Here is a 57,671-nt window from a genome sequence, read left to right on the forward strand (position 1 = left end):
CAATATAAGCTGGGCTATAATTACGGGTAGTGCTCCCTTCTTGTTTAGCTATGTTAGAAAAATTAATAAATTGTGGACGGATGATATAATTATTATCTTTAAAATCGATACCTAGACTATTTATATACAAAACGTGATGCAACTCTCTTTGATCCCAACACCCTGTTAAAAACGTACACAACATAAAAAGAAATAAAACAATTCTTTTATTTTTTTTCATCAGTACTCTCTCTTTTCCTTGTATTATCTTGAGTATGCAATTCTTTAGGTCTTCTATTCATATACGTGAAAGGAATTCTAAATGTGGCTGCTAGCATACTTTTAAACACAGGGGGAGAATATGGTGTAAAGAAAGGAACTCCAAAAGAACGTAAATTTACTACATGAATCACAATCACAAAGATACAGAATATAAATCCTACTATTCCTAATAAAGAAGATATCAAGAATACTACATATCGCAATATACTTATTATCCCTGTTACTGACTGATTAGTTAAAGCAAATGTCGAAACAACCGAGATTGCTATTATAATGACCATAGATGCTGAAACAATTCCAGCACTAATAGCAGCTTGTCCAATAATTAATCCCCCTACAACAGATAATGTTTGACCAAATACGGCAGGAACGCGCAATCCCGCTTGCCTCAAAATTTCAAATAAGGTCATCATAATTAGCCCTTCTAAAGGAGCAGGAAAAGGAATCCCTTCTCTTGATAAACTTAATGTAGCTAATAATGTATAGGGAATCTGATCCGGATGATATGTAATTAGCGCTATCCAAATCCCTGGAAGAAATATAGATATTCCTATCCCCAAAAGACTTACAAGTCGTACAAAGCTACCGAATATATAGAAAAGGTCTTGATCTTCAGATGTATTCACAAAAAAAGGAAATGTAACTGGTGCAATAGTGGCTGTTGGTGACCCTTCAACTAGTAAAATAAAACGTCCATACAACAAACAATTCACAGCATAATCGGGTCGCCCTGTATATTCAACTAAAGGAAATACACTAAATTGATTATTTGTGATTAATTCTTCAATTTGTGCACTTGAAACAACCCCGTCTATTTTAATTTGTCTTAATTTTAATCGAACTTGATTGATTATATCTTGGGATGCGATATCTTTTAAATACAAGAGTGCTACTTTAGTTTGTGTTCTTTCTCCAATAATAAATTCTTCATAACTAAGAGAACTCGTTTTTAGTCTTTTTCTAATTAATCCTATATTTGTGTTTAACTCTTCAACAAATCCATCACGTCCACCACGAATGGTCATCTCTGTATTTGTTTGTTCAACGGATCTTGTAGGTATTTGGGCAATATCAACTATATATCCTTGTTTAGATTCTTCAAAAATAATGAGGAGGTTACCTTCAAATATAATCTGAGAGATAGTTTCATTCGAATTTACTATATCTAATTTCTTTACTGATAACTGGGGAATTAATGTTGAAAGGTTAAATTCTTCTATCGAATTACTTAAAAGCTCTTTGCAAACTTGAGATGATGTGGCTTGTTTTAATTTTGTATTGTCAATTAAGTTTTGACAATACAAAAACAATACTGACCCCGTTTTTTCTTTCTCATCCAATTCACGCTTTATTACTTTTACATCGTTGCATCCTTCAAACCACTCTAGTATTATCTTCTCGTTTAATTCTACTCGTTTGTTCATCTACGTTGTCTCCTTCAAACTCAGCAACCTTATATAATATACATTCTCATACTCTTTCAAGAGCTTTTCTTATATGTAACAACCCATACAAACACTATTAGTAAGATAGAAAACAAAAATAGCCCTAATGCTGAAACTGGTAAAACAATTTGAGATACAAACCAATAGAAACTAGAGTCACTGATGGGTAGTATACTTATTAATAAAATACATGAAAGTATTGCAAACATAACCCCATTTCTCGTTTTCTGATTTGTAATTGATAACAAATCTGGAATAAGAAAAACAACAAGTGACAAACGAATTAAGATCCCTACAAGCCACTGATACACGGAGAGAAAGTCTAAATTTTCAATATACCTTCCTATTGACACAAGTCTCCATTCTTCAAATGCTGGATATCGTTGGTTTGCTGCTACGAAAGGACCAAATTCTATAATAGCTGCCATAACTGGGCCTATTGTGATGCCAATAATAACAATACCCAAAGCAATCAGTTGATATAATTTGATTTTCGAGCAAATATGATGTTGTAAAAAAAGAATAAAAATTAACTCTAGAAATCCTGCTGCAGGATAAACCATCCCCCTAAATACTGGCTTCATTCCATTTTCCATCATTGGCTGAAGTAAAGAATAATCTTTATGTGGAACATTTGCAAACATTACAAAAAAACCAAGTAGAAATACAATAGGTAACAAAACACCTGTTGTAAGTGCAATAGATTGAATTCCTCTTTCAGCATTGTAGAAACAAATCATTGAAAAAAGTATTCCTAATACAAACCGAGGTGTTTCTGGTAAATAAAAAGAGAAAAAGGTTAATGTTTCTTTTAGTGCAACGACACCAATTGTTATCAAATAAAGTACAACCATGAATATTATTGGATATATAATGAATTTCCCAAAATTAATTTTTAACCACAAAAACAAATGTTCATTTTTTATGTTTTTATAAATGATGAATATTAATGAAATCCAAATCAAGTATATAACGCTTACTAATAGGATTGAAATCCACGAATCTCTACCCGAGCTATCTAATAACATAGGAATCATAATGACATGATTGATTATCCCGATACTACCAATGAGTATCATAGAAACTTGAAATAAAGTAATTGTTTGCTTAGTCATACTTACCACCATATTTTGTAATGAAGAAATATTACATAGTATAACTGATACATGACATCTTTATTCGCAATGGTTAGCGCTTACAGGCATGAACAATCAAACTTTCCCAACAGTATAAAGATATATTTAAACTATTAGAAATTCCACTACAGTGAAACAATTCGTTACATCGAAATTTAAAATAAAAGAAAATAAGAGATAGTATAATACACCCCTTACTTCCTTTTTTATTTTACTTTCGCCTTTTCTTCAGCTATTTGATTAAGTACAGTCCCTCACGCAGGTCCCACAGCAGCTAAAATCATTCCAATCGTCTCCAAAGACCATTATGTTACCCATAGAAATGTTATTTTGAGTGCAGATTTCCCTTACAGCTCGTTTTTTAGAAACGCCTTTTGCCGTGATTGGAGCGTTATCTTTTAGTATTGCACCGAAGATTACTTATCAAAAGCACTAGGCTCCTCTTATTGCCTGTCTTTAATTCATTCTACTAACTTATATTTCAATTTTTTCATTAACAATTAAATATGCCCAAGGGAAACATATTGAAACCGCTTCAATTTTTATTGTCTTTTGCAAAAAGATTGCTATAGACCCACTGTATTCTGAACTGATAACATAAAAATTAATTAATAAAAGGTAGGAGGAATATGTAACAATGAATTCATCAAAAGTAGCTTTTTTGTCAGTATTAAGTAACTCTTTTGTTGTTATTTTAAAAGTTGTTATTGGTATATTTACTGGTTCAGTAGCTATTCTTTCCGAAGCCATTCATTCCTCTTTAGATTTATTAGCTTCAATCATCGCTTTCTTTTCTGTCCGAATTTCAAATAAACCGGCGGATAAATTACATCCCTATGGACATGGAAAAGTAGAAAATATTTCTGGAACAATCGAAACATTACTAATTTTTATAGCTGGTTTTTGGATTATTTATGAATGTGTCCTTAAATTGATACACCCTGAACCAATTCGGCTCCCATTTTTAGGAATAGTTGTTATGTTGATTGGAGCACTCATCAATTTTGTAGTATCACGAATTGTTAACAAAACTGCTGAAAAAACAAATTCTATTGCAATGAAATCTAATGCACTACATTTACTCACTGATGTTTACACTTCCTTAGGTGTTGCAATTAGCTTATTTCTAGTTAGTCTAACTGAATGGAGTTTTCTAGACCCAATCATTGGAATTATTTTAGCTGTTTATATTATGACTGAAGCCTTCAAATTAATGAAAGAGTCCTTTCCCCCATTAATTGATGCACGTTTATTACCAGAAGAAGAACAAAAAATCATAAAAATTATAGAATATTATAAAGATGAATATATTGAGTTTCATGATTTTCGTTCAAGGCGTTCAGGTCCAACTGAATACATAGATTTTCATCTTGTCGTTTCATCTCACTATAACATTGAAACAGCACATGAGTTATGTGATCGGATAGAGCAAAATATTAAGAAACAATTTGATCGTGCTCACATACTAATACATTTAGAACCAGAACATGAAATTTTAATATATTAACTTGAAAAGCCATTAAAAAGTAATTAGAAAAAAGAGCGCTTATAGGGTATTGTAGGTCGTGTAGGTACTATTCTCACGACCTACAATACCCTATAATAGTAAAACGCTTATCACCTTCTCACTTTCTGCTAAAATGAAATTTTTATTATAACTTTAACTATCTTCCTAAACTTTGGACTATAATCGAATTTATTGTTTTATTCAGCAGCCTAATTAGGTTAATTTGAAAATCGCCTTAATCCGTTCATTTTGTTCTTTTTTATCTAAGTATTCAAAAAATCCTAGTCGATTCCCCCACGGATCACTAAATGTTCCCCATTTTACAGGTACTTCTTTACGAGAATGAATCTCGAATTTTGCTACATTTAATTCCCTGACTATCCTTGTCCGTTCAGCCTCAATATCCATTATCGCTAAACGAAGAGGTCCACTACCTGCAGAAGGTATGCCTTCTGCAATCTGTATCCAGCAGCCTTGAATGCGTTCCCATTCTGCAAATCCTTCGTGCGGGAAAAAGTCTGATTCCTTATTGAACAAAGTTTTGTACCACTTAAATGGCTGGAAACAACAAACGGAAAGTTTTACTTTTATGTTAATGGTAAACTTTAAACAGGTTAGATATACAGTTGTAAAAGCGCAAAGTCCTGACGCTACCCCCAATTAAATTATTGAATGACCGCTAGTTTATATAAAATAAAAAGGAGCAGCTTTTCAGCTGCTCCCTTTTATTTACGATGCATGATGATCTTTCTTCTTCATTAACGCTCTCTTCTTCATCGCTTTCGTTAAATATCCACCTTTAAATGAGCGAATTTCATAAGATGACATAAACGCTTTCGGCGCAATTTCATTAATAATTTCTAACAGTTCTTTCTCTCTAGAACGCTTTGCAACGATATCTAAGCGATAACGTATTGAATTAATTCCTTCGCCTTCAAATACTGTAACGCCAAATCCAGAGTGGCGTAATTCATCTACTAATTCATTACAACGGTCTAGTAAACTAACTTGATACGTAATATATCCAATTGCTAATTTATTCTCTATATAACCGCCTAATAAAAGTCCCGTACTAAAGCCGATGACATAGGCAACAATATTCATCCAATTTGATAAATCTTGAAACACAATACCTAAACTGACAATGTAAATGGCTCCTTCTAACAATCCTACACCAGCAGCGGATCTTGTTTGATTCTTTACAAGCAAAATCGTACGGATTGTTAAAATTGGAACGTAAATAATTTGAAGCACAAAAATAAGTAACGCTTGTAACATTGGTATCCACCTCTTTCACAAATTCTTTTGTCATGATAACATACATAAGCTTTAGAAATCGATGGGTTTTTAAATTTTTTTTTATTATTTTCCATACTATTGAAAAACCTAAAAAAGGAGCGTATTATATTTATCTTTAATTCGATTGCACCATTGAATCGTACACATTATATTAACTATTGTGCAATTTATTATCAAACTCAAAAAAGGAACCCGATAAGGTTCCTTTCATTATAACTCTATTTTTTGTGAAGCATTCTTCTTTTGCTTCTCTTCTTCTTTCACTAGCTGCATATTCGCATAGGCTAAATTCGCAATCATTAAAAAGTGCCCACCTAAAATCCCTGTACCAAATGCCCACATTTCCATTTCATGCTCAATTTCATACATAATGATAGCCCCTAATATCGCGGCTGCAAATCGGTTTAAAACTCCTAATCCAGGAGCCTTTTCTTTCAGCACAATACTTCTTCCTATTTTCTCCACTCTGCGAGCTAATAACCAAAGACAATATGCACTTACCGCTAAACCGATACCAAACCCTGTCACTTGTTTTCCAAACGGAGTAACCGCCCACATTAGTAGTAAACCACTAAAGATCGTATACAATTGTAATCGATATACACGTAAGGCTACTTGAATCAAAATATCCGCTCCTAATTTCACATTTTATTATGTGTCAGAAGAAAAGCAGCAACTTACACAGTTACTGCTTTCTCTTGTTGATGGTCCATTTTCCGAATTTCAACACGTTTAATTTGATAAGCATCTTTTTCTAACACTTTAAATTCATAGCCTTCTGCTTCAACGTATTGTCCTTCTTCAATTTCATGATTTTGCATCATAATCCATCCACCGATTGTATCCACATCGTCTTCTTCAATGTGTAATCCAAACAAATCTTTCACTTCTGTGATGAGCACTTTTCCATCAACAATTTTATGGTACTCGTTCACATGCTGAATTGGTGGTGCTTCATCTTCATCATATTCATCACGAATTTCGCCGACGATTTCCTCCAATATATCTTCAAGCGTTACAATTCCAGCTGTCCCTCCGTACTCATCATATAAAACAGCCATTGGAATTCGCTTCTTCTGCATTTGCAGTAATAAATCATGAATTGGAGTTGTTTCCATAACTTCAATAATCGGACGCATATACGTGCGAATCGATGATAAATCTTCTTTATCGTTGTTCATATATCGAATAAAGAAATCTTTTACATTGACCATACCGATAATATCATCTTTATCTTCTCCAAAAATCGGATAACGTGTGTATCGTTCATTTTGGATTACTTTCATGTGTTCTTCTACTGAATCTTCAAGATAGAAACCAACGATTTCTGTACGTGGTACCATGATCTCTTTCGCAATGCGATTATCAAATTCAAAGATATTATTTACATACTTGTATTCAGCTTGATTAATTTCTCCACTTTCGTAACTCTCTGAAAGAATAAGACGTAACTCTTCTTCTGTATGAGCTACTTCATGTTCAGAAGCTGGCTTCAAACCGAATAAACCAGTTACAACACGAGCAGAACTATTCAATACCCAAATGAATGGATACATAACTTTATAGAACATCATTAACGGACCCGCAAATAACAATGTCACTTTTTCAGCTTTTTGAATTGCCATCGTTTTCGGAGCTAATTCCCCGACTACAACGTGCAAGTACGTCATCGTCATAAATGCAAGACCAAACGTTAATACTTGTGAAATAGAAGGATTTAAATTCAATTTCTCAAATAACGGGTGTAATAATTTTTCTATCGTCGGTTCACCTAACCAACCAAGTCCCATCGCTGTAACTGTAATACCTAATTGACAAGCAGATAAATATTCGTCTAAATTTGTTGTTACCTTTTTCGCCGCTAATGCACCGCGTTTTCCTTCCGCAACAAGCTGATCAATGCGACTTGAACGTACTTTTACAATCGCAAACTCTGCTGCTACGAAAAATCCAGTAAATGCGATTAAAATCGCAACCATGACTAAATTAAATATTTCCAATGAATACCCTTAGTTAAAAAACTAAGGTGTCCACCTCCTGTATACTATAATGTTTTCTTATTTGTTCGTTAGAAAACATAGCCCGATACAAAAATTAAAGAGGTCGGATTTCACTTTTTCTATAATAATAGAGCAAGTGTCTGTATTAAAGCTGTCGTTTGACCTGATAAAGATTTCGATATTTTTTCACGTTGTGAATCAGTCAATTCATCTAAAAGAGGCTTTAATTCCGTTAGCTCTGCTTCTAATCTATGAATATGGTCTGTCACTTCATTCACTTGTTTCGAAACGTGTTCATTGATACCGAGCAGCTTCTTCTTCTCCTCGATTTTCTCTTTAATCTCACAAAGCGGCATATGCATTTCTTTGCACTTCTCAATAAATTGTAATGTTTCAAATGCTGTTTCGTCGTAATAGCGATAATTAGATTGAGATCGCTCCGCTTTTAAGATACCTAGATTCGTATAATAATCAATCGTTCGTTTCGACACGTGAGCCATGAGAGCCAACTGTCCGATTCGATACACCTTCCCAACGATCTTCCCCCCTTGTTTATAGTACTAACATCATACAATACATAAACTGTACAGTCAAACGTGACGGTTTCTTATTCACGAGATACAAAATTTCATTTCTCATCTTATTACTATTCAAAAATTATATAAACTATCGTTTTCTCTAGCAATCTATTTTTTTTAATCTACAACTAATATCCTCATGAACAAAAGATATGTGTCCTAATTTCGCCTCAATTTTTCTTTCGGCACCCATCCAACTTCACCATCTATCTTTTCACACCAGAGCCATCCATTTAATTCTTCTAACCCAATAAGTATTTCTCCACTACTCACATTTAATTCTTTTGCAGTATATCTCTTTATAATAGCTCCACTTCCATCAGTACGTTTACTTATAATTTGTTCTGGTACCCAACCTTTTCTTTTATATTTCTCTTCTGAACAATACACCCAGCCATCCCAGTTTTCTGGTCCCTTATACTTTTCACCAATAGAAACGAAATCCCCCTCATCTAAACAAATTGGGTCAGGATAGTTACTAACATGTGATTTCATAACACTATATTTCATAACACTCTCCAATAATCTGAAAATTAAGTTATAATATCATTATAAATACAGGAGGAGGAATATGCATATGTACTACAACACTTCATTCGAAAACGATCAACCTGTAGGCCGTCTATAAACTAAGACGGGCATTCATATAACACATACACTATGCCTCGTCTTAGGGAATCTATCATCACCCTAAAAATAGACGGAGGTAATTCAAATGAAACAAACAATTTTAGGAGCTATATGTTTATCACTAGCAGCAAGTATTTGGGGCGGTATGTATGTTGTTAGCAAATATGTACTCGACTTTATCCCGCCACTAACACTCGTTTGGCTACGCTTTATTATCGCTTTTGTTGTTTTATACGTGCTTTTGAAAACAACAGAAAGAAAGCAAAAGAAAAAAATAACCATCCAGAAAAAAGATTGGTTACTATTCGCTTGGATTGGATTCATCGGGTACTTCATTTCGATCACATGTCAATTTATCGGAACAAAATTATCCGACGCTCATACAGGCTCTTTAGTAACGTCAGCTACACCTGCATTTATGGTCATATTTGCAGCGCTCATTTTAAAAGAAAAACTAACTGCTCGTAGACTGTTATCAACTACCATCGCAACAATCGGTGTCATTATCGTTATCGGATGGGATATTGAAATTGGCTCCTATTTTATCGGTACAATCATTTTAGTTGGAGCCGCTATTACGTGGGCTTTACTATCCATTTATGTAAAAATCGCTTCAGCTCGATTTTCATCTTTAGTTATTACAACGTACGCTATATTCTTTTCACTCTTTTTTATAACACCTTGTATGGTGTGGGAATTTCAATCAACTCCTATTGAACATGTGAACATGTACGTATTATTAGGCGTACTCTATTTAGGAATCGTCTCAACCGCAGGTGCATTTTTCCTTTGGAATAAAGGATTAGAGTTAATGGATGCTAGCATCGGTTCATTATTTTTCTTCTTCCAACCTATCGTTGGATCATTACTCGGCTGGCTTCTTTTAAATGAGACGTTAAGCAGTAACTTTTTCATTGGTGGTATTCTTATTATATGCAGCGTTATAATTACTACTCTTGAAAAGAAAAAACAGGCAGAGATTTAATCTCTGCCTGTTTTTATAATTGGATCTTGTTTGTGAAATCCAATACAAATTGGTATATTACTTTGCAAACCACTACATGCAATTTACGCAGTCCAATGGCCTGGACGGGACAACATTTTCGGCAATTTCGTATATTTGTCCCCTCTTGCTGCATTAATCTGGACTTGCGTAAGAAAAATACTATTTGTAAAATCTGCTCCTCTAATGTCTGCATCACGCAAATCAGCGCCTATAAGGTCTGCACCTCTTAAATTAGCATCGCGTAAATTTGCCGCAATAAGATAAGCTCCCCTTAAATTCGCTCCTTGTAAATCTTTCTTTTTAAGATTTGCTCCCATTAGGTCCGCACCTCGGTGACTAATTCTTTTCTTATTTGCAGTATTTATTTCCTTCCAAACGAGTTCACTCGTTTCCAGAAGGAGAACATTCACTTCTGTACGATGTAATGGAACATTTACTTTCATTAACTCATCTGCACTTAAATTTGAAAGTCGTTCCGTCTCTTCAATCGCTTTACTAAGCTCATGATGAATCGTTTGCGTCGCCTTTAAAAGAACGGCTTCCTTCAAATACCAAAGCATTTCATGAAGCTGATGCATAACCGGAAAAGCATCATACATTTTTCTAGCATGCTGAGCATCTTTCCGCCAATCAATTCCATTAAACGTAACTTGAGAAATCTTTTGCCCAGCGCCGAAACATTCAAATACAGTACAACCTTTATACCCTTTTCCTCTAAGACTTTTATGTATACTACATTTATAATCTGATTGTAAATTTGAACAAGGTTTACCACCATCTTTATTCACCGCAAAATCTACTGATGCCGCAAACGGTAATGCTACACAGCATAGACCAAAACATTTTTCACAGTCTGCTTTTAAACTATTGTAATTTATAGTCTCTTCTACATAAAAATAATCGTTATTATTAGTCAAAATATATACCCCCTGTTGTCTTTTGACTATTTCATAATATTCCAACTGCACTAAATAATCAATTTTAAAATAAACCGGCATATTTCATCTCAAACAACAACTTAATCCGTTTATTTCCTTTCATTTAAAAAGGACTTCCTCTACAATATTAATTATAATTAAATTAAGAACTTTCAAATAACAAGGAGAGATACTATGGCACTAGAAATGAAAACAAACTGTCAAATTTGCGACGATTCCCTTCAGCCCGATTCTGAAGCATACATATGCGTGTATGAATGTACATTTTGTGCACCATGTACAGAAGAAAGACAAAATGTTTGCCCGAACTGTGGTGGCGAGTTAGTACGTAGACCAAAAAAGAAACAATAAAAAGCAAAGCGATGATCGCTTTGCTTTTTACGTTTCTTTTTTGATATATGAAATTATATCGACGTTTCGACAAAGAACTACATTTCTACATGAATTGAGCTTCCATCCCTTGCCCTTTATCAACGCACGTTAAACATTTAAAAATTTAACACAAACAGGCTCTGGTACAACAACATCCGATTGTAAAAGAGTTAGCTTCCCTGTAGTTTCATTTCTTGAAAATAGCACAAGACTATGTGACTTTTCATTTGTAGCAACAAGAAACTTTTCAGTAGGATCTAATACAAAATCCCTCGGCCAATTTCCTTCTGTAGATGTATGTTCAACAAATGTAAGCTGACCTGAATTTTGATCCACATTGAAAACAACGATACTGTTATGACCTCGATTGGCTGCATACACAAATTGGCCGTCAGAAGAAATATGAATAGCACTTCCTTGACTATTTTCATCAAATTCTTCTGGAACAGTAGAAATATACTGTACTTCTGTAAAGGATCCTTCTTCCGAATTATATGTTAGCACAATGACCTCTGAACTTAGCTCAGTCATCACATACGCAAACTTTCCATTCGGATGAAAAGTAATATGTCTTGGACCACTTCCTGGTTTTACAGACAGGCTATTCACTTCTATTAATGTACTATCTTTTATTTCATACGTAATTAATTTATCAATCCCTAAATCAACACCCACCACATATTTTTCATCAGGGGTATATCCCGCGTAATGTGCATGTGGTTTTTCTTGTCTTTCTTTATTCGGACCTGAACCTTCATGTGTAATAACAGATGAAGCAGGATTTACAGTTCCATTTTCTTCATTTACCTCAAAAGACTCAATCGTTCCTTTATGGTAATTCGCTGTAACTACAAAGCGATTCTTACTATCAACACTAATATGACAAGGAGAAGCACCTTCTACTACTTGTCTGTTTTCCGCCTTTAGTTCTCCAGTATGACTGTCAATCGAATAAGCAGCTACACCACCAGATTCGCCTTCTTTAACAACAGAATAGAGATATTCATTATTTCGGTTAATCGTTACATATGTAGGGTTGTCCAGCTTAGCGGCAAGTGTTACACTACTAATTTTTTTTGCTTCCGTATCTAAAGTAAAAGTATATATTCCTTCGCTATTTTCCTTCGTGTAAGTTCCAACATATCCAATAAACTCTTTGTTATCCATCATTTTCATAACCCTCTCCCTATAGTTTTTGTTCATCAAACTTCTTACTAAGTAGCCTTAAACTATTTTATATTGAAAGAATATCCTAAAAAATTGGGGTACCTCTTTATACGTTACCATATTTTCCTGCTAAATAGCCTTTAAACCCATTTTTTCTGATAAGCTGCTATACTTTCATATTCTTCTTCCAAGTGACGGGACAGACGAATATAGATTGGTGTTAAATCTTTATATTTTTCCACACTTTCCATGTTTGGTTTATGATAAAAATTTGCCCCAACCATTTCAGAAACTACATGTAATGAATCTATTTCACCTAGACTATATAAACCGAGAATCGCAGCTCCTAAGCAAGAGCTTTCGAAACTTTCCGGAACATATACGTCTTGATGAAAGATATCTGCCATCATCTGTCTCCAAAGTTCCGACCTTGCAAAACCGCCTGTCGCTTGAATTTTTTTCGGTTCACCAATTAGCTCTTTTAAAGCGAGAAGAACGGTATATAAATTATAAATTACCCCTTCTAATACGGCACGGATAAGATGTTCTTTTTTATGATGCAATCCAAGTCCAAAGAAAGATCCTCGCGCATTTGCATTCCATAAAGGAGCTCTTTCCCCTGCTAAATACGGATGAAATAATAAACCGTCAGATCCAGGATTAACTTTTCCTGCTATTTCAGTAAGCACTTCATATGGATCTTTTCCTAAACGCTTTGCAAGTTCAATCTCTGAAGTACCTAATTGATCACGAGCCCACCTGAAAATCATACCACCGTTATTAACTGGTCCACCAATTACCCAATGGTCTTCAGTTAAGGCATAACAAAAAATTCTACCTTTTGGATCTGTTACAGGACGATTTGTTACAGCACGTATCGCGCCGCTCGTACCAATTGTAACAGCTACAACCCCAGGCTCTATTGCATTTACACCTAAGTTTGATAGTACTCCATCACTCGCTCCTAATACAAAAGGAGTAGACACAAGTAAATTCATCTCTCTTGCAAGTTCTTCATTTAATCCTATTAAGCTGTGTGTCGTTGGAACAAGTTTAGAAAGCTTTTCTTCTGAAATCCCTGCAACATGTAGAGCCTCTTCATCCCATTTTAAAAATTTTAAATTGAACATTCCTGTTGCTGATGCTATAGAATAATCAATTACATATTCCTTATATAACTTATAGAAAACATACTCTTTAATAGAAATGAATTTATAGCTTTTTGCAAACAATTCTGCATGCTCATTCTGAAGCCAAACTAATTTCGAAAGTGGTGACATAGGATGAATTGGTGTCCCAGTACGAAGATATATTTCATGACCATTCATATCACTTTTTATTTTCTCTGCCCAGCTTGCACTTCTATTATCTGCCCAAGTGATACATCTCGTTAACGGATTCCCTTCTTCGTCTACAGCAATGACGCTATGCATTGCCGAACTAAAAGAGACGCAAAGAATATCAATCGGTTGTACATTACTTGATCGTATAGCTTCTTTAATCGTATGTATCACTGCTTGAAAAATCTCTTCTGGATCTTGTTCTGCTGTTTCTGGCGTGGGAGAATGTAAAGGATATTCAATCCCATGGCTTGCAATAACAGATCCATCAATTGAAAACAAAACTGATTTTGTACTAGTTGTCCCAATATCTACACCAATCATATATTTTGAGTTCACTATGTAACCCCTTTCGAAATATTCCTATAACAAAAAATCCCCCACACAAAGTTCTTTCTTGAGCTGGAAGGATATTTAAATATACATACTTGAGAGCACCATGATTTATACGAAAAAAGACTCTCCCTTATGTGAGTTTTTAACAAACTTCTCTCTCATAAAGGGGTCCTTTTCATAACTATAGTGCTATTTTGAAAAACGAAACTAATACTTTTGGAAAATGAATGACTCCTTTTATTTTGCTGTTTTCATGTAATAAGACTTCAAACCCGAAAACAATAAAGTTACATAGGGAGCGGTTCTCTCTTGAAAAAGCAATTAGTGAAAGCTTCATTTCATTATAACTTAGGCGCTTTTGCCCAATCCGCAGCAAACTTTTCAATACCTTGATCCGTTAATGGATGCATAGCAAGTTGTTCAATTACTTTATAAGGAATTGTTGCAATGTGAGCACCTGCCATTGCTACACGAGTTACATGATCCGGGTGCCTGACAGAAGCCGCAATAATTTGTGTATCTAATTGATGAACATCGAATAATTCAGCAATTTTAGCAACTAATAATACGCCATCTTCAGAAATATCATCTAAGCGACCTAAAAATGGAGAAACATACGTTGCACCAGCTCGAGCAGCTAAAAGAGCTTGGTTCACAGTGAAAATAAGTGTAACGTTCGTTTTAACACCTTTTTCAGTAAGATAGCGACAAGCTTCTAATCCTGCTAGCGTCATCGGAAGTTTTATCGTGATGTTTTTATCGCCACCGTTAATTTTAATCAATTCTTCTGCTTGGGCAATCATCTCTTCAGCTGTAATAGCATCTGGAGTTACTTCTGCCGAAACAGACTCGACTTTAGGTACTGCCTGACAAATTTCTGCAATACGATCTTCAAACTTGATGCCCTCTTTTGCTACTAAAGAAGGATTGGTTGTAACACCAGCTAAAACTCCCAGTTTATATGCTTTTTTTATGTCCTCAAGATTTGCAGTATCAATAAAAAACTTCATGATCAATTCCCTCCATTTTTTAAACGTTACGAGTTATAACTTTAGGATTTTTATTTCTTTTCGACTGCATGTCCGCCAAATTCATTGCGCAGGGCTGCTACAACTTTTCCTGTAAACGTATCATTGTCTAATGAGCGGTAGCGCATTAATAGAGACATTGCGATAACAGGAGTTGCTGTTTGAAGGTCTAATGCTGTTTCTACTGTCCATTTTCCTTCACCAGAAGAATGCATAACTCCCTTAATTTCATCTAGTTTTGCATCTTTAGAAAATGCATTTTCAGTCAATTCCATTAACCATGAGCGAATTACTGAACCGTTGTTCCATACTCTTGATACTTTTTCATAATCGTAGTCAAATTCACTTTTCTCTAAAATCTCAAATCCTTCACCAATAGCAGCCATCATACCGTATTCAATTCCGTTGTGAACCATTTTTAAAAAGTGACCACTACCAGCTTTTCCAGCATATAAGTATCCATTTTCTACAGCTGTATCGCGGAAAATAGGTTCAACGATTTCCCAAGCTTCTTGATCTCCTCCGATCATGTAACAAGCACCATTACGAGCGCCTTCCATTCCGCCAGAAGTTCCTGCATCCATAAAGTGAATACCCTCTGTCTTTAATTGCTCATATCGACGGATAGACTCTTTATAATGTGAATTACCAGCTTCAATTAATATATCTCCTTTTGATAACAGCGGTGTAACCTCATTAATAACAGAATCAACAACAGCGTGCGGAACCATAACCCAAAGAATTCTTGGTGATTCTAATGACTGAACAAGTTCATTTAAACTAGATACACCTGTAGCCCCATACTCTTTCATTTCTTCCACTGCACTCGTATTTAAATCGAATGCTGCCACTTGATGTTTATGATCAATTAAATTTTTCCCCAAATTTAATCCCATCTTACCTAAACCAATTAATCCTACTTGCATAATATAGTTCCTCCTTAAATCACCTTTTATTAAAAATCCATATCACTACAATCTTGAATACCTTTTTGACATATCATTTTCAGCACTTATAAGTTGATATGTCCAGAAAGGTATTCACAGTCATAGCTTAAGATTTCAATACATTTTGTATAATTTGAACAACATTTTCTGTCGTAAATCCAAATAGATTCATGACTTCAGCTCCAGTTCCTGAAGCTCCAAATGTTTCAATCGATAATATTTCCCCTTCCTGTCCTACATAACGCTCCCAGCCGAGAGATACACCCATCTCAAGAGATACTCGTTTTGTTACAGAAGACGGAAGAACTGATTCTTTATATTCTTTCGATTGACGATCGAACAACTCCCAGCTCGGCATTGCAACGATACGAACAGAAACATGTTCTTCTTCTAATTTCGCTTTCGCACTAACAGCCAAGGATACTTCAGAACCTGTCGCAATTAAAATCACATCCGGATTTTCATTTGTTTGCGTTAATACATAAGCTCCTTTAGAGAGGTTCTCTATGTTCGCTTTCGTTTCATCAAACACCGGTAAATTTTGACGGCTAAGTACTAAAGCCACGGGACCACCCGTTTGTTGTAAAGCATAAGCCCAAGCACTCGCTGTTTCATTTGCATCTGACGGACGAATAACTGTTAGACAAGGAATTGCCCGAAGAGCTGCCAAGTGTTCAATTGGTTCATGCGTTGGACCATCTTCTCCCACAGCAATCGAATCATGTGTAAATACATAAGTAACAGGTAGCTTTTGCAATGCAGCAAGTCGAATTGATGGACGAAGATAATCATTAAATACAAAGAATGTACTTACGAAAGGTTTTACTCCTCCATGAAGTGCCAGCCCATTCGCAGCCGCGCCCATTGCATGTTCACGTACACCGAAGTATATATTTCGGCCAGCATACGATTCTACTGCATACACTGCTTCACCTTTTATATCTGTCATAGTGGAATGAGAAAGATCTGCACTTCCACCGAAAATAGAAGGAATCGATTTCACATAATGATTAATAGCTTCTCCACTTGCAACACGAGTTGAAATCGTTTTTTCCGTATCGAAGGATAAAATGTCTTTCGCTTCGATTAAAACTTCACCTGTAATCGCTTTTTCTAATTCATCTGCTAGTGCAGGGTTCGACTCTCTGTACAAGTTGAACTGCTCATTCCAGCCATTTTCTTTTTCAATACCTTTTTGTTTCAGTTCATTAAAATGAGCTGTTACTTCTTCAGGTACAAAGAAGTCCTCCTCATAATGCCAACCATACACTTGTTTTGTCGCTGTCGCTTCTTCTACTCCAAGCGGGTTACCATGTGCTTTGTTCGTTCCAGCAACTTTTGGACTTCCGTAACCTATAATGGTTCTAATTTCTATAAGAGTAGGTTGATCCGTATTGCCTTTCGCTAATTGAATAGCTTTTGTGATAGCCTCAACATCATTTCCATCCTCAACTCTTACATATTGCCAATGTGCAGATTCTACCCTTTTCTGAATATCTTCAGAGAAAGCAATGTTTAATTCACCATCAAGTGAAATTTCATTTGAATCATACAGCACAATTAACTTGCCAAGTTTCATATGCCCTGCCATTGACATCGCTTCATAAGCGACACCTTCCATTAAATCACCGTCTCCAACTAAAGCATACGTATTGTGATCTATAATAGAGTGACCGTCCTTATTAAACTTCGCTGCTAAATGCGCTTCTGCCATTGCCATTCCGACAGCATTGGCAATCCCTTGTCCTAACGGGCCTGTAGTCGCTTCAACTCCAGGAGTATGACCAAACTCGGGGTGTCCTGGTGTTTTACTATTTAACTTTCTAAAACTTTTCAAGTCATCAATCGAAACGCCATATCCAGCTAAATGAAGTAGGCTATATAATAGACTCGATCCATGTCCCGCCGATAAAACGAATCGATCACGGTTAAACCATTTTGGATGATTAGGATTGTGATTTAAATGATTCGCCCATAATGCATAAGCCATTGGTGCCGCTCCCATCGGAAGACCCGGATGACCTGAATTTGCCGCATTAATAGCATCAATTGATAACGTACGAAGTGTATTCACTGCTAATTGATTTATGTTTTGTGCCATAGTAATTGTCCCCCTAAATACTTTCATTAAAGAAAGTACTTATTTTTCCGTTTTTTGATCTAACCACCATTTAAATTCACTTTCTTGCAATAGTTCATTAGACGCATCTGGACCATATGAACCCGACTTATATTCATGAAGTGGCAATAAGTTTTCCTCGAATGCTTCAAGAATTGGTTGTACCCATTCCCATGACAATTCAACTTCTCTCCAATGTGCAAAGAATGTAGCGTCTCCACTCACAGCATCATGAATGAGTCTTTCATACGCTTCAGGTACTCCCACATCCGCTTGCTCACAAGTAAAGTTAATACGGATCGGTTCAATTTCTCCATTTTTCAATGGGTTTTTACTATTTAACTGTAATGAAACATTCTCACCTGGACTAATTTCAATTATTAATAAGTTAGGTGCTGCATTTGGATTATTATCTTGATATTGTTGTTTTAACGTATTTTTAAATTCGATTACAATACGAGTAGACTTTTCTTTCATTCGTTTTCCTGTTCGTATATAGAAAGGAACGCCAGTCCAAAATGGATTATCGATCCATAAACGAGCAGCAACAAATGTGTCTATGTTAGAAGAAGGATTTACTCCTGGCTCCTCTTTATATGCTACAACTTGTTGACCATTTATCTCTCCTGAAGCGTATTGTCCGCGAATGATATGCTTCTGAACGTCTTCTTTTTTCACTTTACGAAGCGTTTCCATTACCTTTCGCTTTTCCTCTCGAATTTCACATGCGTTAATTTTTTCCGGCAGATTCATAGCAGTCATCATTAATATTTGTAACATATGATTTTGAACCATATCACGAATGGCTCCCGCCTGATCATAATATCCTGCTCTTTCTTCAACCCCAACTGTTTCACTCGCTGTGATTTGTACATTCGCTATATGTTCTTTATTCCAAATCGATTGAAGAACAGGATTTGCAAATTCAAGTGCTTCAAGATTTTGAATCATCGGCTTACCTAAATAATGATCTATCCGGTATATCTCGTCTTCTTCAAACGTTCGACTAAGCTTATCGTTAAGCTCGCGCGCAGATTTAAGATCGTGCCCGAACGGTTTCTCAATCATCAGACGTTTCCATCCATCCGTTTTATCAAGTCCGCTTTCCTTAATATTTAAAGCGATTGTCTCGAAAAATTCAGGTGCAACTGAAAGATAGAACATTCTATTACCTTTTATGTTTAGTTCTTCTTCCCTTTCACGAACGACTTGTAATAATCTCTCATAGTCTTCCGGCTTACTCACATCTAATGGACAATAACGAAAATTATCTAAAAAAACTTCGAGTTCTGAAGTACCTTCTTCTCTATGACGGGAAAACGTTTCTATTGATTCTTTTATTCTTTTTTGAAAATCTATATGAGATACTTCACGTCTCCCAAGCCCGATAACGGATATTTGCTTTGGAAGCTTTTGATCTCTATATAAGTTATATAGTGCGGGGTAAATTTTGCGTTTCGCTAAGTCTCCTGTCGCTCCAAATAAAACAAAGGTCATTGATTCCAATTTCAGTCCCCCTCTTGTTGTATAATCCTGGTCAATTTATTCAAAATGAATTGTACGGAAGCTCATGTTTTTATAAAAAACAAAGAGTTATTAAATTCCAATTCTTTTTATACCTTTCGCTCTCTAATTGTCCCCAATATTAATAGTGGCAATTCAAAGCATTTCTACCACAACTTACTTATTTATAGAATTTAACAAAATATTTTATATCTAATTACTTTTAGTAATTAGATAATATTATGTCTAGTATATTAACTACATAAATTATTACCGTCAATAAAAATGTCTTGGATTAAAGATTTTTTATTTCGTAATACTTTTTTGTGTATTCCTAGTTACCATTCATGTTCAAAGATAATGATCAATACAATAAATATCAGTTTCATCAAAACCTTTAATTAACTTCGTATTTAACTCACGAACAGATTTTAAACTATGACCAAAAGGCTTCTCTATAATAAGACGGTTCAATCCTTTTGTAGCCCACAATCCACTTTCCTTAATATTCAAAGTAATTACATCAAATACTTCTGGTACAACAGATAGGTAAAACATGCGGTTTTTAGGAATGTTTAATTCTGTTTCACGCCTCTTTACAAGACTCAACAAATCTTGATAGTCCTCTATATTCGCTGTATCTAATTGACAATAACGAAATGTGCTAATAAATTCTTCTACTCCTGATTCGTCATCAGTAGATATTCTAGAAAATGTAGCAAGGGATTGTTCTACCTTTGTTTGAAATTCCACATCTGACATTGCCCTTCTGCCAATACCGATAATAGAAATAGATTGCGGTATATTTTGATTACTAAATAGTTTGTACAAAGCAGGGTAAATTTTGCGTTTCGCTAAATCCCCTGTCGCTCCGAATAAAAGAAATGTCATTGAATCCATTTGTTCTCTCCCTTTTAAAACAATTGCTAGAATAGAATATATAAGCTCATTCGCTACTTAGCACAATACTGTCTCTAAAACCTCATACTTTACCAATGTTTCTTCAATACAATTTTGCCAAGAGCACGTTCTGACTCACTTATGTGGTGTGCTTTTTTTACACCTTCTACATGTAAAGGCAACACATGCGTTACAACAGGTTTAATCTTCCCACTCTCAATTAATTCTGTAATAAGAGAAAGTTCATATCCGTTAGGTTCAGTAAATATATGGTCACTCTGAATATTTTTCTCTATAGATATTTCAGTTTGCGGAATTTCTATGCCTTTCGGACCATAAATGGACGCTAACTTTCCATTTGGTGCAAGTACTTTATAACTGTCCCTTAGTACATCTTCACCTAATACATCAAATACAATATTGTAATTATGCAGAAGCAGAGAAAAGTCTTCTGTTCTGTAATCGATGGTAGTATCAGCGCCTAGCTCCTTTACAAACTGTATATTTTTTGTACTAGTTGTAGTTGCAACATGTGCACCGAAGCTTTTTGCCAACTGAATAGCAAACGTGCCAATTCCTCCGGATCCCGCATGAATTATGACCTTATTATCCTTTTGAATATTGGCGAATTTCACTAAGCTTTGCCAACTTGTCAATCCTACAAGAGGGATTGATGCTGCCTCTTCAAAGGATAGATTTCTCGGTTTTTTCGCTACATACTTCTCATCGACTGCCACGTACTCTGCATAAGTGCCATTTCGTTCAATTTCCGGACGACTATATACTTCATCACCCACTTTAAATGCTGTTACGTTTGGCCCTATGGCAATAACTTTACCGGCAACGTCCCATCCTAAAACGAGCGGGAAGTCATAAGAAATTACGTCTTGAAGTAAACCTTCACGTATTTTCCAATCCACGGGATTTACACCAGCTGCATATACTTCAATCAGTACATCGTTGTCTCCTAATAGAGGTGTTTGCATTTCCATCTCTTGTAGTACACTTTCATCTCCATATTGCATAAGTCCTATTGCTTTCATTCTTTCCACTCCTTTACAATGCAGGGAAATGAGGAAGTACTTCTTCCCCTAGCTCATCCAACACTTCATTAGCCGGGCGTTTACCATCAAATAGAGCAAGGAACAAGTGATTAATACCGATACTTCGGTATAAATCTAGTAATTCAATTAGCGCCTTACGCCCTGTACGGTAGCCTAAACGTATTGGTGTAGGACGTTCATTTGGATCTTCAGACAAGTCTAAATGCATTGGCTGTATAAATGGTTTAAATACATCTGGATGATAGTCCTCTACTAGCTCTCGCCATTGTCCAATTGCTGCAGCCTGATGTACTGGACTACGTGGATAATACATCCATCCATCACCATGTTCAGCAAACCATTCCATCGTTTGCTGACTAAAACCTGTGATAAAGGTTGGAACACGTTTAGACGGTTTTGGAACTAAATTTGCCCCATGCACTTCTCCTAGATTCGACTCGATAGATGGGAAGGTTTTATACAAAATGTCTTCCAAGTAAGCAAACGCTTCTCTAAACTTTTCGCCTCGTGTTTCATGACTAACACCTAACGCCTTAAAATCAGCACGTCGGTCACCGGATGAAACGCCGAGCATAATTCTTTCTGGAAATAGTTGATCCAATGTAGCAATTTCTTTCGCCACACGAAGTGGATGGCGAAGTGACAATACAGTTGCCGACGTTCCAAATGCAATTTTCTCTGTTTGGCTTGCTAAATACGTCAAATAAATCATCATATCGTAAATTTGACCTGTTGCAGGATCGCCAAAGTCAGGGTCTTGCAGCAAAACATCGCGAAGCCATACGCCTGTAAAACCATATTGTTCCGCTTTTTGTACCAATTCTACTTGTTTTTCCATTGTTGGTGCATGAAACTGATAATTTTCAATAGGAATGTGAACTCCTAATGTAAGTCGTTCTTTCGCAAACATACGATTATATCCAAAATGATTCGCAAACTTTCCCATGTGTTTCACTCACTTTCTTTCATTAATATAAATCTATAATTTTCTTTATTTTTGGTCTTTCTTCTCAAAATTCATAGTTAATCCTGTACACCACAGCCCTAAAAATTTGTTGCAGTTTTGTCTAAATAAAATACGATTGTAATCGTAATACCTAAAACGTAATCGTTATAACTTAGTGCTACGAATGTCATTATAAAACGGTCATAACATTAATAACAGTACGTACTTTAAAGTGATGTAGGCACTTAAAAGTACCTATACCAAATACCTGATTATAAATGTAATCAATAAATCATGCTGCATGAAATGACGACCTCCCTTCCTTCAACAACGTCTAAAGTTGCTTCTGCAGGTACGTTACACTATTTCACGCAAACCTCTTCTCTTTATATAAACTCCTCAAAAAAATGATTGACTTGGAGTTAACTCCAAGCAATACACTTGTAGTGAAAGGAGAGTAATTACAAATGAACTATATATTCACAATATCAGATGTTGCAAAAAAAACAGGATTAAGTCCAGACACAATCCGGTACTACGAAAAAATCAGCCTTCTTCCCCCAGCTAAAAGAAATGAGAATAATAATAGGCAATATGTTCAATTAGATATAGATCGAATACTTTTCATTAATCATCTTAAGAGAACACAAATGCCCTTAAATAAAATACAAGAATATATGAAATTCTCACTAGCCAAATTCATAATATTATACTTATTTTTTGTACTTTGCTATGCTATAACCACGAACAGGAGGTAATAAACAATGAAAGCACAAATCATCCATTCTTTTGGGGATTCATCTGTATTTCAATTAGAAGAGTTTTCAAAACCGATACTTTTACCAGGACATGTTCTAATCCATGTAAAAGCGACAAGTGTAAATCCAATCGATACGAAAATACGCAGTGGCGCTGTTTCATCAGTTGCTCCTGAATTTCCAGCTATATTGCACGGGGATGTAGCAGGTATTGTTATAGAAGTAGGCGAAGGTGTTTCGAAATTCAAACTTGGCGATGAAGTATATGGGTGTGCCGGAGGTTTTAAAGGAACTACTGGTGGTGCACTTGCAGAGTTTATGCTTGCTGATATTCGATTAATTGCTCACAAACCTAAAAATTTAACAATGGAAGAAGCAGCTGCTCTACCATTAGTTGCAATTACGGCTTGGGAATCTTTATTTGATCGTGCAAATATTAAACCTGGTCAAAATGTCCTCATTCATGGAGCTACTGGTGGCGTAGGACACGTAGCCATTCAACTGGCTAAATGGGCAGGTGCTAAAGTTTTTACAACAGCTTCTCAGCAAAACAAAATTGAAATAGCCCATCATCTAGGAGCCGACATAGCTATTAATTATAAAGAAGAATCTGTTCAAGAATATGTACAAAAACATACGAATGGAAACGGATTTGAAGTTATATTTGATACGGTAGGTGGCAAGAATCTCGATAATTCTTTTGAAGCTGCCGCGGTCAATGGAACTGTCGTAACTATTGCAGCTCGTTCAACCCATGATCTCTCTTCTTTACACGCAAAAGGACTCTCTCTGCACGTTACTTTTATGGCGTTAAAAATATTACATAAAGATAAACGTGACGCTTGCGGGGAGATTTTAACTAAACTTACTCAAATGGTAGAAGAAGGAAAACTTCAACCATTGCTAGACTCTAAAACTTTTACGTTTGATGAAGTTGCACAAGCACATGAGTATATGGAGTCGAATGAAGCAATAGGAAAAATAGTGTTGAAAAACGTTTGGTAACAATGACTCGATAATAAAAATTAATCCGTGTTGGTAAGTAACAGAGTGCTAAAAACTCCTTTATTGCTAGTTTAAGAATTTAGATTATTAACCTTACGGGCTAATAAATATTTGCATTATAAATTGTACAAATGTTAAACAAGGCGATCAAAAATGATCGCCTTGTTCTTTTAGAAAATACAATAGTCTTTTTAGCGAATTTCACCAATGACAAATATATCCCCCATTACTAAAAAGGGCGAATACATCTGTTGTAACTAGAAGCTTTATTTTCAAACCACATTTAGGTTATTAAATTAGAATATTACTTATGAAATTTCACACGCTCTTCAAGCGGTTGGAATTCTTTTTCACCTGGTTCAGCTGTTGGATTACCAAATGGCATTTGTGCAATAAGTTTCCAATTAGCAGGGATATCCCATTCTTTTTTCACTTCATCGTCAATTAATGGATTATAGTGTTGTAAAGATGCTCCTAATCCCTCTGCTTCTAATGCCGTCCACACAACTAATTGGTGCATACCTGATGCTTGATTTGACCAAATCGGGAAGTTTTCAGCATATGCAGCAAATTTTTCTTGAAGTGATTTAACTACAGCTTCATCTTCAAAGAATAGTACTGTTCCATAACCAGCTTTAAAGGAATCCATTTTTTGTTGCGTTCCTGAGAAATCCCTATCTCCAACTACTTTTCTTAATGTTTCAGTTGTAATATCCCATAATTTATTATGAGCTTCACCAAATAATACAACTAATCGAGCAGTTTGAGAATTGAAAGCTGATGGAGTATATTTCACAGCAAACTCCACGATTTCTTTAATTCTTTCATCTGATACTTGTACCTCTTTATTAATCCCATAGTAAGTACGTCTTTCTTTCAGTGCAGTATAAAAATCTTTTGTCATAACTTTATCTCCTCCTAAGTTCTAATATCCTTCAAAATAATATATCTCGAAGATAATATGATTTGAATTTTTTAATCATTAGACTCCCTAGCACCAATTGTTAATCATTCTGAATCTAAGTCTTATAACATCATTGATAAAATCTAGTCATCGTTTGGTACTATTTTATCCATTCTCTATTAATGTATCCTGCTTGTTTCATATTTACACAAATATGAACTGTAGCTACTTTGATCATCAAATTTTATCTTGATTCGGAATACCTTCAATAAAAGATATTAACATTTAAATTTAACTAAACATTTCTAATGAATAATAGTAAAAACTATTCCCGCCGATTATTTAATAATTAACATCTCATAAGGATGTTGTTCCATAAATCTTTTCTCCCAAGGAATCTCTAATGATGTCCAATTTGAACCGCCATCTAATGACTGATAAACCCCTTTATTGCTAAACAGATAGAACGTTCCGTCGTTTGTTGCCTTTAAAACTGGTATGATTGTGCCTTTAGGAGCTGGTAAACCTGAACTCATTTCTGTCCAAGACTGGTTTTTTTCTTTTCTATAAATAAATGATTCACAATTTCCATTATTGTAATCATGCGCTACGTGTGGATTTGAAGATGTCGCAATAATAATATTTTCTGGATCAGTTGAGTTAACCGCCATTTGATATGCGTAATGATGCTTTAACCCACTACAAATATAGCTCCAAGTCTTACCTCCATCACAACTCTCCGCATACTCTTGACCTGGTTCCTTCAAGAATGAATCCCCTAAAACCCCGTATAAACGATTTGGCGCATTGTGATGCGATTTAAGAACGTGGATATCTTGAGGATAGTTCCCCTCTTTTTCCTCAGTCCATGTAATACCGCCATCTACACTTTTGATTAATCCCCCTACCTCAATAGTCGTATAAATGGTTTGTGGATTAGTAGCATCAATTTCAATATGTTTTACATGGTGTGTATATGTTCTTTGAGGAAAGAACCACGATGAATACGATGGCATTTGTCGATAATCGGTTAGTAACTCAAAACTGTCTCCTCCATTCTTGGATACAAACATTGCACTTGGTTCAGTTCCTACATATACTATCCCGTTACCGTCATCACCCTTCGATGGAGATACAGAAACTGCTGTAATAGATCTCATATTAATAGTATTAGCTGGAAACACTTCACCAAAAGAAGGTAACGTACCAATTGCTTCCCATGAACTTCCTCCATCTATACTTCTCCATAATCCTCTATCAAAAGTACCACAATACATTCTTTCTGGATCGCTTGGATCAGAAGCTAACGCAACTGGATTAGCACCTACAAACTGCGAGTGAACGCTCCATGTTGAGTCTTTTTTTTCTGCAATTACAAGTTCTCTATCAAACGCTAATATGAATTTTTCCATAACTAAAATCCCCTCGTTTCATAATATATCTACTGTATTATTTAGATTTTGGACGTTACAAGTTAAGAGATGACATTTATGTGCTATAGCACATAAATGGTAGATTTTATTCCTTATAAAATTATTTTATAAGGAATATCTGACTAATAACTTACATTATATAATTTATTTAACAATACCTTTAACTGTTGAACCTCTTCGTTAGTTAAACTACTTGTTACAAAATCGTTAGCATTTTTAACTACAGGTAAAATATCTTTTTTTATCTCTTCACCCTTTTCAGTCAAAAAAATGTAATGTGAACGTTTATCTTGTTCATTAAAATTCTTCACGACAAACCCTTTTCTTTCCATGGAATGTATCATCCTTACAATCGTACTATGATCTTTATCAATTGTTTGGGCTAGATCCTTTTGGGTCATACCTCTTTGACTATCAAGAATACTAATAAGACTCCATTGTTCCGGAGTAACACCATAAGGCTTTAATTGTTTCATGAAATAATTTGTTAACTTCACATCAGTGCGATGAACAAGATATCCTGTTAAATCATATAGGTCCATATGCCACCTCCAAATAACTCGAAATATACGTGCTATAGCACATATATTATAGAATGCATTATTATATGTCAAACTTTATACTGTCCCCATTCATTCTGTTTTAGAATCAATTCTCTAGATAGCGTAACGCAATTTAAAAGTTATGATATAAACGATATTCAAATAAATAGAAACACTTTCTTGAATAGAAAATATAAAAAAAGAGTGCAACTTTTGCACTCTTTTTTCTCATTTTTATTAGAAATCGAAGTTATCAGGATCTGGACCAACGCGGTGGTTTTCGTTTAACGCATCGATTTTTTCCATATCTTCTTTTGTTAATTCAAAATTAAATACATCAGCATTTGCAATAATGCGGTGTTCTTTCGTTGATTTTGGAATTGTGATCACTCCATTTTGCAGATCCCATCGCAAAATAACTTGAGCTGTTGTCTTACCATATTTATTAGCAATTTCTTGTAATGTTTCGTTATTTAATAATTGACCTTGCATAAGCGGTGACCATGCTTCCAGTTGAATACCTTGCTCTTTACAGAAAGCTTGTAGTTCTTTTTGCGTTAAACGCGGATGATATTCGACTTGATTAATCATCGGTTTAATTTCTGCACCTTCCATTACATCCTTCAGGTGATGGATTTGGAAGTTACTTACACCAATTGCACGTACACGCTCTTCTTTATAAAGTGTCTCTAATGCTCTCCACGTATCTTTATATTTCCCTTCAACAGGCCAGTGAACAAGATATAGATCTAAATAATCTAGCTCTAATTTTTTTAAGCTCTCTTCATATGCAGCAAGTGTTGCTTCATATCCTTGATCTGCGTTCCATACTTTTGAAGTGATAAATAATTCTTCTCTTGAAATCCCAGCTGCTTCGATTCCTGCACGGATCCCTTCACCTACTGCTTTTTCATTTCCATAAATCGCAGCTGTATCGATGCTGCGGTATCCTGCTTTAATCGCTGCTTTTACAGCTTCTACAAGTTCTGGTCCCTCTTCTACTTTAAATACACCTAAACCGAACCAAGGCATTTCTACACCGTTATGCAATGTTGTTTTACTTTGTAAATTTTTCATTTTATTTTCTCTCCTTTTATTTTACTTGATCTCGTTTTTCTAATGCCATACTCCACGCTGTTAAAATAACAGCTCCTACTACCATAATGCCACCTACCCAAGCTGTATGAATTAACCCTAACGAGTTCGTTACAAGACCACCTAAATAAGCACCAAGAGCAATCCCAGCATTAAACGCCGCAATATTAATTGCCGATGCAACATCGACAGCACTCGGTACAAATCGTTCAGCTAACATTACGACATATACTTGTAGCCCCGGAACATTCATAAATGCGAATAGTCCCATAAAAATAATTGTGATTAACCCAGCAACTTTAAATGGCGCTGTAAATGTTAAAACAAATAATATAATCGCTTGAATAAAGAACATGTAAAATAGCGCTCGAATTGGATTATGGTTCGATAATTTCCCGCCAATTACATTCCCTATCGCGATTGCGATTCCATACACTAACAAAATGATAGTAACCGTATTTGCTTTAAACCCTGTTACCTCTTGTAATAACGGAGATAAATACGTAAATGTTACGAATGTTCCCCCATATCCTAATGCGGTAATAATGAATACAAGTAATAGTCTTCCGTTCGTAATCAGTTTAAATTGATCACGAAATGATACAGACGTACCTTTTTTCATATTAGAAGGAATTAGAATACTATTTGCGATTAAGGCAATGATTCCAATTACCACAATTGCCAAAAATGATGTTCTCCAGCCAAATTGTTGACCAATAAACGTTCCAATTGGTGCACCTGTAATAGTTGCTACTGTTACTCCAGTAAACATAATGGCAATTGCGCTAGCACGTTTATCCTCTGGTACAAGTGCCGCAGCAATCGTTGAGCCAATTGACATAAACACACCATGCGAAAGCGCAGACACAATTCTCGCAATAAGTAATACAGTGAAGCTTGTTGCTACCGCTGCGATTCCATTACCAATAATGAAAATAATCATAATCCACATTAATAACGTTTTTCGCGACATATTAGCTGTTAACGACGTTAATACTGGAGCACCAAACGCTACTCCTAACGCATATAAAGAAACAGTTAAACCAGCTGTTGTAACCGAGACATTTAAATCTTCTGAAATGGATGGTAATAAACCGACACTTACAAATTCAGTTGTCCCAATCCCGAATGCACTAATTGCTAGCGCTAATAACGCAAGCATACTTCTTCTATTTGTTTGAGTTGCTGAAGAAGATACTGTATATGAATTCAATTGAGTTTCCCCTATCCCCTATAATTCCTATCATAATAGTGCGATAAAAACGCCTTTTTATCTTCTAAAAAATATATTTAATCTCTACAAACACTATTATGAATGGTTTCATTCTTTTTTTAAAGAACGCACTTCGAAGTACTATAGGTACTTTTTAGTACCGTACTTTTCGCTTTTCTCTTACATGTACTATTATGAAATATATTTAATATAATGAATAGTACAAACTTTAAAGTATTATAGATACTAAAAAATAACATAGTTAACTAGTATCGTAAGGCTTGTTTCGTTCTTACATGTGCTATTATGAATGATATTCAACATAATAAAAAGTACGTACTTTAAAGTACTATAGGTACTAAAAAGTAACATTTGCACAGTCTAGCTTATTTTGTTCAAAAACTGAAATCTGCATTCACCAAAGGAAGGTTTCATATGTGGAAATACAATCTTCCTATAGAGGCAACGTTAGATAGTATCTCTTGAAAATGTAAGTTTGTTCTCCTTTGTTACTTAACAAAAGGAAAACAAACGAACAAGCGAAAATAGAATATTCTTTAACTGATTACAATTGATCTTTAGAGCCCATATTAGATTCTCATTGTACTTTTGGAGAATGTCATCTCGAACAGGCTGGAAATACATCCATGCTCATTACCGCAGACCAATAATAAAAAAGGCAAAAACGAACAGGAATATGTTCATTTTTTCCTTTTTTATTTAACGATTAAAATGTACGACTTTTGGAAAGGAAATCTTTATCGGCCCCCGTTACACCACTTTGTCCCCAGTTTCCTGGAATCATTTCGCGAATAAGAATAAGGACTTTATCCAAAGGTGCATGAGTATATTTAGATGTTAGTTGTGTAAGCTCTTTTACCCACTTATCCTTTGTATCTTGATCAAATGTATTCCATATATCAATCTTGATAATACCCATTCCATCAACGGTACTATCCAGTGTATAGTAAGACTCTTTTGTCTCCCAATTGGACACTCTACTTTTCTCAGCAAAGGTAGCATCACTTGCTACAGCCCCAGCTTTTCCCCAATTTTCTTTCTCAAGTTCCGTTATCAACACTTGAATTTTGTCAGGGACAATCTTTAATAATTTTGTTGTAAGTTCAGTTACTGCATAAATGAATTCCTGTTTTTCTTCTGTTGACATGGTCGGCCAAGTATTTAGCTCGATTAATGGCATAGTATTGCCCCCCTAAAATTGATTATCTACTCACTAACTACAACTACTGGTTTAAATGGTTTTTAACTGCTCTTATAACCAATTCATGATCTTCTTCTGGTGGTAATCCTGAGACTGTAACCATTCCGATAACCCCCACGTTTTTTATTTGGATAGGAAAGCATCCCCCAAACGCAGCGTATTCTGAAGCATCTAAAAGATATTTTTCATTATATGGAATTCCAGTTATTTCACTTTGTATCTGCATATAATACGAGCTATGATTATGCAGGGAAACGACCCGTTTTTTACGCTCAATCCATTTCGTATTTTCCTCAGTTGTCCCTGTCATCTTGAAATGAAATAATTGCACACCATTTTTGGTTATATCAACAGCAATCAATTTCCCCTCTTGCTTTGCTGTTTCAACGATAAATAAACCTAGTTGCAAAGCATCTTCATTTGTAAAAGAAGAAAATTGAAGTGTTTCCTCCTCTATTAAAATTTGTTTACTTATTTCACTCAACTTTGAAGTGCTCATATCTTCAACCTCCATAATCGTTTTATGCCATATTAGCATTTTGGGGAATTATCGCGTTCTAAAGTATTAACTTTCAATTATTCTGAATCTAAATAAACTGCTGTAACATCGAGTAACTAATACCGTAAAGCTTACTTTCTACTTACAGGTGCTATTATGAATGATATTCAATGTTATAAAAAGTACGCACTTTAAAGTGCTATAGGTACTTTAAAGTACTTTTCTACTTATCCTCCTCTTACAGAGACTATTATGAAATATATTTAACATATTAAAAATGTATGTACTAAAGAATAATATTTTCAATAATTAACTCTTTTGCTCAATGGTTGTAATCCAATTTCATCAAAGTTTTTTATCAAGTGAAACAAAAAGAACCTAGTAGGTATTAGATTCTTTTCTGGCCGAAAAACAACTTTTATATTTTCCTTTTCTTTATTCATAATAAAAACATTCATTCACGATACATTTACATAAATGCACAAACTCTTTCCTGTCTTGTTACAAAAGACTTAGAATAGAACTACTATTAAAGGCTCATTTTAATTACAGTAAAACGTTGATGAAAAGAATACATTTTTAAAGGAAAATCGTTTGTCATATTATCATTGGAAATCTATTTTTATAACTTTTACAATTATGCTATCAAAAAATAGGAGGCAACAAAGATGAGTGAAAAAACAGCAGGCTTCTCACAAGTAAATCACGTCGGAATTACCGTAAGTAATTTAGAAAAATCTATCGTTTTTTATGAAGCGTTAACAGGTAAAAAAGTATCGAACATCGATGAAATCGGCGGAAAAAGAATGGCGCAAACCCAAGGACTTGAAGATACTCGTATTAAGTATGCAAACCTTCACTTAGACAATTTGAATATCGACATTCTAGAATATGTTGTCCCTAAATCAGATAAAGCATCTTACTCAAATGATCAAATTAGTGCGATGCATCTTTGTTTTGAAGTAGAAGATATTGATGCCGCTGTGGAACGTCTAAAAGCAATTGGGGTACAACCAGATGGTGAGCCGATTGTCTTCCAGGAAGAAGATGGCTTGAAATCTGGATTTGGTACAGGCGTTGCCTACTTCCGTGATCCAGATGGTACTAATTTAGAGCTTATCACTCCAAAAGGTCCATTTAGACGTGACTAATTAATATAAATCAAGGTGTTTGCATTTTTTGCAGTATTACAATGGCCTTGCGAAAAGATACTATATTTTACTCATATGAATACCGAAAAAGCCACCTTATGTGAAAGGTGGCTTTTTGTCGCTAATCGCGAAAAAATGGAACTTTTTAAAACCAAAGAATTGATTTTATCACAACTAAAGATTCCGAAAGAAATTATATTTATAATAATTTTTAAACTCCTCCATTAACTAGCTCGTTTATCGAGTTTAATTTTGAAGAAAGTCCGATAAACCATTCTTCATCTCCTGTTAATAATGCTAGATCTATAAGAAATAGGATTTGCTCCTTGTTTATTGCCTTTGATTCAGGAAGTTTTTTTACATGTTTACTTAAAAAGGACATTGTTTTACTTATTGTGTCTTTGTTGTCACATTTAACAACATTAACCTTAGCTACTTCCCCTACGTTATCAAATGATTCAATGTAACCAAGTATTAGTTCACCCTCTACTGATATTCCTCGAACCCAATCTCCTACTTTTAAAACAGGATTATTATTTGACATCATACTTTTTCACCTTCTTACAAATGATTTTAGTATTAAAACAATAAGAATAGTTCTCCATTTTTAAATAACAGTAAACAAGATATATAAAATAAATCAAACTGTAATGTTTTTCATTACATTTAGACATTAGAACTCCACGGCTATATAACAATTAAGCCGTTTATCGTTCTTGATTGATAAGATCAACTACTTCTTTCATTGTATAGTTCTTTAAATATTCACCTAGATGTTCTTCAGCGCCTAAGAAAATAGTAAAAAGGACTTTTCGCATATTCGAACCTACAATACACTGATCGTTCGATTCTGGACATTTAGGTTGCAAAGCACCTTCTGAGGTTATTTGATAAATATGCCAAAGGTTAACTTCACTTAAATCTTGAGCGAAAATAAATCCTCCACCAATCCCCTCTTTTGATTGTATAAACTTATGTTTTTTTAACAAACTTAGCACTTTGCGAATGCGTACTGGGTGAACACCTGCACTTTCTGAAATAGCATTACTTGTTGACATCCGATCTGGCTGTAGAGCTAGATAAGTTAAACTGTGAATGGCCAAGGTAAAGTCACTGTTCATGGTCTTCCTCCTACGATATAAATTGCTAATCACTTTTCAACATACTGTAACTATAAATATTACAGATAGGTTTGTCAAACGTTAAGATATATATATAATTCTTACCCTGAAGAAATAAATTCCATTATATTCTATACGAGCTCACCAATGTCTATTAGTTTCATTTAGCTTTTTGAACTATCTTTTATCTTTTATCATTTATGCTTTTTAAGTCTGAAAATAAATTTAAAGATTCCATTGTTTCTTGACTTGTTCTTCTGCCAACTGTTTAATTTTTGTCCATATCGTATCTTTACTCACAATAACATTTGTTTGGTAATTTCTATTTTTATAATTAACTGTAACAAATACTTCAATCATCTCCTGTTTCCTCCTCTCAAAAAAACTTTTCCTTACAAAATATTACTTATTAATTAGCCAATTTTTGCAATTCAATGTTCAAAAATGTCCGAACGCTACGTGGTAAAAATTTGCGAATTTCTTCCTCGTTAAAACCAATCTGTAATCTTTTTTCGTCAAGCATAATTGGCCGACGTAACATTTGAGGGTACTCAATTATTAATTTATAAAATTCATTAAGCGAAAGTGCCTCGATATTTATATTTAATTCCTGAAAAGTTTTAGATCTAGTTGAAATAATTTCAGTAGCACCATCTTCAGTTAAACGAAGAATCGATTTAAGTTCATCGACTGTCATAGAATTTGATACGATGTTTTTTTCAATATAATCAATTTGATGTTCCTCGAGCCATGCTTTTGCTTTTCGGCATGAACCACAGCTTGCTGTCGTATATAGAATTACCATATTTTAAACACTCCTTTAATGTTTTGTATCAAATACACAATTATTTCAAGTATGGGTTATTGAAATGTATTAAAAAAAATTACAGTTTAGAATCAAATTCACGTAATATTATTTATTCGGCAATATTTAATTTATCTTAACTATCCATTTCTTTTTAAAATGATACTTTAATAAAATTACTGTAACTACATTTTACAGACGGTGGCAATATGCCTATACCTCACACAATTCACTTCCAAAAACCATACTGTAAATTTAAACTTTACAGTTCTATTAATCAACTGTTAAATGTTGGATTTATTCTATCGACATAACAAATAGTTTTCTTTTGTGTGACTTTCCTCATAAAGTTGATGCAAACTAATTCAATTGGACCCATTCCAAATGTACTTTAAAGTACATTTTATTCATTTCTTGCTTACATGTGCTATTATGGAATATATTTAGCATAATAAAAAGTACGCACTTTAAAGTATTATAGGTACTAAAAAGTAACATATGAACTTTCTAGTACAGTTCTGCTCACTTCCCTCTTATATGAGTTATTATGAACTATATTTAGCACAATAAATAGTACGCACTTTAAAGTGTTATAGGCACTAAAAAGGAATATTTTTAGTACCAAAACGTATTTAGCCCCAAAACTGGAATCTAAATTCATCAAAGGAGGGTTTTTTATGAAGACATACAATATTCCTGTAGAGGCGACTTTAGAAGTTATTGGTGGAAAGTGGAAAGTTGTTATTCTTTGTCATTTAAAGAAAGGAACAAAAAGAACGAGTGAATTAAAACGTTTAATGCCTGGTATTACACAAAAAATGCTAACACAGCAATTACGTGAACTAGAAGAAGACGATGTAATCCAAAGAAAAGTATATAACCAAGTACCACCGAAAGTAGAGTATTCTTTAACTGATTATGGTTGGTCTTTAGGAGCAATACTAGATTCCCTCTGCACTTGGGGAGAAGTTCATCTTGAAAAAAACGGGAACACGTCCATGCTTATTACAGCCGATGAATAATAACTGTTCCTACTATATGTGTAAATTCTATGAAGACATAAAAAAAACGGTTGAGACAATACTTGCCTCAACCGTTTTTTATGACTCTTTATAACTTTTTGCCGTAATCACTGTTTCAAATTCAAAGGTTTCTGGCAGATGATCGGCGTAAGAATATTCGAATGTTCGTCCATCCGTCAAGTAGGCCACTTGTTCGACTCGCATTAGGAAATCCTGATTTGTTAAGTTCATAAACTGTTTTTCCCTATCATCTGGTCGAATTCCTTTGACCCTAACAACGGATGTCCCCACTTCAAGACCAAGTTTATTTTGAACGTGCGAGTATATCGACTCCTCTAAAACCGAAGCTTCAACACCTGGGATGACCGAAATAGGCATCCATGTATGCTCCATAATCGTCGGAATACTATGGATGATGCGGAGGCGGATGATTTTATAGACGAAATCACCGACTGAAACCCCTAATTTTTCAGCAATTATTTCATCGGCACCGACAATCGTAAACTCGATGAGTTTACTTTCTACCTCACTGCCGTAAACAGCTTTTGTACCTGTTAAGGTTTGAATCATTCGTGCCTTTTCCTGCTGACGCCAGTCTTGAACCACCGTTCCACTTCCGCGCCGGCGGATGATGTAGCCGTCTCTAACTAACAGATCCAGCGCTTTTTTTATAGTAAGGGCTGAAACGCCAAATGCTTCAGCAAGGACGGGGCTACTCGGAATTTTTCCGTTGATTTTATATTCACCGTCTAAAATTTGCTGTTTAATTTTTTGATAAATGCCGAGGTATTTTACTTGAGTTGATCCACTTGCCACTTCCCTACCTCCTTTTATACTTAACTACCTTCTATTCGTTCCAATTTAAAGCTTCAAGTTTGTAAACTGAAGGTGATGGTACAGCAAATCCGTTTTCCAAGATTTCAATATTAGTTATCGCTTCTTCGTCTTTCACAAGTTTTGTTGCACCATTTACGATTGTTTCGTACGCTGCATCATAGAAACGACCGTAATCACCAAGCGGCGTTTTAATTTGTTTTTCAATCCAGTCACCGTTTGCGTTACGATATTTAGCAACTCCATAGTACATCGGTGAATCTTCACCAAATCCTGCACTCTCAGGCATAATACCCGCCTTCAGATCATTTTCCTGCTGATCTTCACCGTATTTAATAAATGATCCATTTGTTCCATGAACGATAAAGCGTGGATAATCTTTCGCTACAACATGATTGGTTTTCAATTTAATTTTCAGTTGATTTCCGTAATGTAGACCAACATCGAAATAGTTATCAACCGCACCTTCCACTTCATTATTACGAATATCGTATGTCACCGTATCCGGACGGCCGAATAGTGAAATCATGCGGTCCATCGTATGAATACCTAAACTGTAAAATGAACCTTCTTCTTTTGGACCTTCGTGAGTGATTGAACCAGGACGGAAATAATCAATATGTGATTCAACCTCAACAATATCACCGAGGAATCCTTGTTCAACAACTTGCTTCATAGCTAAGAAATCACCATCAAAACGGCGGTTTTGGTAAGGCATAACTACCACACCTTTTTCTCGGCCTAAAGCTAATAATTCTTTAGCATGTTCAACTGTATCGCAAAATGGTTTTTCAACGATAACTGATTTCTCAGCAAGTATAACTTTTTTCGCCAATTCGTAGTGCGTATGCGCTGGCGTGCAGATCGTCACCACTTGAATTTCTTTGTCATTCAACAATTCGTCCAAATCAGTAGTGAAGTAAACACCTTTTTCCTCATATGGAGCCGCTAATTCTTCATTAATTTGGCGTGCAAAAATCATTTTTACTTTTATATTTTTACGTGTTTTTACATAAGGTAGGTGATAACGGTTCGCTGATTTTCCAAATCCAATAAAGCCCATTGTTAATGTCATGTTCTTCAACTTCCTTGCTCATAAATTTTCGTCCCTATATTTATTATATATTTTTACAATCAAAAGTATATAGTTTTGTTTTTAAAGTTATATATTAAATGAACCTTTTGACATGCTCATTTCATTACATACTTTTTCAGTTTTATTCTCCATAGCTCTTATAGTTATAGAAATCCCATTCCACGAGAAATCGCAAAAGCAATTTATATTTTCAACATGCTGAAAAGCATCTAAAATATTAAATAAAAAAGTCGAGATAGAAATCATTTTCTGATTTCTATCTCGACTTTAAGTTATGGACTTATGTCCTACCATCATTTTATTTAAACTTGATGAGTAAAGAGCTATTAGATTACATGCTCTTATTCATACATATAAGAACGTGTCATAGGAATTGTATCATTAATGCCTTTTGTAAATACAAATTGATGTAAATCAATATTACCTGTAAAGAATGAAGCTGCACATGCATTTAAATATAAGCGCCACATACGAATGAATCGTTCATCTTTCGTTTTGTGAACTTCCTCCAGTACGTTTTCAAAATTTCGAGCCCAATGCTGTAATGTTTTACCGTAATGTCTACGTAAGCTTTCAACATCAACAATGAAAAATTGTTCGTTTGTCATGTTCGTGATTAATTCGTTAACAGCAGGAACATATCCACCAGGGAATATATATTTTTCAATCCAACCATTAGTAGCCCCACCATTAGTTGGCGAAGTAATACAATGAAGAAGAGAAATCCCACCGTCGTTTAGTAGTTTATTAACTGAAAAACACCACCTCGTCATTAGGTGGTGTTTTCAGTATTACATATAGAGATTTCACTTAACTTTATTGTTTTTTCTATCTATGCATCGTTCTCCCCATGCGGTTAATAAATTTAATACATTTTGTAAAGACCACCCATAATCAGTTAGGGAATATTCTACTCGAGGGGGAATTTGTTTGTAAATTTTACGTGTAATCACACCGTCTTCTTCCAGCTCACGTAGTTGCTGCGTCAACATTCTAACAGAAATTTCAGGAATCAGCCGTTGTAACTCGCTCGTTCGCTTCGTTCCTTTAGTTAAGTGACATAAAATGACGACCTTCCACTTCCCACCGATTATTTCTAAAGTTGCTTCTATAGGTATATTATATTGTTTCACGCAATCTCCTCTCCTTTTTTATAAATTCCTTATCTATTGTTGCGTAAAACTAAATAATTTTCTATACGGTACATTTTAGTTCCTACAGTACAAAAAAGTACCTATATTACCGAAAAGTAATTATGCCACTTAAAAACGCATTTATAAAATCTCCTTCTATAGACATTGCAAAACAAAAAGAAAAAACGAACATATTTCTGTTCGTTTTTTCCTTTTTTATTATTCGGCTGCTGTAATAAGCATGGACGTGTTCCCATTCTTCTCGAGATGGTATTCTCCCCAATTACAAAGGGAATCGAGTATAGAATCTAAAGAACGACCGTAATCAGTTAAAGAATATTCTACTTTTGGTGGTACTTGGTTATACACTTCTCTATGGATTACACCATCTTCTTCTAGTTCACGTAATTGTTGTGTTAACATCTTTTGTGTAATACCAGACATTAATTGTTTTAATTCACACGTTCTCTTTTTGCCTTTCTTTAAATGACACAGTATAACTACTTTCTACTTTCCACTTTCCACCGATAACCTCTAAAGTTGCCTCCACAGGAATATTGTATGTTTTCATATAAAATCTCCTTTAATAATTTCATAAAACAATTCAGCCAAAAGTTTAAATATTACTTTTAAGTATCTATAGCACCTTAAAGTACGTACTTTTTATTGTGTTAAACATGTTTCATAATAGCATACGTAAACAGTAAATGAGTAGTACGGCACTAAAAAGTACCTGTATTACTTTTTAGTATCTATAACACTTTAAAGTACGTACTTTTTATTATGTAAAATACATTTCATAATAGCATATGTAAGAGTTGAGTGAGCAATACAGTATTAGAAATTACCTATGTTACCTTTAAGTACCCATCGTACTTTAAAGTGCGTACTTTTTTAACTGTTTCAATACTTTTATAATGCATTTTATCAGGCGATGAAATGACATGTATTGATTTGATCAGTTTTTGATTTTCACATCCATTCACACTGATTAATCAATTTTTAAATAAATTTTAGGAGGATATCTTTAATGAGTAATTTACTACAAGAAAAAATTGGTTTTGGTACAGCACCACTAGGTAATATGTACCGTAATATCCCAGAAGAAGAAGCAATCGCTACAGTGGATGCTGCTTGGGAAAATGGCGTTCGTTATTTTGATACAGCTCCACTTTATGGATCTGGCTTAGCGGAGATTCGTCTTGGTGAAGCACTGTCGAAAAGAAATCGGGATGATTACTTTTTAAGTACAAAAGTAGGTCGAACTATTTCAGATGAACTTGAAGATCCATCTGCACGTGATTTAGGTGAAAAAGGCGGACTTTTCGAATTTGGTCGTAAAAATAAAATGATCAATGACTATAGCGCAGATGCAACCCTTCGCTCTATTGAGCAAAGTTTGAAACGTTTAAAAACGGATCGTCTAGACTTTGTTTTTATTCATGATTTAGCACAAGACTTTTATGGCGACGAGTGGATTTCACAATTTGAAACGGCTCGAACAGGAGCATTCCGTACGCTAACACGTTTACGTGAAGAAGGAGTCATTAAAGGTTGGGGACTTGGAGTAAACAAAGTAGAATCAATTGAACTTATGCTTGATTTGGAAGAAGCGAAGCCAAATATATCCTTGTTAGCTGGTCGTTATTCATTATTAGACCACGAGCGTGCCTTACAACGAGTAATGCCTGCAGCTGTAAAGCATAATATGGATATTGTTGTTGGCGGCCCATATAGCTCAGGTGTTCTTGCTGGAGGTACTCACTTCGAATACCAAAAAGCGTCACCAGAAATTATTGCAAAAGTTGAGAAAATCAAAGCTCTTACAGACCGTCACGAAATCAGCATCAAGGCTGCTGCATTGCAATTTTCACTAGCTAATCCAGCAGTTGCTGCTGTTGTTCCTGGTGCAAGTAAACCTGAACGAATTGCAGAAGACCAAGCTGCATTGAACACAGTGATTCCAGCAGCATTCTGGGAAGAAATGCGCGAACAAAAACTAGTAGCACCTAATGCACCACTGCCAATCAACGTGAAATAAAGTGAAACTTTAATCAGTGGGGATTTTACGGGCAGACCGACTCCCCACCTCATATTCGCTGAATTTTGAGGTGAGAGTCTTATTACCCGCAAATAGCGAGATAAAAGGAGCGTAATGGATATGGCACATACTACTACATCTATGACAATTTTTGCTTCACCTGAACAAGTATGGCAATTAATTGGAGGTTTCAACTCCCTTCCAGACTGGTTACCTTATATACCTAGCAGTAAAGTAACTGAAGGCGGTCGTGTACGTCATCTAGCTAATCCAGATGGTGATACGATTATAGAGCGCTTAGAAGTATTCAATGATAAGGAGCGCTACTACACGTATTCAATTATGAATGCACCATTCCCAGTCACTAATTATCAATCCACGATCCAGGTTAAAGAAGGTACTGAAAGTAACACATCGTTAGTAGAGTGGTCTGGTAATTTCACTCCTGTAGGGGTTAGTAATGAAGAGGCAATTAATCTGTTTCATGGAATCTACAACGATGGTCTGAAGGCATTGCAACAAGTATTTCTAGATTGATTCCTTTAAAAAGAAACCGTAAAAAGCAAAGCGATATCGCTTTGCTTTTTATAAAATCCCTTTTAACTTTTCACCAATTAACTTCGCTAAATACTCATAACCTTCCGGTCCAAAGTGTAATCCATCTTTTTCATCATCTTCTACGAAGCTTTTATAATTCGATTCTTGAATCATTTCAGCATACAAATTTAGAAAATGACTTCCTGTTTCTTTCGCCACTTCCTCTACTACTTCTGCATACTGACCGAGTATTTTGTTTGTTCTATTATACTGTCTTTCTTCATCAACTGGTGCAGGACTAATGAGTAGTACTTTTTCTGATGAAATCTGATCCACAATCTTCTCTAAGTTTTCTTTGTATGCTTGTAATGGCACTTGAGCAAAAGAGACTGCATCATTCGTACCTAGAAAAATTGTTACAAAGTCTGGTTTATATGATAATACATCCTCTTCAATACGTTTTAACGCATCAAATGTATTATCCCCTGGAATACCCGCATTAACTACCTTCAAATTAGGAAACACCTCTTGCAAACGTGGTGTTAATCTCGGCGTTCCATCGAAAAATATTTCATCAGCTGTAATACTATCACCAAAGCATACTAACGTTTTCATTAATCTAGCACTCCTTTACGTATGAAATAGCTTTCCTTCTATCGCTTTAATATATCTTTCCGCAGAACGTTCAACTGCCTCATTTGCATTTTCTTTTACTACTCGGTGAAAAGCATTATATAGACGATTAAATTGTAACGGTTTCACTCGATTCGCCATTTCCTCAATTTTTCTCGCCGGTAATGGAATTAAGTTTGGATAGCTATACATGAAGCTCACCCACTGCTGATCCGCTACAACTTGAATAATATCACCTGTTAGTAAAATACCTTTCCCATCATTTCCTTCTTTCCAATGTAATACAGAACCACCACTAAAATGTCCTCCGAGACGATGTACAGTTATTCCATCCGCTAATTGTAAAGACTCGCCAGACCAATAAATAATACGACTACTCGGGCGCATAACCCACTCTTTATCGTCTTCGTGTATATAAATTGGTACATCGAATGTTTCTGCCCATTCTACTTGGGTTGAATAATAATGCGGATGAGATAGTGCAATCGCATCTAATCCGCCCCACTCTTTTATCTTCTCAATTGTCGTTTCATCTAAATAAGTAATACAATCCCATAGTAAACGATACGATTCCGTTTTTACTACATATCCCGTTTGACCGATCGCAAATTCTGGTTTTGTCGTAATACTATAAAGCCCATTTTCTTCTTCTATAATTTCATTTTTATATGTATCACTAGTTTGCAAGTTTTCTAAAGTCGTCCAAGACTGCCCTTTCGGATTAATATATTGTCTCTCCTCATCACAAATAAGACAACTTACCGGTTCCTCTACACTCGCTGCATACTGAACGCCACACGTTGTACAAACGAAATTTTTCATAGTTATTCTCCTATCCCTAAAGTTTTATTAAGCTGATAATTGATATACTAAATCTCATTCATCCAATAACGCCAAGCTACTAAGTAATCTTCTAAATCTTTCGGGTGGTGCCTTAAACACGTATCTATACGCAAAAATAAACCTATTATTATTTCTTCGTATAATTCCTTATCTCTTTTATGAAATACACATTGTTTCATCACATATTGAATTGTTTCTTTCGTTAAATCTTCCGGAGTCGAACAAAACGCGTATATTAAATCGTATATAGGATTTCCTAAGACTGGTAAAGGATCTATCACACCATATAACTTATTATCTCGAAATATAAAGTTATGGAATCCAAGATCACCATGTAATAAAAACGGCCTATCTATTCCAGTACCTCTTTTTGGACTATTTACAAGTGTAAGAACAAGCTGATGTTCTTCATCACTTATGTACTGCCTCAAATTTTCACGAGCTTCCATTACATTTGTTAATAAAAACTCTGTCCAAGATTGAACCAGACTATCTTTCCATCCCCATCCATCTACCTTTGGAACTATTTCATACGTATTAATTACTTCTTTTACAAGTGTACAAAGTGTGCTCCTCTTATGCCCAAGTTCGCACGAAGTAGTCCCTACAAGAAAGGAATACACAATATATCTATTTAAAGGTTCCTTATACAAAAGCTTTGAAAATAAAGTATTCCCTTCATAAAAAGAAAGAAAATCAGCTTCTTCACGTATCACTTCCGATTTATTCAACTTTACAACATATTTTCCGCCCAACAAATATACTGCACTTGTCGTTCCTCCGTTCAACACTTTAATACTTTTCGGATAATGTGAAATAACCTTCTCATTAACTAGTTGTTCAACGATTATTGAAATGTCCATTTCTCCCACCCTTAATTCCGAAGATGCCCTCAATTCAAAAGACACCCTTACTATTATTTGACAAATATAAAGAAAAACCTCCTAAAATCTTAATATAACAAAGATTGATTTTTATTTTATTAAGACTGCCTCTTTCAATATTTCATCACATAATTCATTCCATTTATGATAAAGCGATGCGACTTCTTCAACTCTAATAAACATCCTGTTATCGGACTCATATTCACCATTAAACTCATATACTTCGGTTATATCCATTCGATAGAACGGCTGATATCCTACTTTCGGATACGGGCTATCTGCATTCCAATTTGGATTATCACTATGATCAACGATAATATATCCAAGTAAAGTGCATTCTCCTTTTACATACCCTTCTTCCCACGCTTCTCTTTTAAAACATTCTTCTGGTAGCTCCCCTTCCTCTATATGTCCACCAGGAAAGTCCCAACCACGCTGCTCATGGTCTATTAATAAAACCATATTATTATGAAAACAAAAACCGTGAACACTCGTAATTCTATTGTATTCTGGCAATATACCATCTTTTTTCCACGTTAACTTCACTTTTGATTCCCCATAATTTGCGTATATAGTTACCATTTTCCTCACTCCAAATGCTCTTCATTTAATCTCGTAATTTCTATTGCACAATCTCTTTCTTTTAATTTGCGAGCTAAACTTTCTACACCAAATACTTCTGTAAATGTGTGACTACCTACAATTAAATTAATCCCCTTAAATTTCGCATGTTGCACTGTATATAATGTTTTTTCTCCTGTTATGTACGTATCACAGCCTTTTGCTAGTGCACGCTCAATAAGATTTGTATTGTTCCCTGCACCCGTTAAAATCGCAATTCGTTTCACTGGTCTATCGTGATTTTCCCAACTCTTCACACTCTCTTCCATTTTCTCTTCAAGTTTTTCAACTAAGTTTGAAAATGGAATCGCTTCTTCATATTCTCCTATTCCCGGTAGCTCTTCTTCCTCATAGGTGGAATATTCCAGTATTGTATCTATCCCAATTTCTTTAAACAACGACGTACACGTGCCAAACTTTACGAAATCTAACGGCAAATGAATCCAAAAATGATTCATTTCATATTGTTTTAATTTCTGAATACAAGCCTCTTCCATACCGAATAAAAATCTCCACGGTGCATGATGTGTAAGTATCATATCGACACCATTTCTGTATGCTTCTTCAATTGTTTCTAGCGTCAAATTTGTTGTGTAACCTATTTTGTGAAATTCCTCTTTACTTATGTGAGTAAAACCATACTCATCATCACCGTATTTATTAAGGTGTTCTTCAAAAAGTGATGTAATATGTTCATTAAACTGCGTTATATTCATTTTCATTTCTCCTTTCATTTACTTTTATATTTCATAAATAAGGAAATACTAAATAACAACGTTACATACATATAGGAGGACATTATGAAACCAGAATTTTTAAAAGCTATACATGAAGCGATTGGAAATGTCGAACATATTCATATAGAAGAAAGTGGTGCAGATAGTTTACTCATTCACCATGATGATGCACAGCAATTAAAACAAGTCGCTGAAACATTAGAAAATAACAATTTCCGCTCTACTTTAAGAACAACAGGAGACGCTTCGTATATTGAAGTATTGAACAGATAAGGAAGCCGGCTATACGACCGGCTTTTCTCTTTTAAATTGAAACTTCAAACTCCTTCACATACACAGCAGTTCCAGCAATATCTATTTGTAACTTCTCATTTTCTACATCTTTCGTTACATAAACCGTTACACGACCATCTTTATTTATTTCCTGTCCCTGCTCAACAATTAACTCCAATTCATGATCAAACTCTTTCTCCAAATACGTCACATAATAGGCTCCCATTACACCTGAAGCCGTTCCTGTCACTGGATCTTCAATTGTTCCAGAATAAGGTGATGAAAAATGACGACCGTGCATTTTTGCTTCTGCATCATATGTTTCTATGCAAAGTGGATGAATAGAGACATTTGGTATTTCTTTTAATACCGATGGAAATTCATCATTTTTGATGGAACAACCATTTTTCAGAAATACTTTTACTAGCTGTAACCCTAATCCACGATTTCCACCTGTAATAAGGACTCTCATATATCCATCTCCTTATTTTTATAATAAATAAGAAAATCTGCCCACTTACCATTTTCAAGAGAAAAAGCCTTTCTCTTACATTCAAAGGAAAATCCTGCTCTTTCTGCAAGACGAACGGATGGCTCATTATCAAGATTTATATGTAATTCGATTCTATGAAATTGAAGACTATTAAAAAATAACGGTAGTGCAGCTTTTACACTTTCTACTCCGTATCCATTTTTCCAATATTGATTATGAATAGAGTAGCCCATCATTGCCCATTGATAGTCCATACGTAAAATTTTTATAAGTTCTAGCTTTCCAATATTGGCGCCATCTTCTTTCTGAAAAATACCTAGAACGTACATTTCATCCCGTCGTGCCGCCTCATCAAATCCTCTTATCCACTCCGTGAACCATTCTTTTGTTGAAGATGACATGTCATGATAGCCATCATCGTATTTATATTGAGATGGTAACCTCTTATTGAATCCATCTAACCAACTTTCATAATCCTCTTTTTGAAATGGACGAATAATAAGTCTCTCTGTCTCTACTTGTAATAGTGGCAGCTTCATTTATATCTCTTCCCTCAATTATTAATTGAATATTCTTTATCATCTTACACAAAATACAAAATCTAGTAAATTATTATGTTCTTTATACACAAAAATCCAGTTATGCTTTGTACATAACTGGATTCCTCATCGTTTAATCATTTTTTATTTTACAAGTACAATTCCTCTTAATTCCCTCTTCAACACTTTCCCTAAAGCGTTTTTCGGTAATTCGTCCATAAATACAACTTCTGGTATTTTATAATTTGCTAGTTTTCTTTTACAATGTTGAATAATTTCTTCTTCTGTTAAAGATGTTTTAATGTCTTTTACAGTGTAAGCTGTTGGAATCTCCCCCCAAAAGTCATTTGGGACTCCAACTACTGCAACTTCTAGAACACCATTTATTTCATGAATTACATCCTCTACTTGATCTGGATATACATTGTCACCACCGTGCACGATAACATCTTTATATCTTCCCATAATATGTAGGAATCCATCATCATCTATCATACCGGCATCACCCATGTTAAACCAATTATCTTTCACTACCTTCTCTGTCGCCTTTTCGTTGTTCCAATATCCTTTAAACATGTAAGGACTTCTTACGTGGATCTCTCCAATTTCATTCGTTGCTAATTCATCACCCGTTTCTGGATGAACAATTTTTAACTCTACATGTTTAAGTGTTTTCCCTACAGAAGACATTTTTTCTTTTCCCATATTTGGATGCCATGAGGTTACTACCCAACCTTCTGTACTACCGTAGCCTTGCACCATATATATTCCTTTTTCCATATATTTTTGAATGAGCGTTTCTGGTACTTTTGTACCACCGCTTTGTGCTACTTTCAAAGTCGAAATGTTACGCTCTTTTTTATTAAGTTCATCAAGCATATAACTATAAACAGCTGGGAACGCAAGCATCGTAGTAACTTTCTCTTCTTCAATCTTATCCCAAATAAGAGTAGGATTCGAATCAGCTAAGAAGATCATCGTAATGCCATGATAAATACAATTTAAAATAGAAAGCACGCCACTCATATGAAACAATGGGTGCACTGATAAAAAGCGTTCACCTGCTGGAATTTCTCTTTGCCCCGCAATCTCAGTAAAATACTGGTGTAAGTTTTTATGACCAATTACACATGCTTTTGCCTGTCCAGTCGTTCCTGAAGTAAATAAGTAAATGGCATCATCATCTTCATGAACTTCCACATTCGGCTCTGTTATTGACTGACCTTGTAATTTTAATTCAAATGAGCCAAAGCCTTCTTCTGTCGTTTCAATTACATAAGGAATTTCTTTAACTGCATCAATCTTTAATATAACTTCACTAAATTTATCATCAATAACTAATACTTTTAATTTCGCTTCTTTTACAATCGTTTCTAATTCATAAGCAGTAAGCTGATGATTTAATGGAATAAATACCGCTCCAACTTTTAAGCTCGCCATCATAACGCTTGGAAACGGGTGATTATTTTTGCATAAGATCCCTATGCGATCCCCTCTCTGCACACCGTTATGTAACAAGTAATGTGCAAGCTGATTTACTCGTTCATTATATTGCTGAAACGAATATTTTTTCTCTCCCCCTACAAGCGCTTCCAAATTAGGTGATTGCATTGCTCTTTTTTGTAATAATTGTCGCATCGTTCTCAAGTGAAACTCCCCTTTATATATGTTAGGTTTTTTATTTTACCAAATTAATTATTAATACACTAAAGATTACACTTAGTGAATATAAAACAAATAAAAAATAGCCATCTACTTAACAAGTAAATGGCTAGTTCCCCTTATATATTAGAATACTCCTTATTCATCACATATTGCGCATACTCAGGTGCACTTTTATTAATTTCTTCATCACTTAGTTTATATTCCGCACCATATAAATAAAATGATGGTATAAATTCCATTCCTGTATATAAGCATGTCGCGTGAAATGGTTTCGTCAACTCATCCATCGTAATTCCGCTATTTTTATAGTCTTTTTCTAATCCACCTATAGAAATAGCTACACCAAACTCTTTCCCCTTCACTTTATCCCCTTTAGATCCGTAAGCAAATCCATATGTTAATACATCATCGAACCATTTTTTTAATAATGGTGGTGAGCTATACCAGTAGAGCGGAAATTGAAATATAAATCGATCGTGTTCTACTAACAACTTTTGTTCTTCTTCAACATTAAACTCCCAATTTGGTGCCACTTTATATAGTTCATGTACCGTTATTTCATCCGAATATTTCTCAAGTTCTTCTACCCATCTTTTATTAATTCGAGACTTTTCAATATCAGGATGTGCTACAATTACAAGTGTTTTCATATATTTTCTTCCCCCTTATAAATAATTCAAACCCTTTAGTATTAGTATGAATGAGTCACATATAATTGGAAAGTACGTACTTTCAAGTGCTATAGGAACCTTAAAGTACCTTTGGAGGTGTTATATGAATCAAAATGATGATTGTCCAATCGCAACGACACTCGAAGTAATCGGTGGAAAATGGAAAGTTCATATATTATGTGTTTTGATGGATGGAAAAATGCGAACGAATGAAATAAAACGAGAAATCCCAAACATTACGCAAAAAGTTCTTACACAACAACTTCGGCAACTTGAAGCTGATGGAATTATCCATCGTACTGTATATCAAGAAGTACCACCAAAGGTTGAGTACACAATAAGCGAATATGGAAAATCTTTAATGCAAATTATGGATGAACTATTTGAATGGGGAAAAGATCATCAGATCAAAAGATTAAATGAATAAAAGAACTTTCCAAACTTTATTACATCTTTTTATGACAAGAATTCTTCTGAAACTTTATAATAGAGTACTGTAACATGCCATTAACCTAAAGTTGTAAATCCCCCAAAATGGAAAACTTGTATATTTATCGTTTTTTGGGGTAACTTGTTTTCTTAAGTTGCTGGACTGTGGATGTACCCCCACATCCACCAAGCTAAGAAGATAGCAACCCCAAAAAATAATTAAAAGATGAAATTTTTATAAGGCTTCGTCTATAAATACTACATTTTCCTCATTAAACGCTCGCTCTACTTTTTCTAATATCAATTGTACGTAAGCTATAAAGGAGCACCCCTAAACCGAGAATTTTTTCATTATTAGACGCATTAGAACCTAATGTAATAGTCGGTACATTTAAACCCATAAACCTTTCACTCCATTCTATAGGCATATATCCTTGCTTACCGATCGCTAATGTACGTCCATCTATTGTACGGAGAGTACTTTGAATAAAATCAAACTCAACTTCTACATCTGACAGTTTTGTAGCTTTATCAGTCATCAAAGTACCACGTATCATAGTAAATCCTTGTATCATTTTTTCTTTAAACATACCAATCTGGTGATAATTCGAATCATAGATTACCCAATCAAATCCATCCACTTCAGTATGAAAATATGCTATAATTTCCCCACTACTCGTTTCTAATCCGTAAACATCTTTATTATGTAAAAAAGGTATCACTGAAAAAAGAATGTTAGATGAAACAATCTTTGTTCCTGCCATATATTCACCATCAGGATGATATAAACCAAATTGCTTGTTCCGTTTAGGTAATTCTAATACGACAAAAGTATCAACATCCCAAAACGTTGCATTACTTCTTATAGTATTCTTTTGTATCAAATTTCCTTTTCTTAACTGCCAAAATCCAATTCCAAAAAAGATAGAAGAAGCGATAACAATAAAGATAATCTGCCCCCAATTAACATGTCCCCAATCGTCATATACAGCGCATAAAGCAAGAATAAAAATACCCGTTCCAATTAGCAGTTTAAACTTCCCTTTTCGCTTATAGTAATCAAATAATTCCATTTTTATATCTTCACCCCTTATTTATGTTCCCTAACTATTAATATATCAAAAACATATAATGCTCTCTATCCAAAAATATGAGTTCCACTTGCCAGGTCATTTGTTACTCCTCATTATCATCAACTTGATGAATTTTATTGCTGCCAATTGAGGTTTCATAAATTTTGTACATACAGAATAGATAGCTTAGTGAATATGAAGGCCATTTTACCAACAGAATAAGGAGAAATGTTATAATATATGTAATAATCAAATAAATATCAATAATTACGGAAAGTGATGTTTATATTTTATTATTAGTTTGTTAGAAAAGCAGATTAATTACAACGATACTGTGAAACTATTAATAGAGGTGAAATAATTGAAAAATCAATATATAAAAACACTTGTCGAAATCATGTTAAAGCATATACCCAATGCAGCTAAGAAAATGAAAGCAAAATCAATATTTTTGTATTTTAGAGATAATACCATATCGCTATCAAGCTAATATAAAAGATACTCCTTAAAATGAAAAAACGCTATTCTTTCCTATGATTCTACAGAAAGAATAGCGTTTTTTCATTTTGAAATAGTTTAATTTTGCTAGCTTCACGCTAAGAAAAACAGAAAAACTGTTCAACAGGACGACTGTGCTATTTGCATAATTAGTGCTATGGATAGTTATATAATTTGTTACTTTGAAATCTAGTAAGTCAGCATTTAAACTAAACATGATAATATTGATTTTGTACGATTGTCCGTTACCTCATAATAAATTTCTAATCCTTTCCGAGTACCTGTAATCATTTTAGCAGCTTTTAATTTGGATAAATGTTGACTAATTGTACTTTGGGGCATTTGTAAATCCCCATACATTGTCGTTACATTAGTAGGGCCTTTTGCAAGCATTATTTTTACTAAGGATAAACGGACAGGATGCGCCAATACCTTTAATACTTCAGAGATTTCTTCATACATTTCTTTTGTTTCTTTCATATTTTTTCTCCCCTTTTATATAAACATTAATGATATCCATATATATAATTCGAAAGGATACACGATTTTGTGTCCGTCATTTTTAAAAAAACTATAAAAAAATCTTTAGTCCGAAACTAAAGGGGGGCCTTAGCATAATGTCTCACTATCAATAATCAGTAATGAATAGAAATTTCGTTATGGGAGCAGAAGGTTTTATGTTACATCTACTCTAGATTCAACTAACTAAAATCAATGACAAAGAGAGCAGATAATCTGCTCTCTTATGATGCCTCCTTATGTTCTGGAGAATGTTTAACACTCCCCATTCTCTTCAGTTTATTCCATCCTACTGCTACTCCTCGAATCGATGAGAATATAGATTTAATGACAACATAAGTCATAAATTGACGATAAATAAAGCGTTGTAAAATTAACCATACTAATGGTTTAGGGTTCTCTTTCTCTAATTTAAATGCAAATAGTGAAGCAAGAAGATCTATGACAAAGAATACAAGATAAAATCCTAACACTTTGAGCGGATTGCTACCAAAAATCCCCATAATCATTAATATATCTGCTAAAGGAGCAATGAATTGCAGAACATATTGGAACAACCACATATTAGGCAACGCAATAAATCCTAATGTTTTATGCTTTGTATTAAACAATGCTTTTCGATGTTTCCAAAGACATTGAAGTGTACCATATGACCAACGATATCGCTGTTTAATAAGACTTTTCACATCTTCAGGTGATTCCGTAAAAGCATATGCTTTTTCTTCATATACAATTCTATGTCCTTCACATAAAAACGTAATAGTAAGATCCGTATCTTCTGCTAATGTATTTTCGCTTAAATATCCAGATTCAACTACATTCTTTTTACGCCATGCTCCAATAGCTCCAGGAACTACTGTAATACAATTTAACTCATCAAAAGCTCTGCGTTCTAAATTAAATCCTGTAATATACTCAACATGTTGCCAAGTAGTCAATAAATTCCGTCTATTTCCAACTTTAACATTCCCTGAAACTGCCGCTACGTTATGATTTTCAAAGTGTCTAATCATTAGAGAAATAGCGTCTTGCGCAATAATAGTATCCGCATCTAAAGTGACAATGATTTCTCCACGTGATTGTTGAAATCCTAAGTTCATTGCGGATGATTTCCCACCGTTTTCTTTCTGAATTAAACGAACTTTAGGGTGTTTATAAAATGTTTCTTGAATTACTTTTGACGTACCATCTTTCGATCCGTCATCCACAACAATAACTTCAAACTCTCTATAATCACTATCCAAAATTGAGCGAATCGTCTTGGCTATCACCTTTTCTTCATTATATGCTGCTATGACAACACTAACGAAAGGTTGATAAGAAGAATTAGTAAATAAGCGAGCGCTTACTTTCTTTTTCTGCTTGAATGCAAAATATATTAAAAATAGGAATCGGAAAATACCTAATCCAATAGCAATATAAAAAATAGTTGTTAATATATGCTTTGCATATCCCATTCCTGAAAAGATAGCTTTATTGTAAAGTAAATATTGCTTACCCTCAGAAGAAACAGGAGGCATAACTTCATCTCGTTCTTTATTCATTAAATCTGAAATTGTTACAAAACTATATCCATGCTTTTTAAGGTCTTTAATAATAATCGGTAGCGCCTCTACCGTATGGGTACGATTCCCTCCTGCATCATGAAGAAGAATAACATTTCCCTCTCCCTTATAAATGGGGTTAAGAGCACGCTTTACCAATTCATTGGTTGATGGCATTGCCCAGTCCTCAGGATCAACTTTTTCTGCCACCATTGTATAGTTCATATTTTGCGCACGCAAAATAGGCATTATTTCATTTGATGAATCTGGATTAGCATCCGCTTCATATGGCGGCCTAAATAAAACAGTAGAATGTCCAGTTATTTCCTGAATTAAACGTTGTGTCGTATTCAGTTCTACTTTTGTTCGTAGTAAAGACGTATTAGCTACGTTAGGATGCTTGAAGGTGTGATTACCAATTTCATGCCCTTCATCGTATATTCTTTTTACAATACTAGCATTTAGCTGAGCGTTTTCACCAAGTATAAAAAAGGCTGCTTTTATTTTATTCTCTTTTAATATATCTAGAATTTCCGGTGTGTATTTAGGATCTGGTCCATCATCAAATGTTAATACTACTTGTTTTCCTTTTGGTTTTCCATAACGTTGCACTTCGTATGCAGATGGTAGTGATTGATATACTTCATCTGTAAGATAACCATTTTTATCTACTTTATAATCTCTCAATCCATTTTTTCTTTCATTCTCAATCTGTAAAATTTCACCTTGTCCAGAATAATTCACTTCATCCAAACTAGCGATTTTATGTAATGCATCATGATTATTTTGTACCTCAATAGGATTTTTTAACACTTTCCATATAGTAGGATCTTCTGCTCCTAATCTCCATAATGCAAACCCCTTTGCATTGTTGTTCATTGCGATTTTCACTTGATTATAAAGAGTAACACCATCTAAGAACCAAGCATTATGTTCTTTCCCCTCTGTTTTATACCTAAAATAAGGGTTTCCACTAATCTTATCCCATTGAATTTTTATATTTGAATCATGAGCCATTGTCATAACTTCTGAGAAAGTTAAAGGCTTCGCAGGTTCTTTACTATTTACTTTCCAATCATATCCATAGTTACCGAAAGCGACTATAAGTTTCTCAGACGGAATATTTAGTTCATTAAGCGTATGTTCGAACCATTTATTTGAAGCAATTGGTCCTGGTGCCCCTGCTCCATAGTGCTCGTCATACATCATTACAATCATTCGATCTATCACTTTGGCTAACGCACCATAATCAAAAGCTTTATCATTAGCAGGGACATCTTGCGTAACGAGCAAATGATGTTTATGAAAGACCGTAGTAAGTTCTTTCATGAAATTTGTTAAGTTTTCTCTATCGCCCTCAGGTATTGCCTCAAAGTCAATATTAATACCCGAAAATTGATTCTTTTCAACTTGCTTTACTAAATCATTAATAAACTTTGTCTTTACACCATCTGGGGAATTCAATAACTTATGAATAAGCCCACCATCAGGACCAGAAGCTTCCTCTGTATAGTTAGTAAGTAAAGGCATAATTTTCACTTTATTTTTTTCTGCTAACTTTACAATCTCAGTTTTTATCTCACTACTAATTGTTAAGTCTGCTTTTAAGTGATACCATTCCGGTACTAACGTGGTTAATGAATCGATATTTTCTTTTAAAGAAGCTGTACTATTTTCATCCCAGTTTACATAAAAACCATAAACTTCTTTAGGTTGTTTGCTATCGTTCGTTGAATTCACCGAACTTTCATCGTTTTTCATTTCGGTATTAGGTTTGAATTCTTCTTTCTTTAACTGCTGGTCGCTAAGTTTTTGATTAATAGGTACAAGTTTAGTATCCTCTTTTACAGTAGGATTCATATTTGGAATTTCTGGTGTTGAAAAAATACTTTGAAAGAAAAAATAAAATACAATACTTATGCTAACTATTGAGATACATAGAAACCAACTAAAAGCTATTTTTCTTCTTCCTTTAGGATCATAAAAAACAGGTTTTGATTTATCTTTCTCTTGTTGAATTTTTTTCTCCATTATATCTTCTACATACTCCTTTTCGCCTTATTCTAAGTACAAACGCAAACTATATTAATAGGATACGAAAATAGCTTAATAGGAATATAGAATAATAAATTCCTTTTAGCTTTGAAATTAAACGAATCCCCATCTTCAACATTTTATGGATTCTTCTTTCCATTCCCTTGATGTTATGTGGCAGGAATGTTTTCGTCCTCATTTTCAGACCCGTTATTTTCGTTTATATTACCTTTATTTCCTTGCTGATTCTCATTATTTTCTTGTTTATATCCCCTACCGTTGTTCTCTTGCTGATGTCCATTATTTCCTTGCTGAGATCCTCTTCCATTGTTCTCTTGCTGATGTCCATTATTTCCTTGCTGAGATCCCCTACCGTTGTTCTCTTGCTGATGTCCATTATTTCCTTGCTGAGATCCCCTACCATTGTTCTCTTGCTGATGTCCATTATTTCCTTGCTGAGATCCCCTACCATTGTTCTCTTGCTGATGTCCATTATTTCCTTGCTGAGATCCTCTACCGTTGTTCTCTTGCTGATGTCCATTATTTCCTTGCTGAGATCCTCTTCCGTTGTTCTCTTGCTGGTTTCCATTATTTCCTTGCTGAAATCCTCTTCCGTTGTTCTCTTGCTGGTTTCCATTATTTCCTTGCTGAGACCCTCTACCGTTGTTTTCTTGCTGGTTTCCATTACTTCCTTGCTGAGATCCTCTTCCGTTGTTCTCTTGCTGGTTTCCATTATTTCCTTGCTGAGACCCTCTACCGTTGTTTTCTTGCTGGTTTCCATTACTTCCTTGCTGAGACCCTCTACCGTTGTTTTCTTCCTGATATCTATTATTTTCTTTTATTTGCTTAGGTTGCTGTTCCTTGGATTGCTTTTGTTCTATATACTTTTGCTTCTCGTATCCTTCTTCTTTTACAGGTGACGAATTCGATGATGTATCAGGAGATGACTTTTGTTGCGAATGTATCTCCTCATCGCGCTCCTCTTGATTAGACGGCGGCGCAGGAGGAGTAAGTGATTTCCGCTTCTCATTCTCTTGTTTTATATAAACACCTGTGCCAACCCCTGCTTTCTTGGCATTCTCTCGCATTTGCATCGTACTGGTTTGATATACGACTGTAATATGTTTTATCTCATACTCTTTCTTTAATTCTTGCATAGCCTTTTCCAATTGTGGTTCTAGCGACTTGTCCTTTGTAACAGCTGTTAGCATAACTTGCTTATCATTCGTTAAGTACTTATCCTCTTGACTCTTCTTTATAATAGTACGTATTACGTCTTGCAGGTGTTTATTTTCCCATCGCTTCATTTCATTTAAAATACGCCTTCCATCATCATTACAAGCTCGCAAATCTATAACACGAAGATCCTTTGTTACGCTCACCTCTAAACTTGGATTTATATCAACTGAGACATAAGCAAATACTTTTTCTTCAGGTTGGTTGTAGAAAAACAGCAACACACATAGAAAACAAGCAACAAGTAATGATGCAGGCTTTAAGAAAGAAGGGATTGAAAAATGCGGTGCTCTTTGTTCTTGTTCGTTAAACGAGATTTCCTCTCCAATCATGTAAGAGTGCGCTTTTCTTTTAAACGAAATAAATTCTCCATTTGGAGTTAAAACAACTAGGCTATGTTTTTTTATATCCATCACAATTCCTTTATTCATCATGCTACCCCTCTTATATAATCAAGAATATATGTATAGTTGTTTGCAAAGATAATACACATTGCAATAATGTATTTTCTATGCCGCTCTAACGTTTTACGACTTACCCTAACACGCGGTTCAATATGTTTAAGCGGTAACTTTTTCTTTCGGAACAGCTCTTCCATCATTTTCTCATCTTTTATAATAATCTTTACAATTTCTATTAAGTGCTCACGCGTATCACGATGCTTAGGAGATTCCTTAGCAAGCTCTGAAAATGTGATTTTAAACTCAGCTAGCACACTTTGAAAATGAAGAATTTCCTCCTTACGGTTACTATTTTCCATCTCTTTCATATACTCCGTAAGCGATACTTGCATTTCTAACATTTCCTCTTGCTCATCTTCTTTTAAAAAGACAAGATTATGCTTAGACTCCTTGCGTATATAGTCAATTACATCTCTTTTTATAAGAAGATCAGCAAACGCTAGAAAAGATTTTCCTTTTTTATATGAATACTGTTCAATTGCTTGGTTAAACGCAAACAATCCAATGCTATATTCATCATCCTGTTCTGTAATATATCGGCGGCAGACAGACGAAATTGATTTTCTAATAAAAGGCTGATACTGTACGATAAAAGCTTCCTTATCTCCTCCGTTGTTTTGTATGTTATATACGATATCTTCTATTTTCGTTTTTTTTAAGATCCTCATTACTAAACTCAACACTAGTAATCTCCCTGCCTCCTTCTGCTTCAAATAGCAAAATAGTCACTAAATAAGTGACCATTCAAGCACATTTTCTTAGTACTTTTCTTTTGGCTTGTCTTATTTCTGTTGCTCATATTTTTCGAGGGTGATTTTTTTCACCGTTTTCTTAATGATTATTCTTTTCTGTTTGTGCTAGAGTTAAGTTTGTATTTTGATTTACCTTCTTATTCTCTTTCGCAATAGCGTCCGCTTGTTTTGCTTGCTCTTTTTCTATTTTAGCTGCAATCTTTGAATAACTCTTCTCTATATTTTTGGTAATTTCAGCTTTTGCTTTCGGATTCCCCGTTTGATCTAGCAATTTTATTAATGCTTCTTTCGATGTGTACTTTTACTTTCAGTGCTTCTTTTTCTTCTTTGCCAAAAGCTTATCTTACTTTCCTAAGTCTTCTGTCGCTTTTTTCTAATGTTTCTTATGTAAAATTGCTTTTTAATCGTGTTTTTTCATAATCATTTTTCTTCCATTTTCTTTCTTTACTATATATATTCGAAGGAACAAAAAAATTTATGGGGGTCAAAAAAACATTTTTTATAAAATAGCTATTTATTTCAAAAATAAAAACCATCAATTTGAAAAAAGATTAATCAAATTGATGGTTTTCTTGTTATATTTATTAATTTTTTATAACTAAGGTTAATCATATAAGCCTTTAATTGTAGTTATCCTTTTTTCTGTTACTTCTATTGCAAACATGATACAAGATTTTATCGGCCACCCATCCACTAAAACCGTACAAGTTGGTTTCTCAATGTATCTAAAATAGTATCAGCTGTTCTCACTATTCCCTGCCGATTTTCTCCATTGTTATCTTTCTTGGTTATCATAATAGGTTTTATCTGCGTATTTTTTATCATTTCCTTTT

General features: G+C 34.6%; 61 protein-coding genes and 3 pseudogenes (2 of these 64 cut by a window edge). 12 read left to right on the top strand and 52 right to left on the bottom strand.

Annotated features, from left to right (window positions below; translation table 11 throughout):
- The 4 genes from gerXC to BAU28_RS31315 form a co-directional block, all read right to left on the bottom strand.
- A protein-coding gene (gene gerXC, locus BAU28_RS15590; RefSeq protein WP_071719059.1) for a spore germination protein GerXC crosses the window boundary here: on the bottom strand, window positions 1-220 show its 5' end (the start). It extends 941 nt beyond the left edge of the window; only the first 220 of its 1,161 coding nucleotides appear in the window; the start codon lies at window positions 218-220; its stop codon lies off the left edge, out of view.
- A complete protein-coding gene (gene gerXA, locus BAU28_RS15595) occupies window positions 207-1,685 on the bottom strand; it encodes a spore germination protein GerXA (protein ID WP_071719060.1) in 1,479 nt (492 codons plus the stop codon). Before gerXA ends, gerXC begins: the two co-directional genes overlap by 14 nt.
- Window positions 1,686-1,741: 56 nt before the next feature.
- Window positions 1,742-2,821, bottom strand: a complete 1,080-nt coding sequence (gene gerXB, locus BAU28_RS15600; protein ID WP_071719061.1) for a spore germination protein GerXB — start codon at window positions 2,819-2,821, stop codon at window positions 1,742-1,744.
- Between the two features lie 261 nt (window positions 2,822-3,082).
- Window positions 3,083-3,259 carry an HAD family hydrolase gene (locus BAU28_RS31315; protein ID WP_338061996.1) on the bottom strand — a complete coding sequence of 59 codons (177 nt, stop codon included), beginning with the start codon at window positions 3,257-3,259 and terminating at the stop codon, window positions 3,083-3,085.
- Window positions 3,260-3,479: 220 nt separating this feature from the next.
- Here BAU28_RS31315 and BAU28_RS15610 point away from each other — a divergent pair, with 220 nt between their 5' ends.
- Complete coding sequence (locus BAU28_RS15610) at window positions 3,480-4,349, top strand: cation diffusion facilitator family transporter (protein WP_002172710.1); 870 nt, start codon at window positions 3,480-3,482, stop codon at window positions 4,347-4,349.
- Between the two features lie 213 nt (window positions 4,350-4,562).
- Here the strand turns inward: BAU28_RS15610 and BAU28_RS15615 are convergent, their stop codons facing one another.
- From BAU28_RS15615 to BAU28_RS15640, 6 genes are all read right to left on the bottom strand, one after another.
- Window positions 4,563-4,886, bottom strand: coding sequence for a VOC family protein (locus tag BAU28_RS15615; RefSeq protein ID WP_328045655.1), 324 nt, complete (start codon window positions 4,884-4,886; stop codon window positions 4,563-4,565).
- Between the two features lie 192 nt (window positions 4,887-5,078).
- Window positions 5,079-5,627: a DUF2179 domain-containing protein gene (locus BAU28_RS15620; protein ID WP_002172712.1), complete on the bottom strand. Its 549-nt coding sequence runs from the start codon at window positions 5,625-5,627 to the stop codon at window positions 5,079-5,081.
- A 231-nt stretch (window positions 5,628-5,858) separates the two neighbouring features.
- Window positions 5,859-6,272 (bottom strand): ATP synthase subunit I, encoded by a 414-nt coding sequence (locus tag BAU28_RS15625; RefSeq protein ID WP_002172713.1) that lies wholly within the window; start codon window positions 6,270-6,272, stop codon window positions 5,859-5,861.
- A gap of 53 nt (window positions 6,273-6,325) precedes the next feature.
- Entirely contained in the window at window positions 6,326-7,648 is a 1,323-nt protein-coding gene (locus BAU28_RS15630) for a hemolysin family protein (protein ID WP_025149266.1), read from the bottom strand.
- Between the two features lie 119 nt (window positions 7,649-7,767).
- A complete protein-coding gene (locus BAU28_RS15635) occupies window positions 7,768-8,175 on the bottom strand; it encodes a MerR family transcriptional regulator (protein WP_025149265.1) in 408 nt (135 codons plus the stop codon).
- 210 nt (window positions 8,176-8,385) lie between these two features.
- Window positions 8,386-8,736, bottom strand: coding sequence for an SH3 domain-containing protein (locus BAU28_RS15640; RefSeq protein ID WP_071719062.1), 351 nt, complete (start codon window positions 8,734-8,736; stop codon window positions 8,386-8,388).
- A gap of 205 nt (window positions 8,737-8,941) precedes the next feature.
- Here BAU28_RS15640 and BAU28_RS15645 point away from each other — a divergent pair, with 205 nt between their 5' ends.
- The gene (locus BAU28_RS15645) at window positions 8,942-9,841 is read left to right on the top strand and encodes a DMT family transporter (RefSeq protein WP_071719063.1); all 900 of its coding nucleotides are present in this window, start codon (window positions 8,942-8,944) and stop codon (window positions 9,839-9,841) included.
- Window positions 9,842-9,924: 83 nt separating this feature from the next.
- On the opposite strand, the gene BAU28_RS15650 is transcribed toward BAU28_RS15645, so the two are convergent.
- Window positions 9,925-10,779, bottom strand: a complete 855-nt coding sequence (locus BAU28_RS15650; RefSeq protein ID WP_071719064.1) for a pentapeptide repeat-containing protein — start codon at window positions 10,777-10,779, stop codon at window positions 9,925-9,927.
- 195 nt (window positions 10,780-10,974) lie between these two features.
- Between BAU28_RS15650 and BAU28_RS15655 the strand changes: the two genes are divergently transcribed.
- Window positions 10,975-11,151, top strand: coding sequence for a DUF1272 domain-containing protein (locus BAU28_RS15655; RefSeq protein WP_002172718.1), 177 nt, complete (start codon window positions 10,975-10,977; stop codon window positions 11,149-11,151).
- A 129-nt stretch (window positions 11,152-11,280) separates the two neighbouring features.
- On the opposite strand, the gene BAU28_RS15660 is transcribed toward BAU28_RS15655, so the two are convergent.
- From BAU28_RS15660 to BAU28_RS15700, 9 genes are all read right to left on the bottom strand, one after another.
- A complete protein-coding gene (locus BAU28_RS15660) occupies window positions 11,281-12,348 on the bottom strand; it encodes a lactonase family protein (RefSeq protein WP_083594746.1) in 1,068 nt (355 codons plus the stop codon).
- Between the two features lie 131 nt (window positions 12,349-12,479).
- Entirely contained in the window at window positions 12,480-14,003 is a 1,524-nt protein-coding gene (gntK, locus tag BAU28_RS15665; RefSeq protein WP_071719112.1) for a gluconokinase, read from the bottom strand.
- A gap of 353 nt (window positions 14,004-14,356) precedes the next feature.
- Window positions 14,357-15,025, bottom strand: a complete 669-nt coding sequence (gene fsa, locus BAU28_RS15670) for a fructose-6-phosphate aldolase (RefSeq protein ID WP_071719065.1) — start codon at window positions 15,023-15,025, stop codon at window positions 14,357-14,359.
- 50 nt (window positions 15,026-15,075) lie between these two features.
- Window positions 15,076-15,969, bottom strand: coding sequence for a phosphogluconate dehydrogenase (NAD(+)-dependent, decarboxylating) (gene gnd / locus BAU28_RS15675; protein WP_071719066.1), 894 nt, complete (start codon window positions 15,967-15,969; stop codon window positions 15,076-15,078).
- 127 nt (window positions 15,970-16,096) lie between these two features.
- On the bottom strand, window positions 16,097-18,091 hold the full coding sequence (gene tkt / locus BAU28_RS15680; RefSeq protein ID WP_071719067.1) for a transketolase: 1,995 nt from the start codon (window positions 18,089-18,091) through the stop codon (window positions 16,097-16,099).
- Window positions 18,092-18,130: 39 nt separating this feature from the next.
- Window positions 18,131-19,615, bottom strand: a complete 1,485-nt coding sequence (zwf, locus tag BAU28_RS15685) for a glucose-6-phosphate dehydrogenase (RefSeq protein ID WP_071719068.1) — start codon at window positions 19,613-19,615, stop codon at window positions 18,131-18,133.
- 348 nt (window positions 19,616-19,963) lie between these two features.
- Window positions 19,964-20,512, bottom strand: coding sequence for a glucose-6-phosphate dehydrogenase (locus tag BAU28_RS15690; protein WP_071719069.1), 549 nt, complete (start codon window positions 20,510-20,512; stop codon window positions 19,964-19,966).
- 89 nt (window positions 20,513-20,601) lie between these two features.
- A complete protein-coding gene (locus BAU28_RS15695) occupies window positions 20,602-21,555 on the bottom strand; it encodes an NADP-dependent oxidoreductase (protein WP_071719070.1) in 954 nt (317 codons plus the stop codon).
- A gap of 13 nt (window positions 21,556-21,568) precedes the next feature.
- Window positions 21,569-22,522 carry an LLM class oxidoreductase gene (locus tag BAU28_RS15700; protein WP_071719071.1) on the bottom strand — a complete coding sequence of 318 codons (954 nt, stop codon included), beginning with the start codon at window positions 22,520-22,522 and terminating at the stop codon, window positions 21,569-21,571.
- 467 nt (window positions 22,523-22,989) lie between these two features.
- Between BAU28_RS15700 and BAU28_RS15710 the strand changes: the two genes are divergently transcribed.
- Together BAU28_RS15710 and BAU28_RS15715 are read left to right on the top strand one after the other, a co-directional pair.
- Complete coding sequence (locus BAU28_RS15710) at window positions 22,990-23,280, top strand: MerR family transcriptional regulator (RefSeq protein ID WP_244158126.1); 291 nt, start codon at window positions 22,990-22,992, stop codon at window positions 23,278-23,280.
- A 6-nt stretch (window positions 23,281-23,286) separates the two neighbouring features.
- Window positions 23,287-24,285 carry a zinc-dependent alcohol dehydrogenase family protein gene (locus tag BAU28_RS15715; RefSeq protein ID WP_071719072.1) on the top strand — a complete coding sequence of 333 codons (999 nt, stop codon included), beginning with the start codon at window positions 23,287-23,289 and terminating at the stop codon, window positions 24,283-24,285.
- Between the two features lie 304 nt (window positions 24,286-24,589).
- Here the strand turns inward: BAU28_RS15715 and BAU28_RS15720 are convergent, their stop codons facing one another.
- From BAU28_RS15720 to BAU28_RS15740, 5 genes are all read right to left on the bottom strand, one after another.
- Window positions 24,590-25,189, bottom strand: coding sequence for a nitroreductase family protein (locus BAU28_RS15720; RefSeq protein WP_071719073.1), 600 nt, complete (start codon window positions 25,187-25,189; stop codon window positions 24,590-24,592).
- A gap of 338 nt (window positions 25,190-25,527) precedes the next feature.
- On the bottom strand, window positions 25,528-26,601 hold the full coding sequence (locus BAU28_RS15725) for a WD40/YVTN/BNR-like repeat-containing protein (RefSeq protein WP_071719074.1): 1,074 nt from the start codon (window positions 26,599-26,601) through the stop codon (window positions 25,528-25,530).
- A 143-nt stretch (window positions 26,602-26,744) separates the two neighbouring features.
- A complete protein-coding gene (locus tag BAU28_RS15730; RefSeq protein WP_025149249.1) occupies window positions 26,745-27,164 on the bottom strand; it encodes a MarR family winged helix-turn-helix transcriptional regulator in 420 nt (139 codons plus the stop codon).
- Window positions 27,165-27,401: 237 nt separating this feature from the next.
- On the bottom strand, window positions 27,402-28,241 hold the full coding sequence (locus BAU28_RS15735) for an aldo/keto reductase (RefSeq protein ID WP_025149248.1): 840 nt from the start codon (window positions 28,239-28,241) through the stop codon (window positions 27,402-27,404).
- A gap of 16 nt (window positions 28,242-28,257) precedes the next feature.
- Window positions 28,258-29,421, bottom strand: a complete 1,164-nt coding sequence (locus BAU28_RS15740; RefSeq protein WP_208610970.1) for an MFS transporter — start codon at window positions 29,419-29,421, stop codon at window positions 28,258-28,260.
- A gap of 486 nt (window positions 29,422-29,907) precedes the next feature.
- Between BAU28_RS15740 and BAU28_RS15745 the strand changes: the two are divergent.
- Window positions 29,908-30,143, top strand: a pseudogene (locus BAU28_RS15745) (hypothetical protein).
- Window positions 30,144-30,199: 56 nt separating this feature from the next.
- Here the strand turns inward: BAU28_RS15745 and BAU28_RS15750 are convergent.
- A complete protein-coding gene (locus BAU28_RS15750) occupies window positions 30,200-30,673 on the bottom strand; it encodes a tautomerase family protein (protein ID WP_071719076.1) in 474 nt (157 codons plus the stop codon).
- A 43-nt stretch (window positions 30,674-30,716) separates the two neighbouring features.
- Window positions 30,717-31,232, bottom strand: coding sequence for a heme-degrading domain-containing protein (locus BAU28_RS15755; RefSeq protein WP_115610320.1), 516 nt, complete (start codon window positions 31,230-31,232; stop codon window positions 30,717-30,719).
- Window positions 31,233-31,861: 629 nt separating this feature from the next.
- On the opposite strand from BAU28_RS15755, the gene BAU28_RS15760 reads away from it, so the two are divergent.
- Complete coding sequence (locus tag BAU28_RS15760) at window positions 31,862-32,344, top strand: VOC family protein (protein ID WP_071719077.1); 483 nt, start codon at window positions 31,862-31,864, stop codon at window positions 32,342-32,344.
- A 211-nt stretch (window positions 32,345-32,555) separates the two neighbouring features.
- On the opposite strand, the gene BAU28_RS15770 is transcribed toward BAU28_RS15760, so the two are convergent.
- From BAU28_RS15770 to spxA, 4 genes are all read right to left on the bottom strand, one after another.
- A complete protein-coding gene (locus tag BAU28_RS15770) occupies window positions 32,556-32,888 on the bottom strand; it encodes an IDEAL domain-containing protein (protein ID WP_071719113.1) in 333 nt (110 codons plus the stop codon).
- Window positions 32,889-33,051: 163 nt separating this feature from the next.
- Window positions 33,052-33,465, bottom strand: a complete 414-nt coding sequence (saiR, locus tag BAU28_RS15775) for an Rrf2-family transcriptional regulator SaiR (RefSeq protein WP_025149241.1) — start codon at window positions 33,463-33,465, stop codon at window positions 33,052-33,054.
- A 225-nt stretch (window positions 33,466-33,690) separates the two neighbouring features.
- Window positions 33,691-33,825 (bottom strand): BA3454 family stress response protein, encoded by a 135-nt coding sequence (locus BAU28_RS15780; protein ID WP_025149240.1) that lies wholly within the window; start codon window positions 33,823-33,825, stop codon window positions 33,691-33,693.
- A gap of 49 nt (window positions 33,826-33,874) precedes the next feature.
- On the bottom strand, window positions 33,875-34,270 hold the full coding sequence (spxA, locus tag BAU28_RS15785; protein WP_071719078.1) for a transcriptional regulator SpxA: 396 nt from the start codon (window positions 34,268-34,270) through the stop codon (window positions 33,875-33,877).
- A 677-nt stretch (window positions 34,271-34,947) separates the two neighbouring features.
- Here spxA and BAU28_RS15790 point away from each other — a divergent pair.
- Entirely contained in the window at window positions 34,948-35,292 is a 345-nt protein-coding gene (locus BAU28_RS15790) for a winged helix-turn-helix transcriptional regulator (RefSeq protein WP_025149238.1), read from the top strand.
- Between the two features lie 78 nt (window positions 35,293-35,370).
- Here BAU28_RS15790 and BAU28_RS15795 read toward each other — a convergent pair whose 3' ends face one another.
- The 5 genes and pseudogenes from BAU28_RS15795 to BAU28_RS15815 form a co-directional block, all read right to left on the bottom strand.
- A complete protein-coding gene (locus BAU28_RS15795; protein ID WP_071719079.1) occupies window positions 35,371-36,108 on the bottom strand; it encodes a GntR family transcriptional regulator in 738 nt (245 codons plus the stop codon).
- Window positions 36,109-36,139: 31 nt separating this feature from the next.
- Window positions 36,140-37,201, bottom strand: a complete 1,062-nt coding sequence (locus tag BAU28_RS15800) for an oxidoreductase (RefSeq protein ID WP_071719080.1) — start codon at window positions 37,199-37,201, stop codon at window positions 36,140-36,142.
- A 362-nt stretch (window positions 37,202-37,563) separates the two neighbouring features.
- Window positions 37,564-37,995, bottom strand: a complete 432-nt coding sequence (locus tag BAU28_RS15805; RefSeq protein WP_420271285.1) for a class I SAM-dependent methyltransferase — start codon at window positions 37,993-37,995, stop codon at window positions 37,564-37,566.
- 33 nt (window positions 37,996-38,028) lie between these two features.
- On the bottom strand, window positions 38,029-38,355 hold the full coding sequence (locus BAU28_RS15810) for a winged helix-turn-helix transcriptional regulator (protein WP_025149234.1): 327 nt from the start codon (window positions 38,353-38,355) through the stop codon (window positions 38,029-38,031).
- A 219-nt stretch (window positions 38,356-38,574) separates the two neighbouring features.
- Window positions 38,575-38,926, bottom strand: a pseudogene (locus BAU28_RS15815) (winged helix-turn-helix transcriptional regulator).
- A 459-nt stretch (window positions 38,927-39,385) separates the two neighbouring features.
- Between BAU28_RS15815 and BAU28_RS15820 the strand changes: the two are divergent.
- Window positions 39,386-40,396, top strand: coding sequence for an aldo/keto reductase (locus tag BAU28_RS15820; protein WP_071719081.1), 1,011 nt, complete (start codon window positions 39,386-39,388; stop codon window positions 40,394-40,396).
- Window positions 40,397-40,516: 120 nt separating this feature from the next.
- Window positions 40,517-40,933: an SRPBCC family protein gene (locus BAU28_RS15825; protein ID WP_071719082.1), complete on the top strand. Its 417-nt coding sequence runs from the start codon at window positions 40,517-40,519 to the stop codon at window positions 40,931-40,933.
- A 48-nt stretch (window positions 40,934-40,981) separates the two neighbouring features.
- Here BAU28_RS15825 and BAU28_RS15830 read toward each other — a convergent pair whose 3' ends face one another.
- From BAU28_RS15830 to BAU28_RS15850, 5 genes are all read right to left on the bottom strand, one after another.
- Window positions 40,982-41,548: an SGNH/GDSL hydrolase family protein gene (locus BAU28_RS15830; RefSeq protein WP_071719083.1), complete on the bottom strand. Its 567-nt coding sequence runs from the start codon at window positions 41,546-41,548 to the stop codon at window positions 40,982-40,984.
- Window positions 41,549-41,563: 15 nt separating this feature from the next.
- Window positions 41,564-42,388 carry an MBL fold metallo-hydrolase gene (locus tag BAU28_RS15835; protein WP_071719084.1) on the bottom strand — a complete coding sequence of 275 codons (825 nt, stop codon included), beginning with the start codon at window positions 42,386-42,388 and terminating at the stop codon, window positions 41,564-41,566.
- A gap of 47 nt (window positions 42,389-42,435) precedes the next feature.
- Window positions 42,436-43,272: an aminoglycoside phosphotransferase family protein gene (locus BAU28_RS15840; RefSeq protein ID WP_071719114.1), complete on the bottom strand. Its 837-nt coding sequence runs from the start codon at window positions 43,270-43,272 to the stop codon at window positions 42,436-42,438.
- A gap of 111 nt (window positions 43,273-43,383) precedes the next feature.
- Window positions 43,384-43,875 (bottom strand): NUDIX hydrolase, encoded by a 492-nt coding sequence (locus tag BAU28_RS15845; protein WP_071719085.1) that lies wholly within the window; start codon window positions 43,873-43,875, stop codon window positions 43,384-43,386.
- A gap of 5 nt (window positions 43,876-43,880) precedes the next feature.
- Complete coding sequence (locus BAU28_RS15850) at window positions 43,881-44,630, bottom strand: Nif3-like dinuclear metal center hexameric protein (protein ID WP_071719086.1); 750 nt, start codon at window positions 44,628-44,630, stop codon at window positions 43,881-43,883.
- 84 nt (window positions 44,631-44,714) lie between these two features.
- Here BAU28_RS15850 and BAU28_RS15855 point away from each other — a divergent pair, with 84 nt between their 5' ends.
- On the top strand, window positions 44,715-44,924 hold the full coding sequence (locus BAU28_RS15855) for a hypothetical protein (protein ID WP_002172729.1): 210 nt from the start codon (window positions 44,715-44,717) through the stop codon (window positions 44,922-44,924).
- 31 nt (window positions 44,925-44,955) lie between these two features.
- Here BAU28_RS15855 and BAU28_RS15860 read toward each other — a convergent pair.
- From BAU28_RS15860 to BAU28_RS15875, 4 genes and pseudogenes are all read right to left on the bottom strand, one after another.
- Window positions 44,956-45,384, bottom strand: a pseudogene (locus tag BAU28_RS15860) (PhzF family phenazine biosynthesis isomerase); the annotation flags it as partial.
- A gap of 8 nt (window positions 45,385-45,392) precedes the next feature.
- Window positions 45,393-45,956: a GNAT family N-acetyltransferase gene (locus BAU28_RS15865; RefSeq protein ID WP_071719087.1), complete on the bottom strand. Its 564-nt coding sequence runs from the start codon at window positions 45,954-45,956 to the stop codon at window positions 45,393-45,395.
- 144 nt (window positions 45,957-46,100) lie between these two features.
- Window positions 46,101-47,603 carry a class I adenylate-forming enzyme family protein gene (locus BAU28_RS15870; protein WP_071719088.1) on the bottom strand — a complete coding sequence of 501 codons (1,503 nt, stop codon included), beginning with the start codon at window positions 47,601-47,603 and terminating at the stop codon, window positions 46,101-46,103.
- Between the two features lie 134 nt (window positions 47,604-47,737).
- Complete coding sequence (locus BAU28_RS15875) at window positions 47,738-48,271, bottom strand: NAD(P)H-dependent oxidoreductase (protein ID WP_071719089.1); 534 nt, start codon at window positions 48,269-48,271, stop codon at window positions 47,738-47,740.
- A gap of 124 nt (window positions 48,272-48,395) precedes the next feature.
- Between BAU28_RS15875 and BAU28_RS15880 the strand changes: the two genes are divergently transcribed.
- The gene (locus tag BAU28_RS15880) at window positions 48,396-48,719 is read left to right on the top strand and encodes a winged helix-turn-helix transcriptional regulator (RefSeq protein ID WP_048373205.1); all 324 of its coding nucleotides are present in this window, start codon (window positions 48,396-48,398) and stop codon (window positions 48,717-48,719) included.
- 274 nt (window positions 48,720-48,993) lie between these two features.
- On the opposite strand, the gene BAU28_RS29870 is transcribed toward BAU28_RS15880, so the two are convergent.
- The 7 genes from BAU28_RS29870 to BAU28_RS15920 all read right to left on the bottom strand — a co-directional run.
- Window positions 48,994-49,794, bottom strand: a complete 801-nt coding sequence (locus BAU28_RS29870) for an ABC transporter ATP-binding protein (protein WP_071719090.1) — start codon at window positions 49,792-49,794, stop codon at window positions 48,994-48,996.
- A 702-nt stretch (window positions 49,795-50,496) separates the two neighbouring features.
- Window positions 50,497-50,772 (bottom strand): ArsR/SmtB family transcription factor, encoded by a 276-nt coding sequence (locus BAU28_RS15890; RefSeq protein WP_048373208.1) that lies wholly within the window; start codon window positions 50,770-50,772, stop codon window positions 50,497-50,499.
- A 263-nt stretch (window positions 50,773-51,035) separates the two neighbouring features.
- Window positions 51,036-54,386 (bottom strand): trifunctional glycoside hydrolase family 18/polysaccharide deacetylase/glycosyltransferase family 2 protein, encoded by a 3,351-nt coding sequence (locus BAU28_RS15895; protein ID WP_071719091.1) that lies wholly within the window; start codon window positions 54,384-54,386, stop codon window positions 51,036-51,038.
- 173 nt (window positions 54,387-54,559) lie between these two features.
- Complete coding sequence (locus BAU28_RS15900; protein WP_071719115.1) at window positions 54,560-56,056, bottom strand: anti-sigma-I factor RsgI family protein; 1,497 nt, start codon at window positions 56,054-56,056, stop codon at window positions 54,560-54,562.
- Window positions 56,056-56,769: an RNA polymerase sigma factor SigI gene (gene sigI, locus BAU28_RS15905; RefSeq protein ID WP_071719092.1), complete on the bottom strand. Its 714-nt coding sequence runs from the start codon at window positions 56,767-56,769 to the stop codon at window positions 56,056-56,058. Before sigI ends, BAU28_RS15900 begins: the two co-directional genes overlap by 1 nt.
- Window positions 56,770-56,917: 148 nt before the next feature.
- The gene (locus BAU28_RS15910; protein ID WP_071719093.1) at window positions 56,918-57,109 is read right to left on the bottom strand and encodes a hypothetical protein; all 192 of its coding nucleotides are present in this window, start codon (window positions 57,107-57,109) and stop codon (window positions 56,918-56,920) included.
- Between the two features lie 504 nt (window positions 57,110-57,613).
- A protein-coding gene (locus BAU28_RS15920) for a glycosyltransferase (RefSeq protein WP_071719094.1) crosses the window boundary here: on the bottom strand, window positions 57,614-57,671 show its final stretch. Its footprint extends 704 nt past the window's final position; 58 of the gene's 762 nt are visible here — the last part of the coding sequence; its start codon lies beyond the right edge, outside the window; it ends in the stop codon at window positions 57,614-57,616.

The sequence above is a fragment of the Bacillus paramycoides genome, assembly GCF_001884235.1.
GTDB lineage: Bacteria > Bacillota > Bacilli > Bacillales > Bacillaceae_G > Bacillus_A > Bacillus_A paramycoides.

Excerpts from the sequence above, each read along its gene's own strand:
- gerXA (WP_071719060.1), bottom strand. The coding sequence starts at position 1,685 with ATGAACAAACGAGTAGAATTAAACGAGAAGATAATACTAGAGTGGTTT.
- gerXB (WP_071719061.1), bottom strand. The coding sequence starts at position 2,821 with ATGACTAAGCAAACAATTACTTTATTTCAAGTTTCTATGATACTCATT.
- BAU28_RS15610 (WP_002172710.1), top strand. The coding sequence starts at position 3,480 with ATGAATTCATCAAAAGTAGCTTTTTTGTCAGTATTAAGTAACTCTTTT.
- BAU28_RS15620 (WP_002172712.1), bottom strand. The coding sequence starts at position 5,627 with ATGTTACAAGCGTTACTTATTTTTGTGCTTCAAATTATTTACGTTCCA.
- BAU28_RS15640 (WP_071719062.1), bottom strand. The coding sequence starts at position 8,736 with ATGAAATATAGTGTTATGAAATCACATGTTAGTAACTATCCTGACCCA.
- BAU28_RS15645 (WP_071719063.1), top strand. The coding sequence starts at position 8,942 with ATGAAACAAACAATTTTAGGAGCTATATGTTTATCACTAGCAGCAAGT.
- BAU28_RS15655 (WP_002172718.1), top strand. The coding sequence starts at position 10,975 with ATGGCACTAGAAATGAAAACAAACTGTCAAATTTGCGACGATTCCCTT.
- BAU28_RS15660 (WP_083594746.1), bottom strand. The coding sequence starts at position 12,348 with ATGAAAATGATGGATAACAAAGAGTTTATTGGATATGTTGGAACTTAC.
- gntK (WP_071719112.1), bottom strand. The coding sequence starts at position 14,003 with ATGATTGGTGTAGATATTGGGACAACTAGTACAAAATCAGTTTTGTTT.
- fsa (WP_071719065.1), bottom strand. The coding sequence starts at position 15,025 with ATGAAGTTTTTTATTGATACTGCAAATCTTGAGGACATAAAAAAAGCA.
- gnd (WP_071719066.1), bottom strand. The coding sequence starts at position 15,969 with ATGCAAGTAGGATTAATTGGTTTAGGTAAGATGGGATTAAATTTGGGG.
- tkt (WP_071719067.1), bottom strand. The coding sequence starts at position 18,091 with ATGGCACAAAACATAAATCAATTAGCAGTGAATACACTTCGTACGTTA.
- BAU28_RS15690 (WP_071719069.1), bottom strand. The coding sequence starts at position 20,512 with ATGGATTCAATGACATTTCTTTTATTCGGAGCGACAGGGGATTTAGCG.
- BAU28_RS15695 (WP_071719070.1), bottom strand. The coding sequence starts at position 21,555 with ATGAAAGCAATAGGACTTATGCAATATGGAGATGAAAGTGTACTACAA.
- BAU28_RS15700 (WP_071719071.1), bottom strand. The coding sequence starts at position 22,522 with ATGGGAAAGTTTGCGAATCATTTTGGATATAATCGTATGTTTGCGAAA.
- BAU28_RS15710 (WP_244158126.1), top strand. The coding sequence starts at position 22,990 with ATGAACTATATATTCACAATATCAGATGTTGCAAAAAAAACAGGATTA.
- BAU28_RS15715 (WP_071719072.1), top strand. The coding sequence starts at position 23,287 with ATGAAAGCACAAATCATCCATTCTTTTGGGGATTCATCTGTATTTCAA.
- BAU28_RS15720 (WP_071719073.1), bottom strand. The coding sequence starts at position 25,189 with ATGACAAAAGATTTTTATACTGCACTGAAAGAAAGACGTACTTACTAT.
- BAU28_RS15725 (WP_071719074.1), bottom strand. The coding sequence starts at position 26,601 with ATGGAAAAATTCATATTAGCGTTTGATAGAGAACTTGTAATTGCAGAA.
- BAU28_RS15730 (WP_025149249.1), bottom strand. The coding sequence starts at position 27,164 with ATGGACCTATATGATTTAACAGGATATCTTGTTCATCGCACTGATGTG.
- BAU28_RS15735 (WP_025149248.1), bottom strand. The coding sequence starts at position 28,241 with ATGAAAAATTTACAAAGTAAAACAACATTGCATAACGGTGTAGAAATG.
- BAU28_RS15740 (WP_208610970.1), bottom strand. The coding sequence starts at position 29,421 with ATGCTTGCGTTATTAGCGCTAGCAATTAGTGCATTCGGGATTGGGACA.
- BAU28_RS15750 (WP_071719076.1), bottom strand. The coding sequence starts at position 30,673 with ATGCCATTAATCGAGCTAAATACTTGGCCGACCATGTCAACAGAAGAA.
- BAU28_RS15755 (WP_115610320.1), bottom strand. The coding sequence starts at position 31,232 with ATGCTAATATGGCATAAAACGATTATGGAGGTTGAAGATATGAGCACT.
- BAU28_RS15760 (WP_071719077.1), top strand. The coding sequence starts at position 31,862 with ATGAGTGAAAAAACAGCAGGCTTCTCACAAGTAAATCACGTCGGAATT.
- BAU28_RS15770 (WP_071719113.1), bottom strand. The coding sequence starts at position 32,888 with ATGTCAAATAATAATCCTGTTTTAAAAGTAGGAGATTGGGTTCGAGGA.
- saiR (WP_025149241.1), bottom strand. The coding sequence starts at position 33,465 with ATGAACAGTGACTTTACCTTGGCCATTCACAGTTTAACTTATCTAGCT.
- BAU28_RS15780 (WP_025149240.1), bottom strand. The coding sequence starts at position 33,825 with ATGATTGAAGTATTTGTTACAGTTAATTATAAAAATAGAAATTACCAA.
- spxA (WP_071719078.1), bottom strand. The coding sequence starts at position 34,270 with ATGGTAATTCTATATACGACAGCAAGCTGTGGTTCATGCCGAAAAGCA.
- BAU28_RS15790 (WP_025149238.1), top strand. The coding sequence starts at position 34,948 with ATGAAGACATACAATATTCCTGTAGAGGCGACTTTAGAAGTTATTGGT.
- BAU28_RS15800 (WP_071719080.1), bottom strand. The coding sequence starts at position 37,201 with ATGACATTAACAATGGGCTTTATTGGATTTGGAAAATCAGCGAACCGT.
- BAU28_RS15805 (WP_420271285.1), bottom strand. The coding sequence starts at position 37,995 with ATGACGAGGTGGTGTTTTTCAGTTAATAAACTACTAAACGACGGTGGG.
- BAU28_RS15820 (WP_071719081.1), top strand. The coding sequence starts at position 39,386 with ATGAGTAATTTACTACAAGAAAAAATTGGTTTTGGTACAGCACCACTA.
- BAU28_RS15825 (WP_071719082.1), top strand. The coding sequence starts at position 40,517 with ATGGCACATACTACTACATCTATGACAATTTTTGCTTCACCTGAACAA.
- BAU28_RS15830 (WP_071719083.1), bottom strand. The coding sequence starts at position 41,548 with ATGAAAACGTTAGTATGCTTTGGTGATAGTATTACAGCTGATGAAATA.
- BAU28_RS15835 (WP_071719084.1), bottom strand. The coding sequence starts at position 42,388 with ATGAAAAATTTCGTTTGTACAACGTGTGGCGTTCAGTATGCAGCGAGT.
- BAU28_RS15840 (WP_071719114.1), bottom strand. The coding sequence starts at position 43,272 with ATGGACATTTCAATAATCGTTGAACAACTAGTTAATGAGAAGGTTATT.
- BAU28_RS15845 (WP_071719085.1), bottom strand. The coding sequence starts at position 43,875 with ATGGTAACTATATACGCAAATTATGGGGAATCAAAAGTGAAGTTAACG.
- BAU28_RS15850 (WP_071719086.1), bottom strand. The coding sequence starts at position 44,630 with ATGAATATAACGCAGTTTAATGAACATATTACATCACTTTTTGAAGAA.
- BAU28_RS15855 (WP_002172729.1), top strand. The coding sequence starts at position 44,715 with ATGAAACCAGAATTTTTAAAAGCTATACATGAAGCGATTGGAAATGTC.
- BAU28_RS15865 (WP_071719087.1), bottom strand. The coding sequence starts at position 45,956 with ATGAAGCTGCCACTATTACAAGTAGAGACAGAGAGACTTATTATTCGT.
- BAU28_RS15875 (WP_071719089.1), bottom strand. The coding sequence starts at position 48,271 with ATGAAAACACTTGTAATTGTAGCACATCCTGATATTGAAAAGTCTCGA.
- BAU28_RS15880 (WP_048373205.1), top strand. The coding sequence starts at position 48,396 with ATGAATCAAAATGATGATTGTCCAATCGCAACGACACTCGAAGTAATC.
- BAU28_RS29870 (WP_071719090.1), bottom strand. The coding sequence starts at position 49,794 with ATGGAATTATTTGATTACTATAAGCGAAAAGGGAAGTTTAAACTGCTA.
- BAU28_RS15890 (WP_048373208.1), bottom strand. The coding sequence starts at position 50,772 with ATGAAAGAAACAAAAGAAATGTATGAAGAAATCTCTGAAGTATTAAAG.
- BAU28_RS15895 (WP_071719091.1), bottom strand. The coding sequence starts at position 54,386 with ATGGAGAAAAAAATTCAACAAGAGAAAGATAAATCAAAACCTGTTTTT.
- BAU28_RS15900 (WP_071719115.1), bottom strand. The coding sequence starts at position 56,056 with ATGAATAAAGGAATTGTGATGGATATAAAAAAACATAGCCTAGTTGTT.